A 57,671-nucleotide genomic window follows, 5' to 3' on the forward strand; every position below is an offset into this window, starting at 1 on the left:
GGCATTATCCTCTCTTTCAACCTTTTTATAATATAATTCTGCCTGCTTTATATCTTCTTTATCATATTCATAAATTGTACCTAAAAAGAATTGCGCATCGGCATAAGCTTTAGGATTAGCCTGCTTGTCAATCTTTAATAAACAAATTTCTGCTTGTTCAATATCGTTTTTACCTAAATAATAAATGGTAACCAATCGTAACTGAGCATCTATATATTTTTCGATGCCATCTTCTCGGGTTATTTTTTTGAGCTGTTCAATTTGTTGATCAATCGTCGTTTTTTCCATTTTAATTCCTATTGTGTTTTATTGTTATATCTAAACTTGATACTGTTTAAATAGCATGATTTAGGAGGATATTTATTGTTTTTTATATTTTGTAGTTTAGTTATGTTAGCTAAACTTATTGCCAATAATTATGACTGTAGCAGTAAGACATAGTTTAGCGTTAAGTTAAAAACTCACCAATAGGTTATGGTAAAAATCTAAATTTTTTATTGAAAGTCATCCCAAACTTATTTTCATATCATTTGGAACTAGTTCAAATCATTTTTGAATCTAGCAATATGACCATTATAATTAGATGATCAAAGATCGCTTCAAAGCCCTCTAACTCAGCACCATCAACATAATAATTAGCCTTGCTCTACAAACAATGTCTTCATTAAACAAATAACAAATTTAGTTATTTTTACAATATTATTTGAAATTATAAGCTGGTGAGTATACTGGCAATGTACTTCTATAATATGAATTAAAACTAGTCAAAAAATTCAATAATCTATAAAATAGCTAACTCATTTTTATTATAAAAAATTATAAGGATTTTTGAACTATGCCAGTATTTTATATCGTCATTGGTGTTATTGTTTTACTTGCGTTAATTACGGTTTTAAAAGCAATTACGATCGTTCCACAGGGTTATCAATATACTATTGAACGTTTTGGTAAATATACCCATACCCTTGAACCTGGTTTAAATATCATTATTCCATTTATGGATGGTGTTGGTCGTAAAATTAATATGATGGAACAAGTACTTGATATTCCATCACAAGAAGTTATTTCAAAAGATAATGCCAATGTGCAAATCGATGCGGTATGTTTTATTCAAGTGCAAGAAGCTGCAAGAGCTGCGTATCAAGTTAATCAGCTTGAACGTGCGGTGATTAATTTAATGATGACCAATATCCGTACCGTGCTTGGTGGCATGGAATTGGATGAAATGTTATCACAACGTGATCACATCAACTCTAAGTTATTAAGCATTGTTGATGATGCAACTAGCCCATGGGGAATTAAAATTACTCGTATTGAAATTCGAGACGTTCGCCCACCAACAGAATTAATTGCTGCGATGAATGCGCAAATGAAAGCAGAACGTAATAAACGTGCAGAAATTCTTGAAGCGGAAGGTGTTCGCCAAGCTGCGATTTTACGCTCAGAAGGTGAAAAGCAATCTGAAATCTTAAAAGCAGAAGGTGAAAGACAATCTGCCTTTTTACAAGCTGAGGCTCGTGAACGTGCTGCTGAAGCAGAAGCAAGAGCTACTCAAATGGTTTCTGATGCAATTGCAGCAGGTAATATTAATGCAATTAACTACTTTGTTGCCCAAAAATATACTGAAGCGTTACAACAAATTGGCTCAGCTGATAATAGTAAAGTGATTATGATGCCACTTGACGCGTCAAGTTTAATGGGTAGCATTGGCGGTATTGCTGAATTGATTAAAAATACGAAATAAAAAATCAATTTTTATACTTAAACATAGTGTTTCCCTAAAATTTTTTGACAAAATTTATAAACGCTATGTTTAAGATTTTTACTGAATGAATTTTAAAGGTAATTGATAATGAATGATTTTTTTATGGTTTTCTATAATTCGCCTCATTGGGTATTTATTGCCTTAGGAGGTTTACTGCTGATTGCAGAGTTACTTGGCACGGGTGGCTACGGGCTTTGGAGTGGAATTGCAGCCATTATTGTTGGTCTAATTGCTTGGGTTTTACCCCTTTCTTGGCCAACTTTGTGGATTTTATTTGCAATTCTAACGCTTGTATCTGCTTACCTTTGGTGGCTTTGGCTCAAAAAGCAAGGTAAAGATAAATCTAGTAAAGGCGAAATCAATCAACCACAACAAGATTTAATTGGTATTAAAACCGTTGTCACTGATGCTATTGTTAATGGTTCAGGTCGAGTAAAAATCAAAGATGGAACGTGGTCAGCTAGCTGTGATCAAGATTTAGATATTGGCCAAACAGTTGAAGTTATTGGTGTGAATGGTTTAACTTTGGATGTACTGCCCATAAATCATTAATATTATTCATTCTATTTGGTTATAAAAATAAACAGGACGCATTAACAATGCGTCTTTTTGTTATAAGAGCGAAAAATGAATGACAAAAAAATGATTTTCATTTGGGTAAATATTTGAAATCACCTTTTTCAATTCACTTAATGTCATATTCTCTTGTTTTGCGTGTTCTTCTGTTAATTGTTCAAGAGTAATTGGTGTAACGCTAATTATTTTTATAGTACAAAAATACTCATCAGTTTCAAAAGTTCCAACACGAAGCTTATCACCAACTTTAAAATGTGATTCACTTCTATCTCTGATAGTAATGACTTTTAGACCTGCTAATATATCAGACTTAAAACGTTGATAAAAAGTAATATCATTTTGCACGGTATCATCCTATGTAAAAAGTTAATTAGCTTTAGATTTTATTTTTACAACAGTATATAACCATTATTACCTAAAAAAATACTCAACAATAGACTTAAGATTGTTGAGTATAAAATAGCAAATTGATTCTAGATAATACGGCTAGGATACTATAATTAATAGTATCCTATTGCTTAGTATTTAATGCGACATCGATGTCTTCACGCCACCCTCAGGAATTGGCACATAAGCCGTTTCTTTATCTGTTCTTTGTTTATTATTGCGTACTTTTAACGCCGTTTTAATACCAAAGAAGATAATACCGTAAACAACCAATAAGAATAAGATACTTAAACCCGCATTGGTATAATTGTTAATAACAATATGGTGCATATTATCAATTTGTTGTGCGGTTAAATCACTACCCTCAGCAATGCGACGATTGTATTCATTCGCTAAATAGAAGAAACCTTCTAATTGCGGGTTATTGCTAAATAATTTCAATGATAATGCCCATGTTGTACAAATCAATAACCAGATAGCCGGAATGATAGTTACCCAAATATATTGCGCTCGTTTCATTTTGATTAATACAACTGTTGCTAAGACTAATGCAACCGCGGCTAACATTTGGTTAGAAATACCAAATAATGGCCATAAGCTCTTAACGCCACCTAATGGATCAACTACACCTTGATAGAGTAAATAGCCCCACAAACCAACGCAACCAATTGTGCCAATAAAACCAGCAATAAGTGAGTCTGTTTTTTTCAAAAATGGAACAAAATTACCTAATAAATCTTGTAGCATAAAGCGGCCAGATCGGGTACCTGCATCAAGTGCTGTTAAAATAAATAGCGCTTCAAACAAAATACCAAAATGGTACCAAAAGCCCATATCTGCACCAGGTAGAATTTGATGGAACACATGCGCAATTCCTACTGCTAATGTTGGCGCACCGCCGGCACGATTTAGTACTGATGGTTCACCAATGTCTTTTGCGGTTTGGATAATTTGATCTGGAGAAATAACAAACCCCCAAGAGCTCACTGTTGCCGCAGCATGTGCTGTTACGTCTTGCAATTGAGCCATGATCATCGGCGCATCTTCAGTACCAAGTTTATGAAGATCAGGCATAGTAATACCTAATGCTGCAGGTGGTGTATTCATTGCAAAATAAAGACCAGGTTCAATAATTGACGCCGCAACCAAAGCCATCATCGCAACAAACGATTCCATCAACATTGCACCATAACCAATAAAACGGGCATCGTTTTCATTAGCAAGTAATTTAGGTGTAGTACCTGACGAAATTAATGCGTGGAAACCAGAAACTGCACCACAGGCAATAGTGATAAATAAGAATGGAAATAACGACCCTTTCCAAACAGGTCCTGTACCATCAACGTATTGTGTAACAGATGGCATTTTTAAATCAGGATTTAAAATAACAATACCAATCGCTAAACCAACAATAACACCAATTTTTAGGAAAGTCGCCAAATAATCTCGTGGCGCTAAAATTAACCATACAGGTAACATTGCAGAAACCAATGCATAACCAACTAATACATAAGTAATCGTTGTTGCTTTGAAGGTTAAAGCTGGGCCCCAATATGCATCATGAGCAATAACACCACCAAACCAGATAGATAAAACAAGTAGTACAATACCAATCACAGATACTTCAGCTACTCTACCTGGTCGAATAAATCGCATGTAGATCCCCATAAACAGAGCAATCGGCACAGTTGAGCAAACAGTGAAAACACCCCATGGACTTTCCGCCAAGGCTTTAACCACAATTAGCGCCAATACAGCTAAAATGATCAACATAATTAAGAAGCAACCAAATAGCGCTATCGTGCCTGGTATTGGTCCCATTTCTTCTTTAATCATTTCGCCTAAAGATGAACCGTTACGGCGAGATGATAAAAATAGCACCATAAAATCTTGTACAGCACCAGCAAAAACAACACCAGCCAGTAACCAGAGCGTACCCGGTAAATATCCCACTTGGGCAGCAAGTACTGGACCGACTAAAGGTCCTGCACCTGCAATAGCGGCAAAATGGTGCCCAAACAATACATATTTATTCGTTGGAACGTAATTTAAACCGTCATTATTGAGGACTGCTGGAGTTGCACGAGTTGGATCTAATTGCATTACTTTTTTAGCAATATACAAGCTGTAGTATCGATATGCGACTAAGTAAATCGAAACTGCCGCCGCAACAATCCAAAGTGCACTAATATGTTCACCTCGCCGTAGTGCAACAACAGCTAAACAACATGCACCAACAAAAGCTAGGATGAACCATGGAATATGCTTAAAGATTTTATTATTCATAATGATTCTCTTTGTGATTTATAAGATTAATTAGTTTGTTACTTAGTACCATAATGCGTATTGTTAAAAGACATTGTGACAAGATAAAACGGAAATTTTACCAATATCAACACCTATTTTTCATACAAACTAAAGAAATAAGCAACAACTAAAGACCTTTTTGTGTTCAAGCGTATAGTAATTTTTTGTTTTTAAGAATGATAACAATATTTAGGTTATAGGTTAGATAAAGAGTGTGAGTGGTTATAATTGGCAACTTAGCGGTAAAAGAAATAGTAATAAGGCAAAAAGATATCAAGGTTATTATAATCCCAATAGCTCTTTAAGTGATTTTAAATAACGACGGCTAACTGGCACAGAAACATCGTTGATAAGAATAACATCAACCCCTCCAGTTTGATTAAAACGAATTTCTTTAAGTTTTTTCAGATTAATCAGATATTGCCGATGGCAACGGATAAGGTCCGTTTTATTCTCAAGAGTTTTTAATGTTAATTCGGTTAGATATTCATTATTTTCTTGATTAAATACATAAATACCACTTATTTTGGAGGAGACATAAAATACATCATCAAAATTCAATAAATAAATTCGGTTATGGCCAACACATGGGACATATTTTAGATTTTGATTAATGCCATTTAATTGATTGATATTTCCTGAAGAACAATGATTATGCAAACGATATAAAGTTTTGTTTAATCGTTCTTGTTCAACAGGCTTAAGCAAATAATCAAATGCTTGTTCTTCAAATGCTTTAACCGCAAATTCACCATAAGCTGTTAAAAACACAATTCTTGGCATAGTTTCAGGATCAAGCATTGATAACATTTCCATACCATCTATTTTAGGCATTTGGATATCTAAAAACACGACATCGGGTTGAAGTCGATGAATTGCACGAATCGCTTCAATTGCATTGTTACATTCAGCCACGATACTAATTTCAGGATCAGTTTCAAGCAAACAGCGTAAATTTTCACGGGCAAGTAATTCATCATCAACAATAATAACGTTTAACATTACGCACTGATATCCTCTTGTAAAGGTAGTATTAGCATAACTTTAGTATATTCATCAGGTTTACATACTATTTTTATACCATACTTTTCACCATAACGAATCTTAATTCGTTTATCAACTAAATTAAGCCCCAAACCTTTGGTATCTTTTTTATGTTCACGATAATGACCTGCATTATCGATCACTTCTAAAACCAATGATTGATCTGACTTATAAGCACAAATAGTTACATTACCATCACCAAGTAATTGAGATGTACCATGTTTAATAGCATTTTCAACAATCGGTTGCAATGAAAAAGCAGGCAATTGTGCATATTCTAGTTGAGGGGAAATATCAATTTTGATAGTTAACTGATCCATAAAACGCATTTTTTCAATTTGTAAATAAGCATTAACGTGTTCTATTTCATCTTTTAATGTAACAATTTCTTCTGTTCGTTTTAAATTTTTCCGGAAAAAGGTTGATAAGTTTTGTACTAATTGTGATGCCTGTGTTTTATCACGCCGAATAACCGCCAATAGTGTATTTAAGGCATTAAATAAGAAGTGAGGATTAACTTGCGCATGCAACAATTTAATTTCAGTTCTAGATAACAGTTGCTTATAGTGCTCATTTTGACCAGCCAAAATTTGTGCAGACAATAAACTTGCAATTCCTTCGCCAAGGGTTCGATTGATCGAACTAAATAACGTATTTTTTGCTTCATAAAGTTTAATTGTCCCCACAACAGTATTATTTTCTCCTCTCAAAGGAATCACGAGAGTCGATCCTAAACGACAGCTTTTATTGATTGAGCATTGATAAGGCTGATGAACGCCATCAAGATATTGCACTTCATTTTTCTCGATCGCTTCTAAAGTACTATTAGATGTTATCAATGTTCCAGGCAAATGATGGTCATCACCAATACCAATAAATGCGAGTATTTTTTCCCGATCGGTAATTGAAACAGCACCGATATCAAGTTCTTGATAAATAATATTGGCAACTTTAGTACTATTTTGCTGATTAAAACCATCACGCAACAAACCTTCGGTACTCACAGCGATTTTTAATGCCTTAGCTGAAAAAGCTGAAGTATAACGCTCAAACATCGCGCGTCTATCAAGTAAAATCCTCATAAACATCGCAGCACCAATACTATTGGCTACAATCATGGGAGCTGCAATGCTGCTAACAGCATGTAACACTACATCAAAAGGTCGAGAGATAAGTAAGACTAAGATCATTTCAAGCGATTCAACTAATAAACCTAACATACCAACTAAAAGTGGATTATAAATCAGATCAACACGCCCCTTTTTCATCAATACATAATGCAATAACCCACTAATTAACCCAATTAAAATAGTAGATAGCATACAACTCTCAGCTGTAATTCCCCCTAAAGTATAACGATGAATACCACTTGTGATCCCAACCAACAGACCAACGACAGGGCCACCAAGTAAACCGCCTAAAATAGCACCAATGGCTCGTGTATTGGCAATAGTGTCTTCAATATGCAGGCCAAAATAGGTACCCATAATACAAAATAATGAAAAAATGCAGTAACAAACTAATTTATGAGGCAAATGCACTGTCACTTGCATAAGCGGAATAACGATAGGTGTTTTACTTAGCAAATAAGCTATCACTAAATAAACACACATTTGTTGAAGAAGCTGTAAAATAAGATCAAATTCAAACATAATACTGACCACAGCAACAAAACCGTCGACAACTGTCGACGGAAATTAAAATTTATTTATCAAGCAAAGAGAAGGTTTTCTTATCTTGCGTTCTTGAATCACTACCAATAAACACATTAAATTTTCCTGGTTCTGCAACATATTCCATTTTATCATTCCAAAATTTTAACATGTCATATTTAATAACAAACTCAACTTCGCCTTTTTCATGAGGCTTTAAATTAATATTTTCAAAACCAATCAACTCTTTAACAGGGCGACTTACTGATGCTGTCACATCTTGCAAATAAAGTTGCACCGTTTGCATCCCTTCTTTATTACCGATATTTTCAACATTCACTTTAACAATAATTTCGCCATCTTTGTTCATTTCAGAACTCGATAATGAAAAGTCCATTGCAAAGTTGGTATAACTTAAACCAAAACCGAATGGAAATAACGGATCATTTGGACTATCAAAATACGACGTCGTATATTTGCCCATATTTTCAGTACCTCTTGGACGTCCTGTATTTAGATGACTATAATAAACAGGGATTTGTCCAACATTATCAGGAAAAGACATCGGCAACTTTCCTGAAGGGTTATAATCACCAAATAACACATCAGCAATAGCGTTACCACCTTCCGTTCCTAAAAACCACGTTTCAAGCATAGCATCAGCTTGTGCATATTCTTCAGATAACGTTAATGGACGACCATTCATTAAGACAATAACCAACGGTTTACCCGTTTTTTTCAATGCGTTAAGTAACTGTTTTTGGGTTGCGGGCAAAGAAAGATTTGTTCGACTTGATGATTCATGAGCCATACCTTCAGCTTCGCCAACAAAAGCAACTACAACATCCGATTTTTTAGCGATACCAATGGCTTCGGTAATCATTTGTTTCGCTGATCTATGATCAAATTTGGTGGTTTCTCCGTATAAATTTAAAAATCGATACAAATTTGCATCATCTGAAAGATTAGCACCAAATGCATAACTTACTGATTTTGAATTATTAACTGCACGTTTAATGCCTTCTAATGGCGTTACCGCCAAATTAGCACGCCCTGCTCCTGACCAACTACCTAAAATATCACGTTGTGAATCAGCTAATGGACCTATAACTGCAATTTTTTTATTCTTAGTTAATGGTAGAATTTCATTGTTATTTTTTAATAGAACAATGCTACGTCGAGCCACATCACGCGCTTCCTCACGATGCAAACGATCGTTAGCAAACATCGTTTCAATATTTAATTTCGGATCTAAATTGCGATAAGGATCACTAAATAACCCCATATCGTATTTTAACTCTAAAACATGACGGCAAGCTTGATTAATTTCATCTTCGGTAATCGCCCCTTCTTTAACTAATTCAGGTAAAAATTGTAAGAAGTATTCATCGTTCATACTAATATCAATACCCGCTTTAATCGCAACTCGCACGGCATCTTTCGGATCACTGGCCACACCATGATTAATCAGTTCACGTATCGCCCCGTGATCACTTACCACAACGCCATCAAAATGCCACTGATTACGTAATACTTCGGTTAATAACCAATGATTTGCCGTCGCAGGAATACCATTAACACTCACAAGCGAAACCATCACAGCACGGCTACCAGCATCAATTGCGGCTTTATAAGGCACAAGATACTCTTGGAACATTTTACGTTCACTCATATCCGTACTATTATATTCACGTCCGCCTTCAACTGCACCATAGAGTGCAAAGTGTTTTACTGTAGTAACTAGAGATTTTTTATCTGCAAGCGACTGCTTTTGCATTTTTTCAACAAAAATTCGTCCCGCCTCTGATGTCAAATAAGGATCTTCACCAAATCCTTCTGACACACGGCCCCACCTTGGATCGCGTGTAATATCAACCATCGGTGCCCAAGTAACGTTTAATCCATCCGATGTTGCTTCATCGGCTGATACTTCAGCAGCTTTAGCTATCGCACTACGATCCCACGTTGATGCAATACCTAAATTAATTGGAAACACGGTTCGATGACCGTGAATGATATCAAATCCAAAATAGAGAGGAATTTTATTAGGGGATTTTAAAGCACGTTCCTGCATTTGAGAAAGATCTGGCTCAACAATAGTATTAAAAATACCACCAATTTCACCTGCTTCGATTTGATCAAGTACTTTATTTAATGTTAGATCACCACCAACACTGACTAAACGCAGTTGCCCCACTTTTTCTTGGATCGTCATTTTTGATAATAGATTATCAATAAAGACTTTCTTTTCTGCGTTTGTTTTGCCATTTAGTTCTTGCGCAAATAAAGGACCAGAAAAGACAAGAAAAAATAAAAATAGAGCTAATTTTTTTATCATAATAAATATTGTTATAATTAAGAGGATAGACAAGTAAATAGCATAACGTATTCATCAAAAAAAATCTTGCTCTTTAAGCTACTTATGTATAAGTTTTAAAGCACTATCGTTTTATTTTATAAACAATCATGCTTAAAATGAGGCCTTTTCTTAATCTTTCTTTATTTTATTTAAAATTCTTTACAAAAATGAAGGTAAACAATTAGTTGGAAAAGATAATATTACCGATAAATATCGGCAATATTACTCACAAAAAGCATCAATCTCTAAAATTAGTAAATTGGAATGGTTGACCAAATTCGCCGTTTTTAACTAACGCCATCGTCGCTTGTAGGTCATCGCGTGATTTACCTGTCACACGAACTTGTTCGCCTTGCACTTGGGCTTGTACTTTAATTTTGCTGTCTTTAATTGCTTTTACAATTTTCTTAGCTAACTCTTTATCAATCCCCTGCTTAAGTTTAACCGTAATACTATAAAGCTTACCGCTGTGCTCCATTTCTTCAGGGATTTCAAGTGCACCACCATCAATACCACGTTTAGCAAGTTTATCTCGTAAGATATCAAGTAATTGTTGTACTTGGAAATCAGATTGGCTCGTTGCTTTAATCGTTTCATTTTTTTCATTTAACTCAAACGATGCTTCAACATTTTTAAAATCCCAACGGGTGGTTAGCTCTCGAGTAGCATTTTCAACGCCATTTTTAACTTCAGGCATTTGGATTTCAGAAACGATATCAAAAGAAGGCATAAATTCTCCTCTTCTAATGGTTATAAACTTAATGGTTATAAAATAATATTAAAACCGCCTAACAAGTTAAGCGGTTTAAAAAAACAAATGTAAAATTAATCAATAGTACGAAGTAATTCATTGATGCCAACTTTACCTAAAGTCTTAGCATCCACTTTTTTCACAATAACCGCACAATAGAGGCTATATTTACCATCTTTGGTTGGTAAATTACCAGAAACAACCACAGAACCTGCTGGCACACGTCCATAATGAACTTCACCCGTTGCACGATCGTAAATTTTAGTACTTTGACCAATAAACACGCCCATTGAAATTACGCTGCCTTCTTCAACAATTACACCTTCAACAATTTCACTGCGTGCACCAATAAAACAGTTATCTTCAATAATTGTTGGGTTAGCTTGTAACGGCTCTAAAACACCACCAATTCCCACACCACCTGACAGGTGAACATTTTTACCAATTTGTGCACAAGAACCAACAGTTACCCATGTATCAACCATAGTACCTTCATCAACATAAGCACCAATATTGACATAAGATGGCATTAATACAGTATTACGAGCAACATAAGCCCCTTTACGAGCAATAGCAGATGGAACAACACGGAAACCTTCTTGTTGGAATCTTGATTCGTCGTATTCAGCAAATTTTAATGGCACTTTGTCATAATAGTTAGTCGCCCCACCATTGATTAATTGGTTTTCGTTAATACGGAAAGAGAGCAAAACAGCCTTTTTTAACCATTGGTGAGTCACCCAATCGCCATTGATTTTTTCGGCGACACGCATCTTACCGCTGTCTAATAAAGCGATACATTGATTGATTGCATCACGAGTTACGGTATCCACATTTGATGGTGTAATTTCAGCACGTCGTTCAAATGCTGCTTCAATAATAGTTTGTAATTGTTGCATCTCAAGTTTCCTTTAACTTATAAATCCGTTGGCAAATAATAAATGAACAAACAGTATAATATAATCTTTCCTGCTTTTTAAGTGGTTTAATCAGATCGTCAAGATCAATATAAGAGCAATCCAAAACAATCGAAATGCTAGCAGATGCAATACAAATAATGGGAAAACACCTAAAATAAAAAATTCAATAAAATCAATAACTTTCCTGAACTGTTTTTAGTGCAATTCTTAACTAATTAATTTTATTAAAAGAAAAAATAAAACATTGTCGAAAAAAACATATTTTATTTGGATGATGCATCACAAATTTAGCATGTCAAATAAACAGTTATTTTATTCAAATATACACTACTTGCATCGTGATATTTACAAAGACAATCTTATGCAAGATTTGGGATTTTCATTACTGGAGTTGTTAATAACTGTCTGCATTAGTGCTATTTTAGCCGCTATTGGTATTGAGTATTGGAAAGAACAGCAACTTCAAAACGAGTTAGCATCTACAACGAAGCAACTTGCTTATTTTATATATGAAGTTCAAGTAAAAGCTTCAACTAAAAATGAAAATTATATTATTCACCAATTTACATCACCATGGTGCATCGCAATTACTCAAGATGAAAAACCCACCTCGTGTAATGAAGGTGTGCTTTATTTTATAAAACCAGATAATTCTGTTGAAATTAGTGAACTATCAAACAATAAAGACGCTTTAATTTTAGGACGCCGTAACTTAGCACAAACGATGTCTTTTCAATTAAAAAATAAAATAGGTACCAGCAGAGTTTTTGTTTCCTTTCTTGGGCGCATTCGTTTTTGCGCAGAAAACAGTCATATACCTGGCCTACCACCATGTTAAAAATAGCTGGATTTTCCTTATTTGAAATGCTTATTAGCATCATATTATCTAGCCTTATTATTATGGGAATGACGTCATTTTATATTCAATTACAAACCAATATTATGCAATATTACCAAAAAACACGTTTACAGCAGGCAATCGATCTTGGATTAGCTGGCATGAAAAAAGATATCAAGCGAGCAGGTTTCATTGCAAATGATCCTCAAAAAATGACAACCAAAGCGATTGAAATTAATGAACGGATGAAATGTATTATCCTTCGATATGACAGTGAAATCCGCAATTCTTGGGTTTGGAACATTGAAAACCCCATGAAATCAGATGTTTTTACCTATCGCTATAAAGAAAACAACATAGCCTATAGAACAGGATCATTAAATTGTTTTGGAAGAAAATGGGAAAACTTATTTGATTCAAACGAAATCAAAGTAATCGATTTTGCAATAAAACAGCTCCCCGATGCAATTAGTTTATCAATTACAGCAGAATTAATAAAAAATAAGCAAATTAAATATCACACCACTGAAATTATCAAAAATGAAAATCAATTTTAACTCAAACCCCGCCTCGTCTGGATTTAGCACCATTATGATGATGATCATTTTGATGGTTGTTGGGTTGGTGTTATTAATTGGTTTCAATTTACTTATTTGCTCGTGGCAAAAAGCCATCTTAATAGAAAATCAATATTATCGGCAATTTAATCAAGCTAATTCATCTTTAACTTGGGCAATAACTCAAAATTGGCAAGCCCCTAAGGCTAATTGGCATTGTATGACCGAACCAACGTATCATTTAAAGGCCTGTATAAAGCGATCTTTATTAAAAGTTGATAATTATGTATTAGTCCGAGGCGAAGCCGAAGATGAAGATTTTTTTCTATATACGCTTGCACATTTTGATAATAATCGATTGATTGTTGAAAAAGGCCATTGGCTCGACTATTGCCCTGAAAAAAAGGCTATTTATTGTGAATAATAAAAATTTTGCTGGCTTTAGTCTGATTGAAGTCATGATAGCTACACTACTATTTTCAATTATTATGTTGGGTTTTATTAATTACCAACAAACATTACTCAATAAACATCGCTACTTTGCCAACAATCTACGTGCCAATAAAATTGCGTTTCAGCTACTTGATAGTTATCCCTATACTAGCCACAAAATTATCCCTTCTGGTTGGCAATATAAGATCACAAACAAAATCTATAATGCCCAGTGTAAAATGGTGATGATAACAGTTAGCACACCGAATAAACAAGTCGCCAAGCAACAGCGCTTTTTTTGTGATTTACATTAATATTTATCAATTAAACATCATTTAGTCACCTAACCAGTTATGCAAAAGTTGTAAAACTTGTTGCGCTTTTTCGGCGTGGACATTGTGCCCTGCGCCTTCAACCACTTCGATTTTCGCGTTAGGAAATTGATCAAAAATAGCTTGATAAGCATCATCCGTAATATAAGTTGAATTGCCACCTCGTATAAATAACGTTGGTTTTAACCAAGGCGAAATTATTTGCCAATCACAAATATGTTCATACTGATCATTAATAGCTTGAACATTAAATAACCAACGTTCATTTTTAAACGACTTTAATAAAAAAAGAATGATTGCATCATTAATGCCGGCTTGTTTCATCAAATCCATGATCTGTTTTTTATCGGTAATATGGTTTGTAAGACAATAAGTTAATACTCTTAGAATAATCGCATTGGCTGAGCGGTAATATTTTATCGGCGCAATATCAATTGCGGCTATTTTTTGAATATCATTAGAGAGCAGTTGTGACAATCGCAAAGCAACCTTTCCGCCCATAGAATGACCAATTAATATCATCTCTTTTAACTTTAAATCATGACAAAGTTCGGCCACATCTTCGGCCATCACTTGATAGTCCATTTTATCAGACCAAGGCGAATACCCATGATTACGCAAATCAACTTGCACGGTTTGATAATGCTTTGCAAACTCTTTTGCTAGCATATTTAAATTATCTAAACTACCAAAAACCCCATGCAAAAATACAATCGGTTGTCCATTACCCTGTAATCTATAGTTTAATTTCATATTTTAATTCAACTCATTATTTAAGTGGCATTATTATACGTCTATTTTCAATACCATCACCGATTAATTCAATAACCATAATTTGTATAAATATGATAGAATTTAACACCAACTTTTTAACTAGTGTTAAGCCATATGTTTCAAAATAACCCTCTACTTGCACAATTAAAACAAGAACTCCACGAACAGACCCCTCGCATTGAAGGTATTGTTCGAGCTCATGAAAAAGGATTTGGTTTTTTAGATACCGATAGTAAAAAAAGTTATTTTATCCCAGTTGCTAAAATGAAAACGGTTTGTAATGGCGATAAAGTTTCAGGATCAATTATCAGTAATAACGATAAAGAATTTTTTGAACCCGAATTATTGATCGAAAGTAGCTTACAAAAATTTATTGGCAAAATAGGCTTTCAAGATCGTGCAATGGTTGTTTACCCTGAAAACATGCCTACTCATTTTGCTATTCGTTGCAAAATAAACGAGCAGGTTAGTGAAAAACTAAAAGAAGGCGATTGGGTTGTTGCAACGTTACTTTCTCATCCTTTACAAAAAGAAACTAAGCATTTTTTTGCCGAGGTTACTCGTTTTGTTGCCGACGGCAATTCACCTTATCAACTTTGGTTAAAAACTCTAGCACGCTATGATTTAGAAACACATTCCCCTCAAGCCAATGAATTAACTATTAGTGATACAGAACTTGATAACCGTCAAGATTTAACCGATATTCACTTTTTTACCATCGATAGTGAAAACACCGAAGATATGGATGATGCTATTGCGGTGTCTAAAGATGAACAGGGTTTTTATCAACTAATGGTTGCTATCGCTGATCCTACAGCTTATATCTTACAAGATAGCAAACTTGATAACGTGGCCAAAACTAGGAATTTTACCACTTATTTACCTGATTTTAATATCCCTATGCTTCCCAAAGAGCTCGCCAATGAACTCTGTTCATTAAAGGCCAATCAAAAACGCCCTGCAATGATCTGTAAAATGCGCATTGACAATATTGGCAATATTATTAACGATGATACAACCTTTATGCCGGCTTGGATCGAATCAAAGGCTAAGCTAGTTTATAATAATGTTTCTGATTTTTTAGAAAATAATGGCGAATTGGCAACCAGTGACCCTACTATTAAACAGCAACTTCATTGGTTAGCTGACTTAGCTAAAATTCGTATCACATGGCGACAAAACCATGCATTGGTTTTTAAAGATAACGGTGATTATTGTTTTGAACTAGATGAAAACCGCCGAGTAAAATCAATAATTAAAGAAACTCGTCGAATTGCTAATCATATCGTTGAAGAGGCCATGGTTCTTGCCAATCAGGCTTTAACGTTACAATTACAAACTAACATTGGTTTTGGGATTTTTAATATTCATTCTGGTTTTGATAATAAATATATCGAGCAAGTCGTAAAATTTTTAAACGACAACGGAATTTCTGAATTTGATAAAGAATCGCTATTATCCTTTGACGGTTATATTAAATTACGACGTATTATAGATAATGAACCATTTTTAGCAACCAAGCTTCGTAAGTTCCAAAGTCCTGCTGATTTTTCAATTGAACCACACCCCCATTTTGGCTTGGGCTTTGATGCCTATGCAACATGGACATCACCAATACGTAAATATGGCGATATGGTTAACCATCGATTAATAAAAGCATATATCCGCTCACAAGAATTAACTACGCCAGATAAAGAGCACCTAAAAAGTATGAATGAAAGGCGTAAAATGTTACGGCTTGCTGAACGTGATATGACCGAAAACCTTTATGCTCAATATTTAGCAAATAAAATCGATCAAAGTTACTCGGCTGAAATTGTCGATATCAATCGTGGCGGGGCACGTGTACGTTTATGCGATATCGGTGCCTTTGCTTTTGTGCCAATTTCAATGATTCACCCAATCAAGGAAGAGATTACACCATATCCAGATGAAGGCACTATCAAAATAAAAGATGAGTTGTGTTATAAACTTGCTGATATCGTTACTGTTATTATTCGCCAAGTTAAAAACCAAAATCAATCAATCATCGCCAAGTTTGCTGATGAAGGTAAAAAATAAGTTTATTTTTATCTGAACTTACAGACTTTACCACCACTGCTTGCCCCGATATAAATCAGGGCAAGTCAAACCAAAATTAACAATATTTTTTAATCTTTCCCCCCCTTTTTTTTATTAAAAATATCTGCTATCTTTCACGGCTCAAAATGATAAATTTTAAAATCTGAATCAACAACAACTTGGGGGGCGATAATGTCAATTCATGGACATGAAGTATTGCGTATGATGGACGGAAATAGTTACACGGAAGCTTCCTTACTTAATGCTATCAACGACAAGTTTGGAGCAGATGCAAGGTTTCATACTTGTTCTCAATCTGACATGAATGCAGAGCAACTTATCACCTTTTTAAAAGCAAAAGGTAAATTTAAACCTTCTGTTGCTCATGAATCTGAATTTACAGTAGATAATAAAAAAATATGTAAACATTAAAAAAACAACTGTACCTAATATATAATACGCTTTTTATAAATTTAGTTTAATCTACTAGTGTTTTTGAAAAAATAAGAGTATATAATTTTTCGCAATAATAACCGTTAGTCGTATTATTATGGCTAATAATGCGATGATATTAAAAGTAGAGTTATTTACTTTAAAATTATATTCAAGAATATATTCATGGAATTTGATAAATGAAAATAAGTAATATCTTTATATGCACCATTGTTTCTATTCTTGTCGTAAGTTGTGCAAAAAAAAGTTTGCCAACAAAAACTAAGGAAGCGATTTCGCAAGCGGATCAAATATCTTTATTGAAACAAAAAACTGAAATTAACAACCCTTACGTTATTGATGCTAGAAATCAATTGATTCAATTTGTTGGCAGCAAAAACTTTGATAACTATATTATCAAACATGGCATTTTAAATTGTCAAAGTAATAACAATCAGTCATCTTGTGTCTTGAACTTTTACCTGAATGAATATTATAAGTTAAAGTACGATATGCAACTCAAAAAAGTAGTTGAGGAAAATCAAGCTGAACATAATATTGAACTAAAAAAGATAAGAGTAACTGAAAACAATATTAAAAACTATTGTCAATACTCCGCTGATTTTGTTACTGCAATTTATACGAAAGATACAAATAAAATAACCCAGTATTTTCAACCGAAATTTAAAATGTCTGCTCAAGACATATTATCTTTACAAACAAAGATAGCCAAGGATAACTATTCTCTATTTCTGATCGAAGAAAACCCTAGCATCCTTCAAGAAATGAAAGCTGATTATGTTGAAGAATGCTTGAATAACCCAAAAGATAATATTATCAACTACTTTAATATTTTTAGATAATAATGCGAGTCTTTATGTACAATTTATTACCCAATAATTCGTTTAATAAAAAACTAATTTACAAGGCGCTTTGTGTGGCTTGCGTTTCTTGCATTAGCTTTTCTTCGTGGGCTTTTTCGTTTGATGATGTGATTGCAAAAGCTGAAAAATTATCAAAAAAAAATTACGTTCAACCGTCTAAAAATATTCCCAATGAATTGGCATCTTTGCAATTTGTGGATTATCAAAAAATTTTATTTAATCATCAAAAGGCTTACTGGGGAGATCGAAAGAGCCGTTTTAAACTTGAATTTTATCACGAAGGAATGTACTTTGATGTTCCAATAAAAATTAATGAAATTGTTGATAATCAAGTTAATCCAATCCAATATGACCCTAGCTATTTTGATCTAAGCCAAATCAATCTTGATAAACTTGAAACTAAAAACCTTGGCTTTGCAGGCTTTAAAATTCATTATCCAATCAATAACCCAACAAAAACTGACGATGAAATATTTTCAGCTCTCGGAGGTAGTTATTTTCGTGCCGTAGGTAAAGATCAACACTATGGTCTTTCAGCTAGAGGGCTTGCCATTGATACGGGGGAAATGTCGGGTGAAGAGTTCCCTCGTTTTAAAGAGTATTGGATTGAAAGACCGCAAGCCAATCAAAAACACTTAGTTATTTATGCTTTGCTCGACTCACCAAGTGTCACCGGTGCTTATAAAATTACACTAATTCCAAGTGTGGATACGACTATCACAATGCAAGCAAAAATCTTTTTCCGTAATTCGGTAAAAAAATTGGGTATTGCTCCATTAACTAGTATGTTTTTATTTGGACCTAATCAACCCTCTCCATTACTAAACTATCGTCCAGCTATGCATGATTCTAATGGTCTGTCAATTTTAGCTAATAATAACGAGTGGATCTGGCGTCCATTAAATAATCCTAAGCGTTTATCGTTTTCATCCTATAGCTTAGAGAACCCCAAAGCGTTCGGTTTAATTCAGCGAGATAAAGGCTTTGATGATTATCAAGATCTTGATGATCACTATGAAAAACGACCAAGTGTCTGGACTGAAATTTTGGGAAATTGGGGAAAAGGTCGAGTTGAATTAGTTGAAATTCCAACCGCTGACGAAACTAACGATAATATCGTTGCATTTTGGGTGCCTGAAAAGCAATACAAAGAGGGCGATATGCTTGACATAAAATATCGCTTACATTATTCATTAAATGAAAATAAGCGTTATCCTAACGATGTTGCAAGAGCGGTTAGCACACGTTTATCGCTTGGTGATATAAAACAAGCCAATCTGATTCGTAAACTTGACGGTTCTAATGCTTATGTAATCGACTTTGCAGGCCCTGAGTTATCAGAAAAATTGCCAGTTAAAGTAATTTCAAGTATGAACAATGGTTCTATAGTCAGTTCTGAGGCACAATATAATCCGGAAATTAAAGGCTGGCGGGTCATTGTTCGCTTCAATGTTGAAGACAGTAAAAAAGCAACTGATATTCGCGTGCAACTCGCTTCGCAAGAAACCAATAAAGTGATTTCTGAAACGTGGAGTGGGCAATATCCCGCACAATAATTATTATAATATGATAAAAATATGAAAAAAGATTACTTTGCCAATCTTTCTGACGCTGAGCTTTGGCGTCAGAAATCAGAAAACAATGCAATATCGCCTGACGATGTCAATTTTTTAAAATATCGTTTAAATCAAGTCGGTGACACTACTTCTTTTATTGATGAGCGAAGGCAACAGCCAAGTTACCCTGAAGTTGACCGTGTTTCAATTCAACCTCAAATCTGGAACCAACGCTATACCGCCAAGTCAAAACATGGCATCAATATTCTTGCCATCATTCGTCGTCTTATTATGTTTGCACTTATTGCCGTACAAACATATTACGGAACCACTTACCTTGCTTCTTTACTACCTTATCAAAGTTGGCAAAAAATCAATTTTATGGCCAATTGGGATATCAATCCTGAATTAGCTATTTACAGCATAATACCTTATATTATACAAGGTGCAATTATAGTCCTATTTGCAATCTTATTTTTCTGGATTTCGATTGGTTTTTGGACCAGCATTATGGGGCTAATATTAGCGGTAATGGGTAAAGACCGTTATACTATTGCTATTCCTAATGATCCGGCATCACATATTGATACTAAACATCGAACCGCACTTGTTATGCCAATTTGCAATGAAGATGTCGCTCGAGTATTTGCGGGATTGCAAGCCACTTATCAATCCTTGGTTGAAACAGGTCATGCGGCTTGTTGTGATTTTTATATTTTAAGTGATACAAATGATCCCGATCTTTATGTAAACGAACTTAAAGCATGGGCTGAATTTAATGCGACAAAACAACAAAATGGCTGCAATATTTTTTATCGTCATCGCAAACGCCGAGTTAAACGTAAAAGTGGTAATATTGATGATTTTTGCCGTCGTTGGGGGCATCAATACGAATACATGATGATCCTTGATGCCGACAGCATTATGACAGGTGATTGTATATTAAAAATGATCGCCATGATGGAAATGAACCCTAAAGCCGGCATTTTGCAATCACCGCCAAAATCGGTCAGAATGACGACACTTTACGGAAGGATTCAGCAATTTGCCAACCAGATTTATAGTGATATATTTTGCTCTGGCACACACTTTTGGCAGCTAAGCGAAGCACAATATTGGGGACACAATGCAATGATTCGCTTAAAACCTTTTATTGAGCATTGCATACTATCGCCACTGCAAAAACGAAAAGGTCCAATACACATCTTATCGCACGATCTGGTTGAAGCAACACTAATGCGCCGTGCTGGTTATGGCGTTTGGATTGCTTATAATATGAATGGTAGTTACGAAGAACTACCTGGTAATATGATTGAAGATCTTAAACGTGATAACCGCTGGTGTATGGGTAACTTAATCAATCTAAGACTAATCTTTAAAAGTGGCATAAAATTAACACACCGAGTCATGTTTGCAACCAGTGGTATGGCGTATATTTCATCATTATTGTGGTTAGTGTTTTTAATATTTTCAACACTATTGTTATTGGTATTTAATATTTCTGAGCCTCAATATTTTTTCCAACCAAACCAATTTTATCCAACTTGGCCTAGATGGGATGAACAATTGGCGATTCAGCTACTGTCCACCACCATGGTTTTGCTATTTGCACCAAAATTCTTTAGCTATGGCATTATTATAGCCCGAACTGGGGCAAAAGATGTTGGTGGCATATTTAAATTAACTTTATCAATATTTATTGAAATGATTTGGTCAATGATCTTAGCACCAATACGTATGATCTTTCATAGTAAATTTGTACTTAAAGCATGGATGGGAAGTAAAATTCAATGGAAATCACCATCTCGAAGTGACGATGCATTAACATGGGGCGAGTCATTTTATTTTTGTTGGCCACTATCATTATTAGGTATTGTGTGGTTATGGGTGATTATCTGGTTAAATCCACAATTTACTTATTGGTATATTGCCATATTAATACCTTTAACTATTTCCCCTTTAGTGATTAGAGTATCAGGACTTTCAAGTATTGGTATGAAAGCCCAAAAATTAGGATTATTTTTAACACCGGAAGAAACCCACCCTGCAAAAGCAGTCACACTGACGGGTGAATATCTAGTTAAAACCGAAGCGGCTTTTATGCAACACGGTTTTGTGATGGCGTTAGTCGATCCTATCTATAATGCGCTTGCTTGTGCATTATCAACATCACGGCATCGAGTTAATAATAAAAACCAACAAAAACGCAATGAGCTTATTGCTCAGTATCAACAAATAGATTTAGAAAAAATAAGTAAAGAACAACAATTAGCGATTTTAGAAGATCCTATTATTCTTTCAACTTTACATCGTCATATTTGGCAACAGCAAGAAAAATACGACAATCTATTCACTTTATGGCAAAATGAACGCCAACAATAAAAAATAGGGCTATTGCCCTATTTTCTTTTTTAGTAATAATCAAATTCCATGGATATTTTTTATGACTTGGCAACCTTCTGCATCTATTAACAATTTACTTAAGCGCGCAAAAATTACTTCTCAAGTACGGCAATTTTTTGCTGATCGCTGTATATTAGAAGTCGAAACGCCGACCTTAAGCCAATATGCTGTAACAGACGTATATTTAAGTTCTTTCCACACTACATATTTAAAACCAGGGGAACTCGACGAACAACAAGGGCAAAAAATGTCATTAATTACTAGCCCTGAATACCATATGAAACGTTTACTTGCCGCTGGTAGTGGTCCTATTTATCAAATATGCAAATGTTTCCGCAATCATGAAGAAACCAGTCGTTATCATAATCCTGAATTTACCATGCTTGAATGGTATCGTATCCAATTTGATATGATGCAAATGATCAATGAAGTCGATGACTTACTACAAACCATTCTAGATTGTGAACCTGCTGAACGAATTTCTTATCAAAAGGCATTTCAGCGTCATCTTAATATCGACCCTTTAGAAGCGGATCATACAACGTTAATCAATGCTGCCAAACAACTTGATATTGGGATTAATACAGATAGTTATGATAAAGATGGATTACTCCAATGCTTATTTACTTTTGGCGTTGAACCCCATATAGGTAAAGATAAACCTGTTGCAGTATTTAACTTTCCGGCATCACAAGCCGCATTAGCCGCTATCAGCACAGAAGATCATCGTGTTGCTAGCCGTTTTGAGTTTTATTATAAAGGTGTTGAACTTGCCAATGGTTTTAAAGAACTCACTAACCCACAAGAACAACGCATGCGTTTTGAACAAAATAATTTAGATCGCGCTAACCAAAATCTACCGCCACAAAATATTGATATTGAGCTACTAGCCGCAATGGAAGCAGGACTACCAGACTGTGCAGGCGTTGCCGTAGGGTTAGATCGTTTAATTATGCTCGCCTTAGAAAGCAACAACTTAGATGACGTCATTTCATTTACTTTTGAAAGGGCTTAATCATGTTCAGCACTTTAGGACTAAGTGGATGGTTTACCATTATTATTGGCATTTTCGCCTTAATTTTATTGGTGTTAATTATAAAGTCTCAACTAACGATTAATAATTTACATCAACTGTTTGATCTGCAATTGTTACAAAAAAAGGAAGAAAACCAAACTTTAACAACTCAAGTAAAACAATTAGAGCATGAGTTAGAACTGTATCGACAACAGAATTTGGCACAAAACGTCAAAATTAGCGAACTCAAAACTCGTTTAGAAGAAACATTAAGTGCAACACAAGAACGTCAAACTATACTAGAACAAAGCGAACAACGGCTTACGACTCAATTTGAAAACCTGGCCAATCGTATTTTTGAACACAGTGGTAAAAAGATTGAACAACAAAATAAACAGAGCCTTGATTTTTTACTTTCACCACTTAAAGAGCAGTTAGAAGGTTTCAAAAAACAAGTTCAAGATAGTTTTGGGCAAGAAGCTAAAGAACGCCACACATTAACCCATGAAATTCGTAACTTGCAACAGCTTAATGAACAAATGAGCAAAGAAGCAACCAACCTAACCAATGCATTAAAAGGCAATAACAAAACCCAAGGAAACTGGGGAGAATTCATCTTAAGCCAGATTTTAGATAATTCAGGATTGCGCTCAGGTTATGAATATGAAACTCAAGTCAACTTAACCAACGAAAGCAACCAACGATTACAGCCTGATGTCATTGTTCATTTACCGCAAGGCGGTGACGTGGTTATTGACTCCAAAGTCACCTTAGTCGCCTATGAACGACATTTTAATAGTGATGACGAAACCGTCAAAGCAAAAGCGATGACTGAACATTTAGCTGCGGTCCGTAATCATTTAAAACAGCTTAGTCAAAAAGACTACCATAAACTTATTGGTATTAATTCATTAGACTATATTTTGATGTTTATTCCTGTCGAACCTGCATTTTTAAGTGCAATCGATAATGATCCCGCATTAATCAATGATGCCTTAAAAAGTAACATTATGATAGTCAGCCCAACCACCTTATTAGTTGCATTACGAACTATCCACAATTTATGGCGCTTTGAGTATCAAAACCGTAACGCCGAACTGATTGCTGATAGAGCAAGCAAACTCTACGACAAAATGCGGGGCTTTGTTGAAGATATGGAAAACTTAGGCAGTTGTTTAGACAAAGCACAACAAACTTATCAAAACTCCATGAATAAATTATCAAAAGGTCGTGGCAACGTTATAGGACAAATTGAACGATTCCGTGAAATGGGTATTGAAGTTAAAAAACCGATTAATCCGGACATCGCCTCACTTTCAATGGAAGAGTCAAATAATAAAAATGATGAGAGTGAATAAATCAATTAGTACATTGCTAATGAGTTAACACGCATTGTACCATTTAACTAGTTGTAAATTATATTTTAGCATTACATTATGATAAACATTACATTATGATAAATAAGTAAAAGCCTTGATTCACGATTATTTGAAATAAGTGTATACTCATCGAATGTAAAGAGGAATTGAATATGACCAAAAAACAAGACAAAGAACCAAGTTTCGAAGAGACACTTAAGCAACTTGAAACTATCGTAACTCAACTAGAAAATGGTGATCTTCCATTAGATGAAGCACTAAGTGAGTTTGAAAAAGGAATTAAATTAGCAAAAACAGGACAAAAACAGTTACAACAAGCCGAGCAACGCATTCAGATTTTATTATCTGAAAATAGTGACGCCGAACTGTCAGAATTCTTAATTGATGATAATGAATAGTTTAAAACCATTACAACAACGAATTGATTCGTTTTTAACTGCTTGCATGTCGCAAATCGAACCATCCACACTTCAACAAGCAATGGAGTACAGCTTGCTAGCAGGAGGAAAACGAATACGACCTATTTTGGTCTATTTGACAGGTCAAATGTTTAATTGCTCACTTTCTAAATTAGACGAAGCCGCAGCAGCTATCGAATCTATTCATACTTACTCATTGATTCATGATGACTTACCTGCCATGGATAATGACGATTTACGCCGTGGAAAACCAACTTGCCACATCCAATTTGGTGAAGCTGAAGCAATCCTTGCTGGCGATGCTTTGCAAAGTTTAGCCTTTTCGTTGTTGGCAAAAAGTAAGCTCATTGATGCAGAAGCTAAAATTAATATGATAACCGAGCTTGCTCATGCTAGCGGTGTTGCTGGGATGTGCCTTGGACAATCACTAGATTTACAAGCGACACATCAACAAATCGATATTGAACATTTGCAAAAAATACATTGTTATAAAACCGGAGCATTAATCAAAGCATCCATCCGTCTAGGCGCTTTCGCATGCGGTGAAATTGCAAAACCTTATTACCTAATGCTTGATCAGTACGCCGAAGCAATTGGACTGGCATTTCAAATTCAAGATGATATTTTAGATATCATTGGTGAACAATCAATTATGGGCAAACCGAAAGGATCAGACCTTGCTCATGAAAAGAGCACATATCCTGCATTAGTTGGACTTGATAACGCAATAAAACTCACCGAACAACTTTATCGGCAAGCTATCGATAGTCTAAAACAAATACCTTATAATAGTCAGCCACTACAAGAACTGGCTGGTTTTATTATTAATCGAAATAGCTAACAGCTAATTAAAAAATAACATTACATAATGAATTTAGATAATTATCCTTTGTTAAAACAAATAAACTCGCCCAAGGATTTAAGGCAGTTTCCTCAGTCACAGTTATCGGCTATTTGTCGAGAGCTTAGACAATATTTACTAACGTGCGTTAGTCAATCAAGTGGGCATTTAGCATCGGGATTAGGTGTGGTTGAATTAACCACTGCATTGCATTATGTTTATCACACGCCGTTTGATAAAATCATCTGGGATGTAGGTCACCAAGCTTATCCACACAAAATCTTAACGGGTCGCCGAGATCAAATGCTCACTATCCGCCAAAAAGGTGGTTTACACCCGTTTCCTCACCGTAGTGAGAGCGAATATGACGTGCTTACCACGGGTCATTCTTCAACTTCGATCAGTGCTGCATTAGGGATTGCAATTAGTGAGCAAAAAAAACAATCAGGGCAAAAAGTAGTAGCCATTATTGGTGACGGCGCATTAACAGCAGGAATGGCATTTGAAGCAATGAATCATGCTGGACATATCAAATCCGACATGTTAGTGATTGTAAATGACAATGATATGTCAATTTCAGCAAATACTGGTGCGCTTAAACAACATCTAGCTCAAATATTAGCAAGTAAAGCTTATACCTCTTTTCGTGAAAGTAGCAAACGTATGCTAGCAAATATTCCACCATTAAAAGAGCTCATAAAAAAAACAGAAGAACACTTAAAAGGTTTAGTCACCCCCGCAATATTATTTGAAGAACTTGGTTTTAATTATATTGGCCCTGTTGATGGGCACGATATTGACGCTTTAGTTGCAACCCTACAAAGGGTTCGACAATTAAAAGGTCCACAACTACTTCATGTTATTACCCAAAAAGGTAAAGGCTATGCGCCTGCTGAAAAAGACCCAACATTATGGCATGGCGTCCCCAAATTCAATCCTAACGATGGAATATTACCTACTACCCAAAAAGTAGCGCCAACTTATTCACAGATTTTTGGCGATTGGCTATGCGAAATAGCGCAAAATGACAAACGTCTAATGGCAATAACGCCAGCAATGAGTGAAGGTTCAGGCATGGTAGAGTTTGCCAATCGTTATCCTGACCAGTTTTTTGATGTTGCGATAGCTGAACAACATGCAGTAACACTTGCCACAGGATTTGCTATTAGTGATCTAAAACCGGTTGTTGCCATCTATTCAACTTTTTTACAACGTGCTTACGACCAAGTAATACATGATATTGCTATTCAAAACCTACCTGTATTATTTGCCATCGATCGCGCTGGTATTGTAGGTGCCGACGGCGAAACACACCAAGGTGCATTTGACTTAAGTTATTTACGCTGTGTACCCAATATGGTTATCATGACCCCAAGCGATGAAAACGAATGCCGACAAATGCTCTACACAGGCTATTTACATAATGGGCCTGCTGCAGTGCGTTATCCTCGTGGTGAAGGCACTGGTGCACAACTTATGCCATTAACAGCCATTCCATTAGGACAATCTAGATTATGTCGACAAGGGAAAAACATTGCTTTACTAAATTTTGGCACTTTACTTTCAGAAGCTTTACAAGCTGCTGAGCAAATTAATGCTACAGTCATCGATATGCGCTTTGTTAAGCCACTGGATGAAAAAGTCCTTTTGCACATAAGCCAAACTCATAATATACTTGTCACCATTGAAGAAAACAGTATTAAAGGTGGTGCCGGTAGCGGCGTCAATGAATATCTATTATCGAAAAAAATAAAATGTGATATTTTAAATATTGGACTCCCTGATAGGTTTATTCCTCAAGGATCTCAAAGTGAGATAAGACAAGAAATAGGGTTAGATCAAAAACACATTATCGATAAAATTAATAATTTTATGAATCAATAGGTTAAATATGGAAACTCAAGCTGTCACTATTCAAATTTTTGGACGAACATTAAAGTTCAATTGTCCTGTTGATGAAGTCGACGCACTTAATAGTGCCGCAAAAGATTTAGATGCGCGCTTAACAAATTTACGAGAAAAATCGCCTCAGATTAGCAGTGATCAACTTATTATTACTGCAGCACTGAATATTTCTTACGAACTGACAAAAGAAAAACAAAAAAGCAACGAATTTGGCGATCGACTAAAAATGTTACAACAGTTACTTGATTCTGCACTAAATACCAACAATTAACCATTTAAATTGTAAATTTAATACAAATAGTATTGTATGATCTGATAAATTTTGTATCATGATAAACATCTCTGAGATGATCGCGATATGGGTTAGTCCCCTGAGCCGATAATCTTATCTTAAGAACGGAGTGATTTTTAATTGGTGAGTATGCCTTACTTGTAAGGAAACCTAAAAATTAAAACACAATGTTCACCTTGAACCTCGGGTTCAAGGGTTACGACCCTAACGACATCTTGGAGTTTCCTTTCAACCTTTTTCTAAAAGGTAAAAATGGCATGAACATCAGGCAAATAATTCGTCAAAAAAGACGGCAATTATCCTCCACTGAACGCAATATTGCTCAGCAAACGATATATCAACAAATTTTTCACCATCAAGCCATTAATACCGCAAAAAATATTGCCATATTTTTATCATTTGATGGTGAAGTCGAAACAACCCCCATCATTGAATATTTATGGCAACAAAATAAATCAGTCTATTTACCCATTATTCACCCTTTTGTCTCTACACATTTACTCTTTTTAAAATACACTAGTCAAACCCAACTGATTAAAAATAAATTTGGCATATTTGAACCAAAGTTAAACGTATTAGACGTATTACCTAACAACCAACTTGATATCGTTTTTACGCCACTAGTTGCTTTTGATCAACGTGGCTATCGAATGGGGATGGGGGGTGGATTTTATGACCGATTACTAGCAAATTACCAAACAAAAAAAATCTTACCTATTGGGCTTGCTTTTGCTTGTCAAAAGGTACAACATATTGACAACAAACCTTGGGATATCAAACTATCCGAAATTATTTACGCTTAAGTTTAATAATAACAAATTAAAATAGCTAAAATTTATAACAAGTAGCAATGTGCAAATAATCTAGATTAATATTTTAGTAATAAAACTGATTTTATTCTTAAGGCTAAATGCATTTTTCGAATATAGAAATAATCGAATATAACTTTATTACTATGCACTACTGTTACCATGTACTACTGTTACGACGTACTACCGTTCTAATTCTAATACATAATATTCAAAAGTAATTGAGTCTTTCATATTTAAAAGCTTTTTTAATATAAAATAAAGGAGTGTTGCAATGTCAGACAAAAAAGTACTAACCACTAATAACGGTGCACCAATAGCCGATAACCAAAACACCCGAACTGCGGGGCCTCGTGGTCCAGTGTTGTTAGATGATTTTCAACTTATCGAAAAACTCGCCCATTTTAACCGTGAAAATATCCCAGAAAGACGAGTTCACGCCAAAGGATCTGGTGCTCATGGCACCTTTACAGTCACCAATGATATCACCAACTATTCTTATGCCAGCTTATTTGCTAATGTTGGCAAAAAAACACCTGTTTTTGCAAGATTTTCAACTGTTGGCGGAGAGCGTGGTTCATCTGACACAGCGCGAGATCCCCGTGGATTTTCAGTAAAATTTTACACAGATCAAGGCAACTTGGATATCGTCGGCAATAATACCCCTGTTTTTTTTATTCGTGATGCAATCAAATTTCCTGATTTTATTCACACTCAAAAGCGTGATCCTAAAACTAATTTAAAAGATCCACAAATGATGTGGGATTTTTGGTCTTTATCGCCAGAATCGCTTCACCAAGTCACTATTCTATTTTCTGACCGTGGTATTCCTGATGGTTACCGGCATATGCATGGTTATGGTAGCCATACTTATAGCTTAATCAATAAAGATGGCATTCGTACTTGGGTAAAATGGCATTTTAGAACCGAACAAGGTATCAAAAATATTCATCCTAAAAAAGCCGCAGAAATGGATGGCACTAATCCAGATTCAGCACAAGAAGATCTATTTAAAGCCATTGAACGTGGTGACTATCCAAAATGGCGACTTTATATGCAAGTCATGACCGAAGAACAAGCCAATAACCACCCTGAAAACCCGTTTGATGTCACTAAAGTTTGGTCACAAAAACAATATCCATTAATTGAAGTGGGCGTAATGGAACTAAACCGAAACCCTGAAAACTATTTTGCCGAAGTTGAACAAGCAGCTTTTGAACCAAGTAATGTGGTTCCAGGTACGGGCTTATCACCAGATAAAATGCTTCAAGGACGTGTTTTTGCTTATGCTGATGCGCACCGCTATCGTATTGGAACTAATTATCAACAACTACCAATCAATGCGCCAAAATGCCCTGTGCATAATTATCAACGTGATGGCGCAATGCGTTTTTATACTCCTGATAATGCACCTAACTATGAGCCTAATAGCATCGACAGCGCACCAAAACAACAACCACAATATGCCGAACCACCAATGCATGTACCTGCAGGCACAATGGACAAGCACGATCATCGTGTTGATGACGATTATTACTCACAACCACGCGCATTATTTAATTTAATGCAGCCTGATCAAAAACAACTGCTTATTGATAATATCGTTGGCTCGATGAAAAACGTCAATCGAGACATTCAAATCAGGCAGCTCAAACACTTCTACAAAGTGCATCCTGATTATGGTTCAGGAATTGCCAAAGGATTAGGCATTAATATAGACCTAATAAAAAATTAGCACTAAAAATAACAATGCCGACTAAACTTAGCCGGCATTTCATTACCTACTGAAAATACATATCGATAATGGCACAACATTTACACAAAAGCTTTCATTCACTAGGCTACACAGTATTGCCATAGCTTATCATTAAATTAGTCAACCGTTATCAACGGTGGTTATATTAAGCAATATAACTGCATACAATAAACAAAAATATTAAATTTATTCTTATTAAATAATCTATTAAAACTAAAAATAATAATGAACAATTCCTTTTGATCGTTTATATTGTACATATACAGTTTTAGATAAGTCAGTTAAAAAGATTGAAGATAAAAAGGACTAACCAATGAAAGCCATTAAACTAGCTATTATATTATTGTTTAATTGTGCCGGAGGATTGCTAAGTTATCAATGGTGTTATCGCTTTATCAAAAAACAATACCATACACCTGAATATTATTATTTAATATATTACGGATTGTGTTATTTCTGTTTTATTCTTATTTCAATCTTCATTTTAAACAAAATAAAAAAACCATCAAAACTAGTCATTTGCGGTTTACTTATTGGCATTTTAATTAGCCTTATTTTTATGATTATCCCTCAGTTAATTCGATATCCTTATTTATATCATCGTTATTTAATCAATTCGATTGGTATTGATTTGCTGATCTCATCATGGATCACGCTTAATTTTATCATATACCCAGCTATTTTATTGTGCTGTCATTACACGATTTTTGGGATTGAAAAAATATATAAGAAATATGTTTTCAAGCAATAATAAATGTTTCCTGCAAATAAAATATTAGGCAGTATTCACGAAAATGAATTACTTATTTAGCCAATACATTGTGGCGTGAGCGAACGATTAACCACCTGCATAATGCCGACTAAACTTAGCCAGCATTATCATTTTTATAATAGTGCTATTTATAATTTAATTATTTGCTTCAACTCATTCAGTAATCCTGAATAATCAACTTTAGTAAAATCGGTTACATCAACTTCGATCAATTTACCTAAAACAAATTGATCATACTGTCGTGTTTGGCAAACTTGATAAAATTGTTCCTTAGTAATTAAATCATCAGCAAGATTTCGATTTTCTAACGTATCGCCATAATGATAATGTTGCATAATATGGCATAAATGGCGCTCAGGTGAACGATCACGCTGGTAACGACGTTGCCATATCACATCAAAATCAGCAACTAAGCGAATGGTTATCACTTGATAATGATATTGTTCGGCAAATTCACTCAGTTGCTTTTTTTGTTTATCACTAAATGGGTATTCAGAAATAATCACTCTTTTACCTGCATCCATATACAGTTGTAAAACACCATAATAAAACGGCCAAACTTTGTGTTCTAACGCTTCTTTTTCGGTTTTACAATTAAAGCCAATAGACTCAGCATATAAAATTTTAGCTTCATCGGGGGTTATAACAAAGCTATCTTTAAATTGCTGTTGCAATTGATTAACTAAATAGGTTTTTCCTGTACATGGACAACCTGCCAGTAAAATTAAATATTTCCGCATACTTACGTACCTTAATTAATTCGGCTACTAACATTAAGAAACAAACTCATCTTATGTTTGACAATTTCTTTAACAGCCTGATTGGCTGGAATAATATTATGTCTTAACGATTTATTCACTTCGGTATCAGCAAATCTTTCTTTAGCAACTTTCGTCCAATTGACTAATAGTTCAGTACCTACATTAAATTTACGAATACCGTTATTAATCAGCTCAGGATAATCTTCTTCTTTAACGCCTGTACCGCCATGAATCACCAGTGGAATATCTACCATAGCGTGAATCTCTTTCAATAAAGGAATATTTACCTCTGTTTTTGATTTAAACTGCCCATGATTAGTACCAATGGCAACAGCTAATGCATCAATACCCGTTGCTTTAACAAACTCTAAAGCATCATTTGGTTTGGTATAGATTCGATCGTTAGGATCAACATGAATACCCTCTTCAGTTCCACCAATTGTACCCAACTCACCTTCAACCGATACGCCACGCGCATGTGCATACTCAACTACCGCACGGGTTTTTAAAATATTTTCTTTAAATGGTAAAGAAGAACCATCAAACATCACCGAGGTAAAACCATTATCGATCGCTTCTTTAATATCATCAAAACTTTTTGCATGATCTAAGTGCAATACAGCATCAACAATCTCTTCATCGGCAATAGCTTTTACCGCATTAACCAGTACTTTAAAACCAATATAACGTGCAGTATCAACGCTAGTTTGTATAATAATTGGCGCACCAACTTCTTTCGCTGCACGTAGCATATCGGGCAACATCTCTAAATTATGCGTGTTGAACGCACCCACGGTAAAATTGAGTTTTTGAGCTAATAATGTGACATCTTTTAGTGTGGTATACATAATAATTTCCTTTAATCTCGTTGAACTGTAACTTGTTTGGCAATGTTGCGCATTGAATCCATCTTATTCATCCAAAAATCAATATCGTCTATTGAACCATGTTGTGCTGCATCGGCACGTTTATGGTTGTACAAATTCATTAATGCTTTATACCCCTCCCCAATTGATTTTTTATGTTGTAAACTCTTTTCTAAATATTCAATCGCAACGTCAACATGATCTAATTGGCAATAAAGTAATCCTGTTTTTTCATATAATGTGGCTAAAGTTACCGCATCCTTTGTATAATCAATCTGTTGCAACAATTGACTAATTGATTGCTCAATTTGGTCTATTTGTGATGATGTCAGACTGACTTTTATTTCTGGTTTATTTTTTGATTCTATTTTAGGGTGAATTTTTTTAAAAAAACTAAACATATCAATCTCCTAAACTAAAAATTCTTTAATAACGGACTTAAAATCCACGCATAGAGCAATGCCGCCGTAACCGTATCAACATCGGTGGCTGTTGCATTAATAAAGCCCATTTGATTAAAGATAGTCACGAGTAATGCTGGTAACAAAGTAATAAAGAATCCGTGTGCGATCCCACCAATGAGAGCCCCACGACGCCCGCCTACCGCATTACCAAATATGCCAGCGGTACCGCCTGCAAAAAAATTAGTTAACATGCCTGGTAAAATCATGGCTAATCCAAAAACTGGCAAGGTCAACATCGCAATCACCGTACCAATTGACGTGGTAATAAAACCTAAAATTACCGCATTAGGGCTATAAGGGAAAAATACAGGGCAATCAAGCGCTGGTATGGCATTAGGTACAACTTTCATTGCAATACCTCTAAATGCAGGCACAATTTCGCCGAGCAATAACCTAACACCAGCTAATAACACATAGATCCCTACAACAAAAATAATCGCTTGTGTAAAGGCATAAATCACATAATTTTGGCTACCAGACAATGTCGAGGCATACTCCTCGCCGGCAAAAAGAACAGTAATGATATAAAGCGGTATCATAACTACCATGACTGATAAATAAGTATCTTGCAAAAATTCAAATGATTTAGGTAATTTCATCTCTTCAATCGAACGTTTGTTTTCACCTCGTTCGCCGACCACATAGGCAACACCTGCCTCAAATAAGTAACCGATTGTACAAAAATGGCCAAGAGCTATATCATTAGATCCCGTCACTCTACGGATAATCGGCTGTGCAATAGCGGGCATAAATACCGCAAAAAGTGCACCAACCAAACCGCCGACTACAATTAACACGACTCCAGAAAGTCCAGCAAAACTACCAAATACCGTGGTCATGGTTGCCATCCAAAGAATTGCCTGACCAGTTAAAAAGATATATTTCCAGCGTGTAAAACGAGCAATAAGAATATTAAAAATAAAGATCATCAAAAAAGTAAGAGCAATATCACGGCCTAAGCCTAACTGATTCATTGCTTGCCCGTTAATCGCTTCAATAGAAGGAATAATCCCTTGCATATTAAAACCAGCAGTAAAAATATGACCAAAATAGGTCAAACTGCCCACAATAATACTTGACCCTGCATTAAGCACTTGAAAGCCCAATAATGTTTTAAGCGATCCTGAAATAATTTGTCCGACTGATTTACGTTGTAAAATCAACCCAAACATAGCAATTAAGCTAATGGTTATTGAGGCTTGAGTTAAAATATTATCAATAATAAAGTTAATTACGCTCATAATATTCTCCTATTTTGCAATTTAAAGTAGTCCCTTTTGTTGCAACACTGGGGTTAACTTTTCATCAATTTCGGCTTTTGAAACAATATTTTTAAGGTAGACAATTGAGGTCTGTTCACTAATATTGAATTTAGCAAATTGAGGGCGAAAATTTTCAGCCGTGATGATAATATCGGCGTTCATTGCCGCGGCAGATGAAATATCAGTATGATCTAATTTAGCCTCAATACCTTTAGTTTTTAGTACATCTTCGGTTGCCATTTGTGCAGCAAAACTACTGCCTAACCCCGCACCACAAACAAATAAAATTTTTAAATTACTCATTTTCAATCCTCCTACAATTTAATGGTTTAATCTAAATTCGGTTCATTAAATAAAATGGTTTTAAATTGCTGTACAGAATCACACATCGTTAAGCATTCAAGTTTTTGTTCATCATTAATTAATTCAATCAAACTACGCATAATATTGAGATGAGAAAACGAATCGATAGCGGCTAAACAAAATATGATTTTCACAGGTCCCATTTCATAATTACCAAAATCAACGGGGTGTCGCATGGTGAGCACACTCACTCCTAATTGATTTACGCCATCTTCAGGGCGAGCGTGTGCCAAAGCTAAATATTTGCCTATGACTATGTAAGGGCCATATTGTTCGACCGAGGTAATCATGGCTTCAATATAGGATGGTAAAATAAATTGTTTTTTTAATAATGGTTCAGCGGCAATTTTGATCGCTTGTTGCCAATCAGAACAATCTTGCTGCAAGATAATGTCATTATCGGTAAGAATATCTTTCAACATAGGCTGGATTTTCCTTTTATTAATTTTAAGATTATTGATTGCTAAACACTTTTCAAGTTGGTTATAGATAGGAGCAGACACAATACCGCCACTTTGTTGAATCAAATCAACCAGTGAATAGAAAAGATCGGTCGCATCAACCAAATGATTTACAACGCGTTGATTAGCACTGTGCTTAGCTAAAAAATCAGTGATAATAGGATGATTTTTCTCTTTTAAAATGGGTTCTAACACCAATACAGGGTGAGCTAAGTGCTGCAATGGAAAGGTGGAAAAAATTAAGTCAAAATCGAGTTGAGCTAATAAATTCTGATCATTACGTCCCAAAATGGCTAGCACATCAATATTAAAAAACTCTTTAAGTGTTTCTGCTAATAAGTTAGAGGTTGCTATACCATGGTCACAAAAGACCACCGCTTTAAAATAGTAACTTCGCTCTTGATTAATTGCGCTCGCAAAGGTAGAAAAATGAATAGTTAAAAAAGCAATTTCATCATCAGATACTTTATGACTTAAGGTATTTTCAAGTTGTTGCATAAACATCGCAATAACTGAATAAATTTCACCATAGTTTTGTTTGATATTATCAAGTAAAGGATTAACAATATGAATATTATTACTCACTCGGGCAATAAGCCCTGCTAAATGTTTACATAAATTTTCGTACAATTGCTCTTGTTTGGTTGAAAAAGGAATTTGCGTTTTTTCTTCTACATAATTAACTAGCTTAATGGCTAATAACTGCGCATTTACCCATTCTACATAGTTATTAATATCCTTGGTATTAAACGCTTCTAACATATAAATAATGTATTGTTGCTCTTGCCTGCTGACCTGCAAAGCAATCTGTTGACAAGTTAAATGAATAAACCTCGCTATTTCTCCCAAATCATTATTATTAAAATCAGTTCTTATCATGGTAAGGTGATGTTGCTGTTGATTTCGAATTACCCAAATAGCAGTAAAAACAACCAATTGCTGAACATAAATTTCATCATGAATCTGACTAAGTGTTTGATGAGCAAGTCGTAATAGACTATCTATTAATTCTTGAGGAATATAATTGAACAGTAACTGCTGTATCAAACTCATCTCATTTAGTGGTTTATCTAATTCAAGATTTCCCAAAAACTGATTAATGGCTTCATACATCATTAAACGAATAGAACGCTCCAACCCCACGAACTGCATACCTTGTTTTGGCTGGCTAATTAATTCAATATCATATTTTTTAAGTCGTGCTTTAAGTTTTCTAACATCTTCATCTAAAACACTTTTTGATACAAAATATACATCTTCTTTATGGCTTAAAATGGTAGGAGAAGCAGAAAAAGCGATAGACAATAACAAATCAAACTGGCGTTCATCTTTACTTAAAATCGATGAGATTGGTATCCCCAATAATGCATTATAAATTAACTGTTTTTCATCTTGTGACGCATTTATTATAAAACCTTTACTACGTATTGTTGAAATTAAAGGAAACTGTCTTTGCGTTAAAAACGCATTAATTTCTTGGATTTCATTGCGAATGGTTCGTACACTAATTTGAAATTCATCCGATAGCATTTCAGAGGTGATTGGATAGTCGATTGAAATAAATTTTTTAAATAACTCAATGGTTCTTGTTCGCATAAACTTATTCACCTATTTACTTCATAAATTAAGTATAAGTGAGATAAATTTGCTTACCTAGTTGGTATTTTTGCCAATAAAACTTGCAAAAATTACTAACAAAAAAGGAAAGGGAGATTGAAAGTAGATAACATTACGTCCAAAATAAAATATAACCTATTGATTATAATTAATTTTAAAAAATCAACTAAATTTAACCTACCTACTTTACAAATTAGCGAACTCTATAAAAACCACTTTGCAAACCCTTTTTTATTGTGTATCTTTCCCATCTAAAAGTGATCAACAGACCTAATAAGATTTATAGCATAAGGAAAAGAAATTATGTCAATCAAAGAAAATAAAATGGCTATACAAAAATTTTTAGAATTTATTAATACAGGGAATGTTGAGTTATCTAAAGAAATAATATCAGAAGATGCCATATTTTATGCACCAACAAGCCCAGAACCATTGAAAGGACCTTCAGGCTATATGTGTGTACTAAATATGATGCGAAGCGCTTTCCCTGATATTCAATGGAAACTAGATGAAGTTGTTGCAGAACAAAATATTGTTGCAACTCGCTTTACACTAAACGGCACGCATAAAGGTCATTTTTTTGGAATTGAACCATCAGGAAAGAAAATTGAAGTAACTGCCATGAATTTTTATTATTTTTCACATGGCAAAATTATCAAAGAATATGGACAACCTGATATATTTGGATTACTAAAACAAATAGGTGCAATAAATTAGTAGTTCACCACTATTTAAATAAAACCATTCTTCTGGTGACAATTCATTTTGTCACCAGTTAATATCAAATTTTCGTACTTGAATACCCTGAATGATTGAAATTACATCCTGATAGCTACTTTTTGCCGAACAATCTCAAACAAACACACACCTGTTGCCACCGACACATTAAGCGATGACACAATGCCCGCCATTGGGATGCTAACCAACTCATCGCAGTGTTCTTTAGTTAAACGGCGCATACCTTCACCTTCAGACCCCATTACCAAAGCAAGTGACGTTGCAGTTGATGTTTTATAAAAATCGGTTTGATAAAGCGTACGCTCAGCTTCACCAGCGGTGCCCACAATCCAAACTTGATACTCGTCTTGCAACATACGCATAGTACGCGCCAAATTGGTCACTCTAACTACAGGTACGCTTTCAGCTGCACCACAGGCAACTTTTTGTGCGGTCGAATTCAGCGGTGCGGAGCGATCTTTTGGCACAATAATAAAATCAACCCCAGCGGCATCAGCAGTACGAATACAAGCACCTAAATTGTGCGGATCGGTCACGCCATCTAAAATTAAAATAACGGGGCTTGGTTGCTGTTCCATTAATAGCGGAATATCGTTTTCTTGATAACCTCGGTTTGGTTTTACCATGGCTAAAATACCTTGGTGTACGCCGTTTTTTGACTTTTCATCTAACCATTGACGATTAGCTATTTTTACAGGCAAGCCAAGCTGCTCTAATTGGCGCACAACAGCAAGAAGGCGTTTATCTTCACGCCCTTTAATAATAAATACTTCAATGATTCTTTCTGGCGAACGTGTTAATAATGCTTCAATGGCATGCAGGCCATAAACTGTTTCACTCATTTATTTGTTACTCTTTTATCTTATTAACTATTTGGTTTTATTGGTTGATTTACTACGTTTTTTACTTTTAGCTTTCACTTCAACTTTAGCCGTTGATTTCATGCTTGATTTAGCGCTCGATTTTGCCTTTTTTGGGGTACTTGATTTAGTACTTGGCTTAGTATTTGGTTTCGTACTACTTTTTTTACTGGTTGATTTTTTATCTTTTCGCTTAACGGGTAAGTCAGCTTGTTGAGCGTTTTGGGCTTGTTTAGACTTATCCTTTGCCGTTTTACCTTGACGTTTTGGCTTATTATTACTGCCCACTAACGAAAAATCAATTTTACGCTCTTCTGGATTGACGTTATCGACTTTCACTTGCACTTTATCGCCCAAACGATAAGTAAAGCGAGTATTTTCACCAATCAAACGATTGCGTGAACCATCAAACGTATAATAATCATTTTCTAGCGATGACACATGCACTAAGCCATCAATAAATAGATCATCTAACCGCACAAAGAAACCAAAATTCACCACGCTCGAAATCGTACCGTTAAAAACCTCGCCGACATGATCTTGCATATAATCACATTTAAGCCAATCAACTACATCACGCACCGCTTCGTCCGCACGTCGTTCGGTCATGGAACAGTGCTCACCAAAATAGAGCATTTCGCTGGTAGTATAACGGTAGCCACCTGTTTTACTGGTCTTTTGTTGTTTATCCGCTAAAATCCATTTAATCGCACGATGCAAAAGCAAATCAGGATAACGACGAATTGGCGAAGTAAAATGTCCATATTCCTCAAGTGCTAAACCAAAATGTCCGCGGTTTTCAGGATCATAAATAGCCTGCTTCATGGAACGCAAAATAACCGTTTGCAGCATATCATGATCAGGACGTGTTTCAACCACCGTCATTAATTCGGCGATATCTTTAGGTTTAGGATTAGCGCCTCCACCAAGCGACAACCCAAGTTCACTTAAAATACTACGCAAATTATTAATGCGATCTTCATCAGGCCTGTCATGCACACGGAATAATGAAGGAATATCCGCTTTAATCACTAATTTTGCCGCAGCCACATTGGCTAAAATCATGCACTCCTCAATGATTTTATGCGCCACATTACGTTGTGCTAGTTCGACACTTTCAATACGCTTATCAGCATTAAAGATAAATTTAGGCTCTTCTGACTCAAACCCTATCGCCCCACGAGCAACCCGTGCTTTATCAAGCACATTATAAAGCCCGTAAAGGTTCTCAAGATGAGGAACCAAGTCACGGTAATGTTCGCGAAGTTCTTCATCTCCCTCCAAAATCTTCGCCACTTTGGTATACGTTAACCGAGCATGCGAATTCATCACCGCTTCGTAAAACTCATACCCCGTCAACCGCCCACGATTAGACACCGTCATTTCACAAACCAAACACAAGCGATCCACTTGCGGATTTAACGAACACAGTCCATTAGATAAAACTTCAGGAAGCATAGGCACCACACGCGATGGAAAGTAAACCGACGTACCACGCAAACAAGCCTCTTTATCTAACGCTTTGCCGGGCCTAACATAATAACTCACATCCGCAATCGCCACCCACAACCGATAGCCACCGCCACGGTTTTTTTGACAATAAACCGCATCATCAAAATCACGGGCATCTTCGCCATCAATAGTCACTAATGGCAAATTTCGTAAATCTTTACGACCTTTTTTGGCGCTTTCGGGAACTTGATCAGTAAATTTGCTGGCCTCGGCTTCAACCTCGTTAGGTAGTTCATAAGGGATTTCGTGATTACGCAAAGCAATATCAATGGCTAAATTTGTGCCCATCATTTCGCCAAGCACTTCCTTAATCACACCCACCGCTTTTTGGCGACGCTCTGGTCGTTGTTGTAACTCAACCACCACAACCGCTCCCATGCGTACGGTGCGATCGGGTTTACCCGTTATTAAAATATCAAAGTTCAAACGGCTATCATCAGGCACCACAAAACCAACGCCTTGCTCGATAAAATAACGACCAACAATTTGATTACTACGAGGCTCTAAAATTCGCACTACCCTAGCTTCGGTTTTACCACGGTATTGCGTGCCGATAGGCTGGGCTAAAATCACATCGCCCTGTAAGACTTTCTTCATCTGTTCTGGTGCTAAAAAATAGTCCTCAGGATTACCCTCTACCCGCAAAAAACCAAAACCATCACGGTGGGCAATAACCTTACCTTTAACCATGTCGAACTTTTCTGGCAGGGCATAACACTTACGACGCGTAAACACCACTTGACCGTCACGCTCCATCGCACGCAAACGACGGTGCAATGCCACTTTTTGCTCATCATTTTTAATGTCGACAGCTTGAGCAATTTTTTCTAAACTGGCAGGCTTTGCTTCTTGTTTAAGGTAATCTAAAATAAGCTCTCGACTGGCAATTGGGGAATCATACTTCTCGGCTTCGCGGTCAAAAAATGGGTCTTTTATCATAAAGGAATATCCTGTGACTAATATTAGTGCTAGCATAACATAGAGTGGTATAAGTTAACATCAACATTCTATTTAATAAACAAGAATCAATTGATTATTAGCTTAGTTTTAAAAGAATAGTTCAGTATCTGAGTTATAGTAAAAATAATTAAAATAATTAAAATAATAACAGTTAAAAATAAGGAAATAAAAAAATGGAAAAAACCCTACCATCAGTATTAAAAATAGTGCATTGGAGTTTAATTATACTACCGGGGTTGTTAGGAGCAAGTTTGTTCGATTACTCAGCAAACAGTTGCTTTGAATTAATACATGAAAATATTATTTTAATTTTTCTTTTGTTAATTATTTCTGTATTAATGATATTTTTCTCATTAAATCTATATCATGAAGACGTATGTAATTTTCTTACTTCATCAATAATGATCACCGTAGCAACATCCTATATTGCAATTTTATCACCGCCTGTTGCTTATTTTGTTAGGGGGTATGGTTTTTATAATTTAATGGCTTTTGGACTTTTTATAATTATAAATATGCTACCAGCTATTTTAACATCGATGTCAATGTAGTTTGTTTTTTTGGAAAAAACCGCGAAAAAAAACTTCAATAAAATCAACACCTTTCCTGACTGATTTTTTTTATCAAAATGATGCTTTTTTGTTGGTGCATAGAATGGGTTAGGTGCGGTGGTTTCGGACGTTTGAGCTTTGGGTGAATAAAATAGCTGTTGTGAACACGTCCGAGCCAAGGGAATTTAAAGCGAATTCCCTTAGCAATCCCACGCTTTGGCTGCAGAATGTGGCCTTCGGCACTACTCGTATCATCCTGATACTCGCCTCTACGAGGCCACCTTCGCTGTGCTCAGATGTTCAAATTTGTTCCAGACAAATTTGTCCGACGTCGCTCAGTCTTAACGCACCGTTTGTGCGATTACTCGTATCATCCTGATACTCGCCTCTACGAGGCCACCTTCGCTGTGCCCAGGTGTTCAAATTTGTTCCAGACAAATTTGTCAAGCGCGCCACAAACTCGCCAAACGTCCTGTTTGGCGTGCTAACCTCACTCTGTTGTCGGCGCATTCTGACGCCGGAATAAGGCAGATAGCATAGCCGATTGTTTTTTATAATTATATGATTAATTTGTTTTTTTAATTACCGCCTATACGGCGTTAAGGATATGTATTACATGGTGTGTCGGTCATTTGCTTTTCTAAACCGCCTATACGGCGTTAAGGCAGCACAAACGACAGGAACTTGAGCAGCTGGCTTTCTAAACCGCCTATACGGCGTTAAGGGAGAACTCAAGATTTGATAAATCTTGTTATATAAAGATAAACAACAATTTTGACTTTGAAAACCCTTTTTTTAAGCTGTTTTATAATGTTTTGATTTTATTGAATTTTAAATTATTGTAAAAAAAAGGGTTTGTAGAGGTTTATATTCAAAAAAACGGACAGAAAAAACTTTAATAAAATCAATACTTTTCCTGACCAATTTTTTGATAAGAAGTAATTGATTAGCTATTGTTAGTCTGTTTTTATTCTAAAGGCCGAAGGTTAGTATTGATTCAGTCATTTATGCCGTTAAATGTTGTTTCTATTTTTGCATAGCCGTTATTTTATAATTTCGTGGTATACTAGCGCTTTATTTTTTAACCATAGAGAGTTTATTTTGCAGCAGTCGTTACAAGATTTTATTATTGATAAGATTGATGATCTAAAAGGCAAAGATATTGTTACCCTTGATGTTCGTGGTAAGTCGAGCATTACTGATTACATGATTATTTGTACGGGCACTTCAAACCGTCATGTTTCGTCTATTGCCAATCATTTACTTGATGAAGCTAAAAAACAAGGGCATTTAGTATTAGGTAGTGAAGGGAAAACTGATGCTGATTGGGTTGTGGTTGATATGGATTCGGTGATTGTGCATATTATGCAAGAAGAGAGCCGTCAGCTTTACGAACTGGAAAAACTTTGGAGTTAATGGCGTGAAAATTCAGCTTATTGCTGTTGGCACTAAAATGCCAAGTTGGGTTACAACAGCTTTTGATGATTATTGTGCTCGCTTTCCTAAAGATATGCCGTTAGAGCTTGTTGAGATCTCTGCCGGTAAGCGTACTAAAAATGCCGATATTGTACGAATTTTAGATAAAGAAGGTGAATTGATGTTAAGTGCCTGCGGTAAAAGTAATCGTATTGTGACACTTGATATTCCCGGTAAACCTTATACAACCCATAATTTAGCTGAACAATTAGAACGTTGGAAAGCCGACGGGCGAGATGTGAGTTTGTTGATTGGTGGCCCTGAGGGGTTATCGCCTGCTTGTAAAGCAGCAGCTGAGCAGAGTTGGTCGCTGTCCCCGCTTACGCTTCCTCACCCTTTAGTGCGCGTGATTGTGGCCGAGAGCCTTTATCGTGCATGGAGTTTAACGACTAATCACCCTTATCATCGTGAATAATAATAACCTAAGGTAATCAAAATAGAATGAGCGCAATAATTTTAGATTTGCAAATTGCTACCGAAGATAACCAAAATCTGCCAACCGAAGCGCAAATTTTACAATGGTTAGGGGTTATTTTGCCGCAATTTGTGGATAATGCTGAACTCACTATTCGTATTGTTGATGAGCAAGAAAGTCAGCAATTAAATAATACTTATCGTCATAAAGATAAGCCAACCAATGTATTATCTTTTCCATTTGAGTCCCCCATTGAAATTGATGTTCCTTTGCTTGGCGATTTGGTGATTTGTCAGCAAGTGGTTGAAGCTGAAGCTACAGAGCAACATAAATCATTAACTTCGCACTGGGCACATATGATTGTGCATGGTTGTTTGCATCTATTAGGCTATGATCATATCCTTGACGACGAGGCTGAAGAAATGGAAAATATCGAAATTGATATTATGCAACAGTTGGGGTTTGAAGATCCTTATCAACCCATTGACGAGTAAAATGCATGATAAACCGTTTGGTTTTATGTTATTTTGTAAGCGCTTTTAGTAAGTAGATTAAGTAAACTAAGCATAAAATAGATATTACATTAATAATAAAGTAAGAAAGGAAAAGAACAAATGAGTGATGATAATCACCGGAGACCTAAAAAAGGGTTTGCATTATGGTTAAGTCAGTTATTTCATTCAGAACCAAAAGATAAAGAAGAACTGATCGAAGTGATCCGCGAAGCCGAAGAAAACGAGCTTATCGATCCCGATACGCTTGATATGATCGAAGGCGTTATGGATATTGCCGAGCAACGTATTCGCGATATTATGATCCCCCGCTCTCAAATTGTTACCATTAAAGACAATTATTCGCTTGATCAATGTTTAGATATTATTTCTGAACATGGGCATTCCCGTTATCCTGTTATTAGTGAAGATCGCGATCATATTGAAGGGATTTTATTGGCAAAGGATCTGTTGATTTTTATTCGCCAAGGTGTCGATAACTTTGATTTGAAAAAAATCCTTAGACCAACCGTTGTTGTGCCTGAAAGTAAACGTGTTGATCATATGCTAAAAGAGTTTCGTATGCAGCGTTATCATATGGCAATGGCTATTGATGAGTTTGGTGGTGTGTCGGGTCTTGTGACTATCGAAGACATTTTAGAACTGATCGTTGGCGATATTGAAGATGAATATGATGAAGTTGAAGATCGTGATATCCGTCGCTTGTCCCCTTCGGTTTATACTGTTCGAGCACTTACACCCGTTGAAGATTTTAATGAAATCTTTGCCACTGATTTTAGCGATGACGAAATGGACACCATTGGCGGGCTAGTGATGCAACATTTTGGTCGTTTACCTTTACGCGGTGAGAGTATTACAATTGATGGTTATCAATTTAAAGTAACCATTGCCGATAGAAGGCGTATTATTCAACTGCATGTAACAATCCCTGATGGTGCAAAAGTACCTAATTTAGAGTTACCAGAAAATGCTTAAACCAATTTTATTAAGCTTGTTTTTAGGTAGTATAGCGGTTTTTAGCTATGCCCCTTTTCATCTTTGGCCTTTGGCCTTTGTGTCGTTTGCAGGGCTGTTATGGCTTATAGCTGATAAATCTAAAAAACAAGCCGTGATGCTTGGATTAAATTGGGGAATTGGCTACTTTTTGGCTGGCGTTCACTGGGTTTATATTAGTATTAAACAGTATGGGGAATTACCGCCTTTTGTTGCCATAATTATTTTGGGACTTTTAGTTTTGTATTTGTCGCTCTATCCAATGCTATTTGCTTTTTTGTTAAGAGTGACAAATCGATTTGCTACACCATTTTCGTTTAAACAGCTTGTGCTTGTCGCACCGATTGTTTGGCAAGTTACCGAGTTTTTACGTGGCTATATTTTGACAGGTTTTGCTTGGTTGCAATTAGGTTATAGTCAGCTTGATAGTCCTTTGCGTGCTTACTTTTCTGTCGTTGGGATTGATGGTGTTAATTTGATTTTAACGGTGTTATGTGGCTTGTTAGTTTATGGTATAAAGACCGCCACCACAAAAACACCTAAAAGGTTCGTTTTCGGTGCGTTTATTGCACTAATCATGATCTTTTTTGCACCAATTTCATTCAAAAATGTCGATTGGACAACCGTCAATAACAGCCGTTCGGCTAATTTTGCTTTAATTCAAGGAAATATTTCACAGTCAATTCGTTGGACAAGAGAACAGCTGAATAATACCTTACAGACCTATGCCAAACTAACTCTAGATAATCTTGAAGAAAATAAGATTATTATATGGTCAGAAGCTAGCATTACCGATTACGAAATTAATCAGCAGTCTTTTTTACAACATTTGGATAATGAAGCCAGAGCCCATAATGCTGAAATCGCTGTTGGTATTATTGATTATCGATTTGGTGAGGATGGTTATCAATCCAATGGTGATATCTATAATACGCTATTAGTATTGGGCGAAAAGGAACCCTATCAATACCCAACAATAAATCGTTATCAAAAACACCATTTAGTGCCTTTTGGTGAATTTACACCACTAGAGTCAGTACTTGAGCCGATTGCTGAATTACTTAATATTCCCATGTCATCAATGAGGTCTGGCCAAGCAAAACAACCACAATTAGTTATAAAAGGCTTTAAATTTACACCCGCTATTTGTTATGAAATTATTTTGTCGGATTTAATGCGACAAAAATTTACCCCTGATAGTGATTTTTTATTGACGGTGTCCAATGATGCGTGGTTTGGTGATAGTATTGGTCCTAAACAGCATTTACAAATGGCACAAGCTAGAGCGCTTGAGTTTGGTCGGCCGTTAATTCGTAGTACTAATACAGGTATTACGGCAATTATTGATCAGCATGGTAATATTGTTAAACAATTGCCTCAATTTAAAACAGATGTTTTATCAGCTTCTGTTTCGCCAACAACAGGATTAACGCCTTATGCAAGATGGGGGAATGTTCCTTACTTTGTTATTATGGCATTTATGCTTATCTCACTTTTTATAAAAAGACGTTCATAATTTATGATACTGGCATAATTTTTGCTTAAATATAATTAGGTTTAAGAAGTTTTGGTGTGATTAATCATTGGCAAAAACACGCTAATTATTGATTACATCTAGCTCCGTGATAGATAAATAAAACAGTAAAAAGTACTTTTATGCAAAAAAATAAGTTATAATATACGGTCTTTGTAAAAATATTAAAATTATTTAATATGATACAAACTAAACAGTAGGAACAGTAGGAGATGAGTATGAACAAAAAGACAAAATTAACCAAATTAGTGCTATCATTTGCAATGTTAGGCTTAATGACTGGTTCAGCTGTTGCAGAAGAGCTAAGCGGTACATTAGCCAAAATTAAAGATACAGGTGTTATTGTTGTTGGTCATCGAGAATCTTCGATTCCATTTTCCTATTATGGTGAAAAACAAGAAGTTATTGGTTATTCACAAGATTATTCTAATTTAATTGTCGATGCAGTTAAAAAAGAACTAAATTTACCAAACCTTCAAGTAAAATATTTACCAGTCACCTCGAAGACTCGTATTCAATTACTTAACAACTATACTTATGATTTTGAATGTGGTTCAACCACAAATAACCTTGAACGTCAAAAAACAGTTGATTTTTCAGACAGTATTTTTATTGTCGGTACTCGATTCTTAGTCAAAGCAGATAGCAATATCAATAGCATTGAAGACTTAAAAGGCAAAAATGTGGTAACAACCGCTGGCACAACGTCAGAAATCCGTTTAAATCAAATCAATAATAAAGATAACTTAGGTATTCGTATTATTACGCCAAAAGATCATGGCGATGCATTCAATGCGCTTGAAACAGGCCGTGCCGTGGCATTTTTAATGGATGATGCACTACTTGCCGGTGAGCGTTCCCGAGCAATTAATCCTGCGGAATGGAAAATTATTGGTGAACCACTTTCTTATGAATCTTATGGCTGTATGTTAAGAAAAGGCGATACTCAATTTAAACAATTGATGGATAAAACTATTGCTGATGCACAAAAATCAGGGAAGGCATTAGAATCATATAACAAATGGTTTACTCAACCTGTTCCACCAAAAGGTGCAAATATGGGTCTTGAAATTTCACCAAAAATGGTTGAGCTGTTTGCTAACCCTAATGATAAAGCATTAGATTAATACTTTTCTTATCTTTCTAATCCAATGTACTAAGTGCTTTGTTTTTAGCATTTAGTACATAATCTAATTTAGTGAATTAAATATATTATGAGTTTTAATTGGACACTATTTTTTCAACCCACTCCTTATGGTAGTGGAATTTATTTAAACTGGCTTTTAGACGGTGTTATCGTCACAGCTTCATTAGCTTTTACTGCGTGGATCATTGCTTTTGTACTAGGATCGCTTATTGGGATATGTAGAACATTAGACAATAAATTTTTAAACAACTTTGCAGCAAGCTATATTCAGCTATTTCGTAACATTCCATTACTTGTGCAAATGTTTTTGTGGTATATGATTCTACCTGTAATGTTAAGTGGTCGTGTAAAAGTTTGGTTTATATCTGATTTATCGCCCAATGTAAGCGCATTTATTACTGCTGCAATAGCACTAGGCTTGTTTACTTCAGCACGTATCGCTGAACAAGTAAGAACTGGCATTCAAACGTTACCAAAAGGTCAACGCTATGCTGCTATTGCTCTTGGTTTAACGAATCGACAAGCTTATATGTATGTTTTATTACCAAATGCTTATCGACGTATTATTCCACCATTAACATCAGAAATGACTAATATTATTAAAAACTCATCGGTTGCTTCAACAATTGGGTTAATTGATTTGATTGGTCAAATCGATCGTATCAATGAGTCAACTAATAGCATTGTTGAAATATTGTTGGGTGTTACCATTGCCTTTATGCTGATTAACTATGTGGTAATTACTGTGATGCGAATTGTTGAAAAATATACTCGCTTACCTAACATGAGTCATGGAGGATAATATGCAGTTTATTGATAGGATAATTGATAGGATGATTGATAGGATAATTGATAGTATTATAAATACGCAATTATTTAATTGGATTGCCAATATACCTTCATTAGTATTAGATAATTATGAATTATTATTAAGTGGATTATGGCTAACAACTAAAATCACGTTTATCGCAGTTGCTTTTGGCATTGTTTGGGGAACCGTACTGGCGTTAATGCGCTTATCTAACATTAAAATATTAAATATTTTTGCGAAAAGTTATGTTACTTTGTTTCGCTCAATACCTCTTTTATTAGTGTTGCTATGGTTCTATTTAGCACTACCTCAAGCCATTAAGTATCTATTTAACTTGCCCCCCTATGCCGATGTGCGTATTGCATCAGCGATGATTGCTTTTGCGCTATTTGAAGCTGCGTATTATTCTGAAATCATTCGTGCGGGTATCAATGCTGTTGCAAAAGGACAATACCACGCTGCTTATGCACTAGGAATGACTAAAAGCCAAGCAATGCGTTTAATTATTTTACCGCAAGCGTTTAGATCAATGGTGCCATTATTATTAACCCAAGGTATTATCTTATTCCAAGATACATCTTTAGTTTATGTTATGGGGTTAATAGATTTATTTGGCGCAAGTGTGACTCAAATTGGGGGCACCCAAGGTGGTACAGATAAATATTCAATGGTTATTTTTGCAGCAGCAAGTTATTTTGTAATTTGTTTTACTGCTTCATGTTTAGTTAATTATTTTAAAAAAGGGATAAATCGATGATCTCCTTAGAAAATATATCAAAATGGTATGGACAATTTCAGGTATTAAAAAACTGCACTACTCGAGTAGGTAAAGGCGAAGTTGTTGTTGTGTGTGGCCCTTCAGGTTCAGGGAAATCAACACTGATAAAAACCGTAAATGCTTTAGAGCCTATTCAACAAGGTAAAATTGTTATTAATGGTACAGAAATTACTAACAAGTCAACGAATTTAGCAAAATTACGTTCTAAAGTGGGTATGGTGTTTCAACACTTTGAGTTATTTCCTCATTTAACAATTTTGAAAAATCTAACACTCGCTCAAATTAAAGTGTTAGGCCGTTCAGATAAAGAAGCGGGTGAAAAGGCCCTTAACCTTTTAGAGCGTGTTGGTTTACTTGCCCATGCAAATAAATACCCTGCTCAGCTTTCTGGTGGTCAACAACAACGTGTAGCAATCGCTCGCGCACTGTGTATGGATCCGATTGTTATGTTGTTTGACGAACCAACTTCAGCACTCGACCCTGAAATGGTTAACGAAGTATTAGATGTGATGGTTGAGCTCGCTTATGAAGGCATGACAATGATGGTGGTTACTCATGAGATGGGCTTTGCTCGTAAAGTTGCTCATCGAGTGATCTTTATGGATGCGGGTGAAATCATTGAAGATACGTCAAAAGAACAATTCTTCACTAATCCACAATCCGATCGTGCTAAAGACTTTTTAGCTAAGATCATCCACTAATAAAATAACAGGGCTTAACTGCCCTGTTTTTATTTGCTAAGCTTTAGTATTAATTATTATTCTGTAATAAATTCACCAAACCACTATGCCTTTCAGTTTGACTTTTGACTGCTTGTAATAAAATCGGTTCAGTCGCATAAATAGAAACCGTTTTTTTAGCACGAGTAATGGCGGTATAAAGCAATGAACGATTTAGCAATGGCGAATAGTCAGTTGGCAGAATAATATTGACATGATCAAACTCCGAACCTTGCGATTTATGGATAGTCATAGCATACGCTGTTTCATGCTCAGGTAATCGAAATGGCGAAAATCCTTTAATCGAACCGTCAGCAAAAGGGAAATATACTCGCAATTTTGAACTGTCGTGCTCAGCCATTAATGTAATGCCAATATCGCCATTATAAAGCCCTAATGAAGTGCTATTGCGCAAAATCATAATCGGTCGCCCTACATACCATGTTTCTTTGTTTTTTAATTGAATCAACTTATTTTTGGCTAATAGTAATTCAATTTGTTTATTTAAACCTTCTACGCCAAAATGACCTTCTCTTACTGCGCAAAGTAATCGGTATTCGGCAAATTTGGCTAAAACTAATGCGATATCGTTAGTTCCATTTTGTTTAATAACAGTTAAATAATGTTTATAGTGATGAATGCTATCATGTAAAACGTCTTCATAAACCTGCTGAGATGATAGCGGATGATAGCGGATATCCTCTAGCGACTCATTATCTGTTAATAATTTTTTAACGGTACTTAAGCGACCTTCTTTCACAGCATTAGCTAACAAACCAATGCCTGATGACTCGTTAAAACGGTAACTCTTTTGTAATAAGCAAATACTGTCAGTAATTGTTGCTGTTTGTTCGCAAGAAGGCACATTATAACCAGTTAATTGGCTTAGCTCTTTTGCACGAGGTTGACTATAACCTTGAGTAATAAAAGTACAAAGGTCACCAAATACAGCTCCAGCTTCAACAGATGAAAGCTGATCTTTATCACCAAGCAGAATTAAACGTGCTGAAACGGGTAACGCTTCTATTACTCTTGCCATCATATTTAAATCAACCATTGAGGCTTCATCAATAACCAACACATCAATATGTAATAGATTATTTTTGTTGTGTGTAAATGAGCTATTATCGGCTTTTGCACCCAATAAACGGTGTAAAGTGATCGCCTCGGCCTTTAGGTTTAATGATGTAAAATTGAGTTGTTCTATTGTTCGACTCAGTGATTCTGTTAACCTTGATGCCGCTTTGCCGGTTGGTGCTGCCGTTACAATTCGAGCATTAGGAGTGGTTAATAAAATCCCTGCTAAAATCTTAGCAACAGTGGTTGTTTTACCTGTTCCCGGTCCGCCCGAAATAATTGCCACTTTGCGTGTTAATGCCGCTGCAACAGCTACTTTTTGCCAATCAATTTGAGATTGCTGCTGAGTAAAAAGCTGATTCAGTATAGTGTTTAAATCAGAATAATCAGTGGGTTGTTCATTAAAAGTCGTATGATTGAAATATTGTGCGACATTCTTTTCGTCCAACCACATTCGTTGAAAGTAGAGTTTATTTTCAATAAATACAAGAGGCGACAAGTTTGTGCCATCGCTCACAACCTGACTATGGCGTGCTTGTTCAAGCGTGAAGATCCAATCTTGTTCGTTTGGTGACGCTAAAGCTAACCAAAGTGATGCATCTATAGTTGGAGTGGTTAGGCATGTCAGATCAAGACAAACGTGTCCTGCTCTAACCTCTTTACTTAGCGATAAAACCAAAAAACTAAAACGTTTCGCAGTAATATCATCACTTAACATCGCTTTATTCGTCAAAAACGTTGCCAAATGAATATCTAGCAAACTAATTTGGCTATCTTGTTTAAATTGGTTTAACCACTCGTTTAACATATTCTATTTCTGTTATTCACTTACTTATAAGCCAATTATATCGTTAACTTTGTCTTTTGGATAAGTCAGTTTAAAACTTAAATTAAGATTTTTATTTTCGTTTGGATTTAACTTAAATTTCCATAGTAATTCACCCGTTTCTTTATCATAATCTGCACCATCATATTTAGCATTATCAAGTGAAACGGATTTATTGACTATAATTGGTAATTGATCATAAACAATAATATCAATAGGTAATGTTTTGGCATTTTTTACATCAATGGTGTAAGCATATTTTTGTGAAATATCATTACCAAATAACGAAGGTTTTGATGTTTCATTAACATTACGATTACGAGCAATAAAAATATTTTTATCTTTTCCTAAAGAGATATCTAACGTCTCTTTTAGATTTTTAGTGGTAATAAAACTTTCACCAACATAATTACCATTAAAAAAGACCGTCGACTTTCCTGGTAAAAGGTTAAGTCTATCCCAATCAGTAATTTGTGCCTGTAAGTATACACTGCTATCTAATTTAGGCGTAGCTGTATAATGGTATTGTGCTTCCACTTCTTTATTTTGTAGTGTAAGAATATTACTTTGAGTATTTGATTTTATTGTATAAGGCAATTTAACCTCAAAACGCGTATTAATTCCTAATGTATTGGTTCGCGTATTATCATTAGGAGTTACAGACTTTGATTTTTTGGCGCTCATATCATCATATGAGGAAAAGAAGAAGCCCCCTTTTTCAGAATAGACATCAATACGCCAAGGGTATAAATTAGGTGCCGTTATACCATCACTAGGGTTTGAAGTTGATAAACTAAAATCAACATTTTGCCAATCTAAACCACTATTTTGATAAATATCCGCTTTATAAGTTAACTGTAACGGTGAATTGATATCAGCAACACGCACATCATAAATCGGTGTCCAACCAGCCTTATTAGTCACATAGGACAAGTTAACTGGCAGTGTAATATCTTTATCAGAATAAACTTTTACAATAATTGCATTTTTTGTGTTTTCTGCCGATGCTTTTTGTTTATCAATCTTATTTTTACATTGTACTATCTGCTGATCTATCTGATCGATTTGTTTTTGTAGTTTGTTTTGTTCGTTCAGTACTGTAACTAAATTAGTTTTAATAAAATTTAGTGCATTTTGCATTCCATTTAAATCATCATTGGCACCTTTAACTAACAAATCTAAACGATTTCCTTGCAAAAGAGTAACTTGTTCTGATACTGCTTTTAATTGAATTTCGACCGTATCGTGTTTTTCTTGTAACTTTTGTAATTCGTCAAGTAAAGATTGAATTTCTTGGTTTTCTTTACTGTCATCAATATAGTTATTATTGAATGTTGTTGATAATACTTTCACATTAGCATTATTACCAAATCCGACATTGATTGAATTAGCCTTAACGTCATTGGCAATTCCAGTCAATAAAATTTCATTTTCACCTTTAGTCAACGATACTGTTGATTGTCCTTGCAATTCTGCACCTTGTAAAAATAGCGTTACTTTATTAAGTGTTACATTACTATTTGCAAAAACACTGCTAGAAGCAAATACAATTAAAAAAGCTAATTTTTGAATTTTCATACCATTCCTTTTAAATAAATTATTCAAATTAAAAATTTGAATATAAATAACTTATATCTCAGTTAAAAAATAATGTTATTTCATATTATTAATAATAAATAAGTATTCACTATTTTAAGATTAATTTCTATAAAATTTAATAAATTGATATAAAAACAAATTATTTTTGTTTAGGATATTGAACAAAAATAAAATTTAATATATATTTTGTTAAAAATAAAAAACATAAAAATAAGGAGACTTTCATGAGTAGCTTTAGTTATTTAAAGAAAACAATCAAACGAAAAAATTTGTCACTACAAACTGTGGCTGATGCATGTCAAATGACTAAAGGTTATTTAAGTCAGCTTATTAATGATAAAATTAAAAATCCTAGTGCCAAAAAATTACAATCACTCCATCAATATTTACAAATCGAAAAGCCTGCCAAAGACAAAAAAGTGGGCGTTATTTTTGGTAAATTTTATCCTTTACATACTGGGCATATTTACCTTATTCAACGAGCAATTAGCCAAGTGGATGAGTTGTATGTGATACTTTGTTCTGATACGACTCGAGATATGGCATTATTTGAGCAAAGCGCCATGTCTCGCCAACCAACAATTAATGACCGCATTCGCTGGTTACTACAAACCTTTAAATATCAAAAAAATATCCACATCGAATTATTAGAAGAAGACGGTATCCCTGCTTATCCTAATGGTTGGCATGAATGGAGTGAACGCGTCAAAAAATTGTTTCAAGAAAAAGGTATAAATCCTGATAGCGTTTACTCAAGCGAACCACAGGATGTTGCGATGTATAAAGATTTATTTAATTTAAACACCGTGCTCATTGATCCCAACCGCCAATTTATGCAAGTGAGCGGTACACAAATTCGTCAAGCTCCGCTCCAAAACTGGCAATATATTCCAACAGAAGTTAGACCATTTTTTGTTAGAACGGTGGCTATTTTAGGCGGTGAATCAAGTGGTAAATCAACCTTAGTTAACAAACTCGCTAATGTATTTAATACTACCAGTGCTTGGGAATATGGACGAGATTATGTGTTTTCACATCTTGGTGGCGATGAACGTGCTTTGCAATATGCCGATTATGATAAAATCGCCTTAGGTCATGCACAATATATCGATTTTGCCATAAAACATGCCAATAAAGTTTCGTTTATTGATACCGATTTTGTCACCACACAAGCCTTTTGTAAAAAATACGAGGGTAAGGAGCATCCTTTTTTACAAGCGATGATTAATAATTACCGTTTTGATTTAGTGATTTTATTAGGCAATAACACCCCTTGGGTAGCTGATGGTTTACGCCATTTAGGTAGCCCGAAACAACGTAAAGACTTTCAACGACTACTCATTTCGATTCTTGAAAAAAATAATATTAATTACATTCAAATCGATTCGCCCGACTATGAAGAGCGCTATTTGCGCTGTATTGAACTCGTTAACCAACTTATTAACAATGAAGAGTATTAATTATGAATAAATTAAGCGACATTATTATTTTAATCGGACGCAATAAATTCTATCCATTATTTTGTATATTATGTGTAACATTGGTATTTTTATACACTGATCCATTTACTCAATTTGATATACGCTATACGGTTTCTTACATAGGCTCTTTTTGTGGTCTAGTCTGTGTTATTTTATTAGCAAAGCGTAAAAATATGGGTAATGTATTAGGCATGTTTGCTGGCGTTGCAGAATGTTCTGCTAATATTCTTGGCGGCAATATTGGTGCAGGATTACCATCAATTTACTATTTTTGTTCACATATCTATGGTTTACTTACATGGAAAAAGAACATGGATAATGATAAAAACGTTAAAGTCCGTTCACTAAGTGAAACTAGCTTTTTATATACTCTCATCTTTCTGATTGTTGCAGCTTTTATTAATATTTATCTAACTGATAAAATTGGCGCACCGAATACAACTTACCAACTTGTTATTAATTGTTTCATCTTTGGATTAGGTATGGTTGCTCAGTTATTACTGATGATGAGATACTCTTTTAACTGGTATTTATGGGTAATCTTAAATGTATTGGTCATTGTTTTAAATATCTATACCAACAATATTATTATCACAACACAATACTTAATTTACCTATTTAATGCTATTTATGGAATTTGTGAATGGAAGCGTTCTGCACAAAAAGAATAACTATCTAAAATTTTGTAGAAATTTTTAAAAAAATTACGTTTAAATATAAAAAAATAGAAAATAAAGCACTTATTTTCTATTTTTTATTTATGATGAAAAGTCATTATTCTATATCGCCTTTAACCAAAGGCACAAATATTACCTCGCCCATATTTTTAGCTACAAAACTATCGCCATTACGCTCAATTAATTGCAGGACTTGTTTATGTTCGCCGACAGGAATCACTAATCGACCTTTATCGGCTAACTGTTCTAGCAAGCGTTGTGGCACCTCAGATGCAGCAGCGGTAACAATAATGCCATCAAATGGTCCACGCTCAGGCCAACCTAACCAACCATCGCCATGACGCGTTGCAATGTTATGAATATCAAGTTGTTTTAAACGGCGCTTAGTATTCCATTGTAGGCTTTTTATTCGTTCTACCGAACAGACATTTTCAACTAATTTAGCTAAAACGGCAGTTTGATATCCAGATCCTGTGCCGATTTCAAGCACTTTGGAGTGAGGTTCTAATCTTAATAGCTCTGTCATCTTTGCCACAATATAAGGTTGGGAAATAGTCTGACCACTGCCAATTGGTAGCGGACGATTATCGTAGGCTTGATGCGAAAGTGCTTCGTCAACAAAATGTTCTCGAGGAACAGAGGCAATAGCATTTAAAACACGCTCATCTTTTATACCTTGTTGACGCAAAGATTTAATTAGGGATTGCATTTTTAAACTTTGCATTTGGGCTACTCATTTTCTATTATTAATTCACGAATCACACTTGTTGCATAGCAACCGGATGACAAATAAAATTCAAGCTCAATAGTACAACAATCTAGCCATTGCCAATTAAGCTGATGTGCTCGTAACAATATTGACCGCCTTGCTGTTTCTATTCGCTCTTTTTTAAACAGATCATTAAATTCAGACCAATTTTCTAGACATTTTTGCTCAAACTCTAACGCTTTACATAATGTACCAAGTGGTGAATCACCTATCATAGGGGCTGTAATATTAAGTTCACCGCTATCTAAGCGCTGTTGTAACAGTATTAATTCATCATTCTGTGCAACAAACCAACTACTGCGCTGTGCTAATTGTAATATATCGCCATCAAGCACGGTTTGCTGTAAATTTTGAGCAATTCGTTGGCTGACAATATCATTAAAAATTGCACTCCGTGCTGCCGAAAGATAAAAACTGCGTTTTTTGCGATCTTTTACCGAAATTTCGCCTTTAGCCCAACTTATGGCTTGAGTAATATTATTTCCATCACGACCAAAACGCTGTTCGCCAAAATAATTAGGCACACCGTGTTGTTTGATTAATGGTAATTTAGAATCGATTTCGGATTGTTCACTTAAATCTCTTAAAATAATTTTAAAATAATTACCCTTTAAAGCACCAATTTTTAATTTTTTATTATGTCGAGTAACGTCTAATATTTCACAACCGGCTAAATCAAATGCCGAAAAGTCAGGTGTTTGCTGACCTGGCATATGTAAACTAAACCACTGCTGAGTTACGGCATGACGATCTTTCAACCCAGCATAACTCACTAACTTTGGTGAAATACCAACATATTTGGCCAACTGTTCTGCCACAAATAGGGTATTACAATCACGTTTTTGCAAAAAAACTAAAACATGCTCACCGTCGCCAGTTAATTCAAAACCTAAATCCTCTGTAACAATAAAATCTTCGTATTGCTGTTTATATTGTCCTGTAGTGGTTGGTTCTCCATATAAATAATTAAGTTGTGCTAACACCTGTATTACCTATTTTAAAATTTAATCTATTTTGAGTTTCTTGGTTAATAATACGACGGCTTGGCAAGCAATGCCTTCTTTACGCCCTGTAAAGCCTAATTGTTCTGTCGTTGTTGCTTTAACGCTAATTTGATCAAAATGGACATTTAGATCTTCAGCAATATTTACTTTCATTTGATCAACATGGGGGCGCATTTTGGGTTCTTGTGCAATAATTGTGGTATCTAAATTTACTAACTCA

The 57,671-nt window shown here is 35.2% G+C and carries 53 protein-coding genes, 1 other RNA gene and 1 pseudogene (1 of these 55 running past the window's edge); 33 read left to right on the top strand and 22 right to left on the bottom strand.

Annotated elements, in window-relative coordinates; translation table 11 throughout:
* Positions 1-288 (bottom strand): annotated as a pseudogene (locus GQ589_RS07945) (hypothetical protein); the annotation flags it as partial.
* 547 nt (positions 289-835) lie between these two features.
* Here GQ589_RS07945 and GQ589_RS07950 point away from each other — a divergent pair.
* Positions 836-1,744, top strand: a complete 909-nt coding sequence (locus tag GQ589_RS07950) for an SPFH domain-containing protein (protein WP_160400446.1) — start codon at positions 836-838, stop codon at positions 1,742-1,744.
* Positions 1,745-1,852: 108 nt separating this feature from the next.
* Positions 1,853-2,317, top strand: coding sequence for an NfeD family protein (locus GQ589_RS07955; RefSeq protein ID WP_202112437.1), 465 nt, complete (start codon positions 1,853-1,855; stop codon positions 2,315-2,317).
* 60 nt (positions 2,318-2,377) lie between these two features.
* On the opposite strand, the gene yqfB is transcribed toward GQ589_RS07955, so the two are convergent.
* The 7 genes from yqfB to dapD form a co-directional block, all read right to left on the bottom strand.
* Positions 2,378-2,686, bottom strand: a complete 309-nt coding sequence (gene yqfB, locus GQ589_RS07960) for a N(4)-acetylcytidine aminohydrolase (protein WP_160400445.1) — start codon at positions 2,684-2,686, stop codon at positions 2,378-2,380.
* A gap of 180 nt (positions 2,687-2,866) precedes the next feature.
* Positions 2,867-5,017: a carbon starvation CstA family protein gene (locus tag GQ589_RS07965; protein WP_160425515.1), complete on the bottom strand. Its 2,151-nt coding sequence runs from the start codon at positions 5,015-5,017 to the stop codon at positions 2,867-2,869.
* Between the two features lie 300 nt (positions 5,018-5,317).
* Positions 5,318-6,037 carry a two-component system response regulator BtsR gene (gene btsR / locus GQ589_RS07970; RefSeq protein ID WP_160411347.1) on the bottom strand — a complete coding sequence of 240 codons (720 nt, stop codon included), beginning with the start codon at positions 6,035-6,037 and terminating at the stop codon, positions 5,318-5,320.
* Positions 6,037-7,731: a sensor histidine kinase gene (locus tag GQ589_RS07975; protein ID WP_160400443.1), complete on the bottom strand. Its 1,695-nt coding sequence runs from the start codon at positions 7,729-7,731 to the stop codon at positions 6,037-6,039. Before GQ589_RS07975 ends, btsR begins: the two co-directional genes overlap by 1 nt.
* 52 nt (positions 7,732-7,783) lie before the next feature.
* Positions 7,784-10,069 carry a beta-glucosidase BglX gene (gene bglX / locus GQ589_RS07980; RefSeq protein WP_160425469.1) on the bottom strand — a complete coding sequence of 762 codons (2,286 nt, stop codon included), beginning with the start codon at positions 10,067-10,069 and terminating at the stop codon, positions 7,784-7,786.
* 259 nt (positions 10,070-10,328) lie between these two features.
* On the bottom strand, positions 10,329-10,820 hold the full coding sequence (locus GQ589_RS07985; RefSeq protein ID WP_160400441.1) for a YajQ family cyclic di-GMP-binding protein: 492 nt from the start codon (positions 10,818-10,820) through the stop codon (positions 10,329-10,331).
* A gap of 95 nt (positions 10,821-10,915) precedes the next feature.
* A complete protein-coding gene (gene dapD / locus GQ589_RS07990) occupies positions 10,916-11,740 on the bottom strand; it encodes a 2,3,4,5-tetrahydropyridine-2,6-dicarboxylate N-succinyltransferase (RefSeq protein ID WP_160400440.1) in 825 nt (274 codons plus the stop codon).
* Positions 11,741-12,122: 382 nt separating this feature from the next.
* Here dapD and GQ589_RS07995 point away from each other — a divergent pair, with 382 nt between their 5' ends.
* Genes GQ589_RS07995 through GQ589_RS08010 form a run of 4 tightly spaced genes read left to right on the top strand, consistent with a single transcriptional unit; the run spans position 12,123 to position 13,902 of the window.
* Positions 12,123-12,599 carry a prepilin-type N-terminal cleavage/methylation domain-containing protein gene (locus GQ589_RS07995; RefSeq protein ID WP_160425471.1) on the top strand — a complete coding sequence of 159 codons (477 nt, stop codon included), beginning with the start codon at positions 12,123-12,125 and terminating at the stop codon, positions 12,597-12,599.
* Positions 12,593-13,156 (top strand): prepilin peptidase-dependent protein, encoded by a 564-nt coding sequence (locus tag GQ589_RS08000; protein ID WP_160425472.1) that lies wholly within the window; start codon positions 12,593-12,595, stop codon positions 13,154-13,156. The genes GQ589_RS07995 and GQ589_RS08000 overlap by 7 nt, the downstream gene beginning before the upstream one ends.
* Positions 13,140-13,580 (top strand): DUF2509 family protein, encoded by a 441-nt coding sequence (locus GQ589_RS08005; RefSeq protein WP_160425473.1) that lies wholly within the window; start codon positions 13,140-13,142, stop codon positions 13,578-13,580. The genes GQ589_RS08000 and GQ589_RS08005 overlap by 17 nt, the downstream gene beginning before the upstream one ends.
* The gene (locus GQ589_RS08010) at positions 13,573-13,902 is read left to right on the top strand and encodes a prepilin-type N-terminal cleavage/methylation domain-containing protein (protein ID WP_160411354.1); all 330 of its coding nucleotides are present in this window, start codon (positions 13,573-13,575) and stop codon (positions 13,900-13,902) included. Before GQ589_RS08005 ends, GQ589_RS08010 begins: the two co-directional genes overlap by 8 nt.
* Positions 13,903-13,923: 21 nt before the next feature.
* Here GQ589_RS08010 and GQ589_RS08015 read toward each other — a convergent pair whose 3' ends face one another.
* Positions 13,924-14,673 carry an alpha/beta fold hydrolase gene (locus tag GQ589_RS08015; protein WP_160425475.1) on the bottom strand — a complete coding sequence of 250 codons (750 nt, stop codon included), beginning with the start codon at positions 14,671-14,673 and terminating at the stop codon, positions 13,924-13,926.
* A gap of 135 nt (positions 14,674-14,808) precedes the next feature.
* On the opposite strand from GQ589_RS08015, the gene GQ589_RS08020 reads away from it, so the two are divergent.
* From GQ589_RS08020 to GQ589_RS08085, 14 genes are all read left to right on the top strand, one after another.
* The gene (locus tag GQ589_RS08020) at positions 14,809-16,755 is read left to right on the top strand and encodes an exoribonuclease II (RefSeq protein ID WP_160425477.1); all 1,947 of its coding nucleotides are present in this window, start codon (positions 14,809-14,811) and stop codon (positions 16,753-16,755) included.
* Between the two features lie 192 nt (positions 16,756-16,947).
* Entirely contained in the window at positions 16,948-17,187 is a 240-nt protein-coding gene (locus GQ589_RS08025; RefSeq protein WP_202115053.1) for a YecH family metal-binding protein, read from the top strand.
* Positions 17,188-17,387: 200 nt separating this feature from the next.
* Positions 17,388-18,050 carry a hypothetical protein gene (locus GQ589_RS08030; RefSeq protein ID WP_160411357.1) on the top strand — a complete coding sequence of 221 codons (663 nt, stop codon included), beginning with the start codon at positions 17,388-17,390 and terminating at the stop codon, positions 18,048-18,050.
* A gap of 14 nt (positions 18,051-18,064) precedes the next feature.
* Positions 18,065-19,627 carry a glucan biosynthesis protein G gene (locus GQ589_RS08035; RefSeq protein ID WP_160411358.1) on the top strand — a complete coding sequence of 521 codons (1,563 nt, stop codon included), beginning with the start codon at positions 18,065-18,067 and terminating at the stop codon, positions 19,625-19,627.
* Positions 19,628-19,648: 21 nt separating this feature from the next.
* Positions 19,649-22,009: a glucans biosynthesis glucosyltransferase MdoH gene (gene mdoH, locus GQ589_RS08040; protein ID WP_160425479.1), complete on the top strand. Its 2,361-nt coding sequence runs from the start codon at positions 19,649-19,651 to the stop codon at positions 22,007-22,009.
* A gap of 61 nt (positions 22,010-22,070) precedes the next feature.
* A complete protein-coding gene (gene epmA, locus GQ589_RS08045; RefSeq protein ID WP_160400430.1) occupies positions 22,071-23,045 on the top strand; it encodes an elongation factor P--(R)-beta-lysine ligase in 975 nt (324 codons plus the stop codon).
* 2 nt (positions 23,046-23,047) lie between these two features.
* Positions 23,048-24,403, top strand: a complete 1,356-nt coding sequence (gene rmuC, locus GQ589_RS08050) for a DNA recombination protein RmuC (RefSeq protein WP_160400429.1) — start codon at positions 23,048-23,050, stop codon at positions 24,401-24,403.
* A gap of 173 nt (positions 24,404-24,576) precedes the next feature.
* Complete coding sequence (xseB, locus tag GQ589_RS08055; protein WP_160400428.1) at positions 24,577-24,822, top strand: exodeoxyribonuclease VII small subunit; 246 nt, start codon at positions 24,577-24,579, stop codon at positions 24,820-24,822.
* On the top strand, positions 24,809-25,684 hold the full coding sequence (gene ispA / locus GQ589_RS08060; RefSeq protein WP_160425481.1) for a (2E,6E)-farnesyl diphosphate synthase: 876 nt from the start codon (positions 24,809-24,811) through the stop codon (positions 25,682-25,684). The genes xseB and ispA overlap by 14 nt, the downstream gene beginning before the upstream one ends.
* A 27-nt stretch (positions 25,685-25,711) precedes the next feature.
* Positions 25,712-27,568, top strand: coding sequence for a 1-deoxy-D-xylulose-5-phosphate synthase (dxs, locus tag GQ589_RS08065; protein WP_160411362.1), 1,857 nt, complete (start codon positions 25,712-25,714; stop codon positions 27,566-27,568).
* Between the two features lie 7 nt (positions 27,569-27,575).
* The gene (gene zapA / locus GQ589_RS08070; protein ID WP_160400425.1) at positions 27,576-27,860 is read left to right on the top strand and encodes a cell division protein ZapA; all 285 of its coding nucleotides are present in this window, start codon (positions 27,576-27,578) and stop codon (positions 27,858-27,860) included.
* A 65-nt stretch (positions 27,861-27,925) separates the two neighbouring features.
* A non-coding RNA gene (gene ssrS, locus GQ589_RS08075) (6S RNA) lies at positions 27,926-28,107 on the top strand.
* A 31-nt stretch (positions 28,108-28,138) separates the two neighbouring features.
* Positions 28,139-28,684 (top strand): 5-formyltetrahydrofolate cyclo-ligase, encoded by a 546-nt coding sequence (locus tag GQ589_RS08080; RefSeq protein ID WP_160425483.1) that lies wholly within the window; start codon positions 28,139-28,141, stop codon positions 28,682-28,684.
* A gap of 280 nt (positions 28,685-28,964) precedes the next feature.
* Positions 28,965-30,425: a catalase gene (locus tag GQ589_RS08085; protein ID WP_160425484.1), complete on the top strand. Its 1,461-nt coding sequence runs from the start codon at positions 28,965-28,967 to the stop codon at positions 30,423-30,425.
* Between the two features lie 921 nt (positions 30,426-31,346).
* On the opposite strand, the gene GQ589_RS08090 is transcribed toward GQ589_RS08085, so the two are convergent.
* Genes GQ589_RS08090 through GQ589_RS08115 form a run of 6 tightly spaced genes read right to left on the bottom strand, consistent with a single transcriptional unit; the run spans position 31,347 to position 36,991 of the window.
* Entirely contained in the window at positions 31,347-31,958 is a 612-nt protein-coding gene (locus GQ589_RS08090) for an AAA family ATPase (protein WP_160425486.1), read from the bottom strand.
* Positions 31,959-31,969: 11 nt separating this feature from the next.
* Positions 31,970-32,827, bottom strand: a complete 858-nt coding sequence (locus GQ589_RS08095) for a class II fructose-bisphosphate aldolase (RefSeq protein ID WP_160425488.1) — start codon at positions 32,825-32,827, stop codon at positions 31,970-31,972.
* 11 nt (positions 32,828-32,838) lie between these two features.
* The gene (locus GQ589_RS08100; protein WP_160411366.1) at positions 32,839-33,246 is read right to left on the bottom strand and encodes a DNA replication initiation control protein YabA; all 408 of its coding nucleotides are present in this window, start codon (positions 33,244-33,246) and stop codon (positions 32,839-32,841) included.
* 14 nt (positions 33,247-33,260) lie between these two features.
* Positions 33,261-34,550 (bottom strand): PTS sugar transporter subunit IIC, encoded by a 1,290-nt coding sequence (locus GQ589_RS08105; protein ID WP_160411367.1) that lies wholly within the window; start codon positions 34,548-34,550, stop codon positions 33,261-33,263.
* 21 nt (positions 34,551-34,571) lie between these two features.
* Positions 34,572-34,874 (bottom strand): PTS sugar transporter subunit IIB, encoded by a 303-nt coding sequence (locus tag GQ589_RS08110; protein WP_160411368.1) that lies wholly within the window; start codon positions 34,872-34,874, stop codon positions 34,572-34,574.
* Positions 34,875-34,900: 26 nt separating this feature from the next.
* Positions 34,901-36,991 carry a PTS sugar transporter subunit IIA gene (locus GQ589_RS08115; RefSeq protein ID WP_160425490.1) on the bottom strand — a complete coding sequence of 697 codons (2,091 nt, stop codon included), beginning with the start codon at positions 36,989-36,991 and terminating at the stop codon, positions 34,901-34,903.
* Positions 36,992-37,315: 324 nt separating this feature from the next.
* Between GQ589_RS08115 and GQ589_RS08120 the strand changes: the two genes are divergently transcribed.
* Positions 37,316-37,729 (top strand): ester cyclase, encoded by a 414-nt coding sequence (locus tag GQ589_RS08120; RefSeq protein ID WP_160411370.1) that lies wholly within the window; start codon positions 37,316-37,318, stop codon positions 37,727-37,729.
* A 101-nt stretch (positions 37,730-37,830) separates the two neighbouring features.
* Here the strand turns inward: GQ589_RS08120 and rlmB are convergent, their stop codons facing one another.
* Entirely contained in the window at positions 37,831-38,592 is a 762-nt protein-coding gene (gene rlmB, locus GQ589_RS08125) for a 23S rRNA (guanosine(2251)-2'-O)-methyltransferase RlmB (protein WP_160425492.1), read from the bottom strand.
* Positions 38,593-38,619: 27 nt separating this feature from the next.
* A complete protein-coding gene (gene rnr / locus GQ589_RS08130) occupies positions 38,620-41,061 on the bottom strand; it encodes a ribonuclease R (protein WP_160400419.1) in 2,442 nt (813 codons plus the stop codon).
* A gap of 194 nt (positions 41,062-41,255) precedes the next feature.
* Between rnr and GQ589_RS08135 the strand changes: the two genes are divergently transcribed.
* The 10 genes from GQ589_RS08135 to GQ589_RS08180 all read left to right on the top strand — a co-directional run bounded on the left by GQ589_RS08135 (position 41,256) and on the right by GQ589_RS08180 (position 50,000).
* Positions 41,256-41,633: a hypothetical protein gene (locus GQ589_RS08135; protein WP_160400418.1), complete on the top strand. Its 378-nt coding sequence runs from the start codon at positions 41,256-41,258 to the stop codon at positions 41,631-41,633.
* Positions 41,634-42,731: 1,098 nt separating this feature from the next.
* The gene (gene rsfS, locus GQ589_RS08140) at positions 42,732-43,049 is read left to right on the top strand and encodes a ribosome silencing factor (RefSeq protein ID WP_091346127.1); all 318 of its coding nucleotides are present in this window, start codon (positions 42,732-42,734) and stop codon (positions 43,047-43,049) included.
* Between the two features lie 4 nt (positions 43,050-43,053).
* The gene (rlmH, locus tag GQ589_RS08145) at positions 43,054-43,524 is read left to right on the top strand and encodes a 23S rRNA (pseudouridine(1915)-N(3))-methyltransferase RlmH (RefSeq protein ID WP_160425494.1); all 471 of its coding nucleotides are present in this window, start codon (positions 43,054-43,056) and stop codon (positions 43,522-43,524) included.
* A 26-nt stretch (positions 43,525-43,550) separates the two neighbouring features.
* Entirely contained in the window at positions 43,551-44,018 is a 468-nt protein-coding gene (gene ybeY / locus GQ589_RS08150) for an rRNA maturation RNase YbeY (RefSeq protein WP_160400136.1), read from the top strand.
* Between the two features lie 120 nt (positions 44,019-44,138).
* Positions 44,139-45,011 carry a CNNM family magnesium/cobalt transport protein CorC gene (gene corC, locus GQ589_RS08155; protein ID WP_160400137.1) on the top strand — a complete coding sequence of 291 codons (873 nt, stop codon included), beginning with the start codon at positions 44,139-44,141 and terminating at the stop codon, positions 45,009-45,011.
* A complete protein-coding gene (lnt, locus tag GQ589_RS08160; RefSeq protein WP_160425496.1) occupies positions 45,004-46,545 on the top strand; it encodes an apolipoprotein N-acyltransferase in 1,542 nt (513 codons plus the stop codon). The genes corC and lnt overlap by 8 nt, the downstream gene beginning before the upstream one ends.
* Positions 46,546-46,781: 236 nt before the next feature.
* Positions 46,782-47,690 (top strand): glutamate/aspartate ABC transporter substrate-binding protein, encoded by a 909-nt coding sequence (locus tag GQ589_RS08165; protein ID WP_160411376.1) that lies wholly within the window; start codon positions 46,782-46,784, stop codon positions 47,688-47,690.
* 87 nt (positions 47,691-47,777) lie between these two features.
* The gene (locus GQ589_RS08170) at positions 47,778-48,512 is read left to right on the top strand and encodes an amino acid ABC transporter permease (protein WP_160425497.1); all 735 of its coding nucleotides are present in this window, start codon (positions 47,778-47,780) and stop codon (positions 48,510-48,512) included.
* Positions 48,513-48,543: 31 nt separating this feature from the next.
* Complete coding sequence (locus GQ589_RS08175; protein WP_160425519.1) at positions 48,544-49,278, top strand: ABC transporter permease subunit; 735 nt, start codon at positions 48,544-48,546, stop codon at positions 49,276-49,278.
* Positions 49,275-50,000 (top strand): amino acid ABC transporter ATP-binding protein, encoded by a 726-nt coding sequence (locus GQ589_RS08180; RefSeq protein ID WP_160411379.1) that lies wholly within the window; start codon positions 49,275-49,277, stop codon positions 49,998-50,000. Before GQ589_RS08175 ends, GQ589_RS08180 begins: the two co-directional genes overlap by 4 nt.
* A gap of 49 nt (positions 50,001-50,049) precedes the next feature.
* Here the strand turns inward: GQ589_RS08180 and recD are convergent, their stop codons facing one another.
* On the bottom strand, positions 50,050-51,903 hold the full coding sequence (gene recD / locus GQ589_RS08185; RefSeq protein ID WP_160425499.1) for an exodeoxyribonuclease V subunit alpha: 1,854 nt from the start codon (positions 51,901-51,903) through the stop codon (positions 50,050-50,052).
* A gap of 24 nt (positions 51,904-51,927) precedes the next feature.
* A complete protein-coding gene (locus tag GQ589_RS08190; protein ID WP_160425501.1) occupies positions 51,928-53,499 on the bottom strand; it encodes a DUF4139 domain-containing protein in 1,572 nt (523 codons plus the stop codon).
* Positions 53,500-53,744: 245 nt separating this feature from the next.
* On the opposite strand from GQ589_RS08190, the gene nadR reads away from it, so the two are divergent.
* Positions 53,745-54,980, top strand: coding sequence for a multifunctional transcriptional regulator/nicotinamide-nucleotide adenylyltransferase/ribosylnicotinamide kinase NadR (gene nadR, locus GQ589_RS08195; protein ID WP_160400145.1), 1,236 nt, complete (start codon positions 53,745-53,747; stop codon positions 54,978-54,980).
* Between the two features lie 2 nt (positions 54,981-54,982).
* Positions 54,983-55,672, top strand: a complete 690-nt coding sequence (pnuC, locus tag GQ589_RS08200; protein WP_160400146.1) for a nicotinamide riboside transporter PnuC — start codon at positions 54,983-54,985, stop codon at positions 55,670-55,672.
* 103 nt (positions 55,673-55,775) lie between these two features.
* Here the strand turns inward: pnuC and GQ589_RS08205 are convergent, their stop codons facing one another.
* The 3 genes in view from GQ589_RS08205 to ispF are tightly spaced (at most 15 nt apart) and all read right to left on the bottom strand, a layout consistent with a single transcriptional unit that may run on beyond the window.
* Complete coding sequence (locus GQ589_RS08205) at positions 55,776-56,402, bottom strand: protein-L-isoaspartate(D-aspartate) O-methyltransferase (RefSeq protein WP_160400147.1); 627 nt, start codon at positions 56,400-56,402, stop codon at positions 55,776-55,778.
* Between the two features lie 5 nt (positions 56,403-56,407).
* The gene (gene truD / locus GQ589_RS08210; RefSeq protein WP_160425521.1) at positions 56,408-57,436 is read right to left on the bottom strand and encodes a tRNA pseudouridine(13) synthase TruD; all 1,029 of its coding nucleotides are present in this window, start codon (positions 57,434-57,436) and stop codon (positions 56,408-56,410) included.
* Between the two features lie 15 nt (positions 57,437-57,451).
* A protein-coding gene (gene ispF / locus GQ589_RS08215; protein WP_160425502.1) for a 2-C-methyl-D-erythritol 2,4-cyclodiphosphate synthase crosses the window boundary here: on the bottom strand, positions 57,452-57,671 show its end. It continues 266 nt past the right edge of the window; 220 of the gene's 486 nt are visible here — the last part of the coding sequence; its start codon lies beyond the right edge, outside the window; the stop codon is at positions 57,452-57,454.

This window comes from Gilliamella sp. Pas-s27 (assembly GCF_009795865.1).
In the GTDB taxonomy this organism is placed as follows: Bacteria; Pseudomonadota; Gammaproteobacteria; order Enterobacterales; family Orbaceae; genus Gilliamella.

Coding starts and splice junctions, on each gene's coding strand:
- GQ589_RS07950 (WP_160400446.1), top strand. CDS start 836: ATGCCAGTATTTTATATCGTCATTGGTGTTATTGTTTTACTTGCGTTA.
- GQ589_RS07955 (WP_202112437.1), top strand. CDS start 1,853: ATGAATGATTTTTTTATGGTTTTCTATAATTCGCCTCATTGGGTATTT.
- btsR (WP_160411347.1), bottom strand. CDS start 6,037: ATGTTAAACGTTATTATTGTTGATGATGAATTACTTGCCCGTGAAAAT.
- GQ589_RS07975 (WP_160400443.1), bottom strand. CDS start 7,731: ATGTTTGAATTTGATCTTATTTTACAGCTTCTTCAACAAATGTGTGTT.
- bglX (WP_160425469.1), bottom strand. CDS start 10,069: ATGATAAAAAAATTAGCTCTATTTTTATTTTTTCTTGTCTTTTCTGGT.
- GQ589_RS07985 (WP_160400441.1), bottom strand. CDS start 10,820: ATGCCTTCTTTTGATATCGTTTCTGAAATCCAAATGCCTGAAGTTAAA.
- dapD (WP_160400440.1), bottom strand. CDS start 11,740: ATGCAACAATTACAAACTATTATTGAAGCAGCATTTGAACGACGTGCT.
- GQ589_RS07995 (WP_160425471.1), top strand. CDS start 12,123: ATGCAAGATTTGGGATTTTCATTACTGGAGTTGTTAATAACTGTCTGC.
- GQ589_RS08000 (WP_160425472.1), top strand. CDS start 12,593: ATGTTAAAAATAGCTGGATTTTCCTTATTTGAAATGCTTATTAGCATC.
- GQ589_RS08005 (WP_160425473.1), top strand. CDS start 13,140: ATGAAAATCAATTTTAACTCAAACCCCGCCTCGTCTGGATTTAGCACC.
- GQ589_RS08015 (WP_160425475.1), bottom strand. CDS start 14,673: ATGAAATTAAACTATAGATTACAGGGTAATGGACAACCGATTGTATTT.
- GQ589_RS08020 (WP_160425477.1), top strand. CDS start 14,809: ATGTTTCAAAATAACCCTCTACTTGCACAATTAAAACAAGAACTCCAC.
- GQ589_RS08025 (WP_202115053.1), top strand. CDS start 16,948: ATGTCAATTCATGGACATGAAGTATTGCGTATGATGGACGGAAATAGT.
- GQ589_RS08030 (WP_160411357.1), top strand. CDS start 17,388: ATGAAAATAAGTAATATCTTTATATGCACCATTGTTTCTATTCTTGTC.
- GQ589_RS08035 (WP_160411358.1), top strand. CDS start 18,065: ATGTACAATTTATTACCCAATAATTCGTTTAATAAAAAACTAATTTAC.
- mdoH (WP_160425479.1), top strand. CDS start 19,649: ATGAAAAAAGATTACTTTGCCAATCTTTCTGACGCTGAGCTTTGGCGT.
- epmA (WP_160400430.1), top strand. CDS start 22,071: ATGACTTGGCAACCTTCTGCATCTATTAACAATTTACTTAAGCGCGCA.
- rmuC (WP_160400429.1), top strand. CDS start 23,048: ATGTTCAGCACTTTAGGACTAAGTGGATGGTTTACCATTATTATTGGC.
- xseB (WP_160400428.1), top strand. CDS start 24,577: ATGACCAAAAAACAAGACAAAGAACCAAGTTTCGAAGAGACACTTAAG.
- ispA (WP_160425481.1), top strand. CDS start 24,809: ATGATAATGAATAGTTTAAAACCATTACAACAACGAATTGATTCGTTT.
- dxs (WP_160411362.1), top strand. CDS start 25,712: ATGAATTTAGATAATTATCCTTTGTTAAAACAAATAAACTCGCCCAAG.
- zapA (WP_160400425.1), top strand. CDS start 27,576: ATGGAAACTCAAGCTGTCACTATTCAAATTTTTGGACGAACATTAAAG.
- GQ589_RS08080 (WP_160425483.1), top strand. CDS start 28,139: ATGAACATCAGGCAAATAATTCGTCAAAAAAGACGGCAATTATCCTCC.
- GQ589_RS08085 (WP_160425484.1), top strand. CDS start 28,965: ATGTCAGACAAAAAAGTACTAACCACTAATAACGGTGCACCAATAGCC.
- GQ589_RS08090 (WP_160425486.1), bottom strand. CDS start 31,958: ATGCGGAAATATTTAATTTTACTGGCAGGTTGTCCATGTACAGGAAAA.
- GQ589_RS08095 (WP_160425488.1), bottom strand. CDS start 32,827: ATGTATACCACACTAAAAGATGTCACATTATTAGCTCAAAAACTCAAT.
- GQ589_RS08100 (WP_160411366.1), bottom strand. CDS start 33,246: ATGTTTAGTTTTTTTAAAAAAATTCACCCTAAAATAGAATCAAAAAAT.
- GQ589_RS08105 (WP_160411367.1), bottom strand. CDS start 34,550: ATGAGCGTAATTAACTTTATTATTGATAATATTTTAACTCAAGCCTCA.
- GQ589_RS08110 (WP_160411368.1), bottom strand. CDS start 34,874: ATGAGTAATTTAAAAATTTTATTTGTTTGTGGTGCGGGGTTAGGCAGT.
- GQ589_RS08115 (WP_160425490.1), bottom strand. CDS start 36,991: ATGCGAACAAGAACCATTGAGTTATTTAAAAAATTTATTTCAATCGAC.
- GQ589_RS08120 (WP_160411370.1), top strand. CDS start 37,316: ATGTCAATCAAAGAAAATAAAATGGCTATACAAAAATTTTTAGAATTT.
- rlmB (WP_160425492.1), bottom strand. CDS start 38,592: ATGAGTGAAACAGTTTATGGCCTGCATGCCATTGAAGCATTATTAACA.
- rnr (WP_160400419.1), bottom strand. CDS start 41,061: ATGATAAAAGACCCATTTTTTGACCGCGAAGCCGAGAAGTATGATTCC.
- GQ589_RS08135 (WP_160400418.1), top strand. CDS start 41,256: ATGGAAAAAACCCTACCATCAGTATTAAAAATAGTGCATTGGAGTTTA.
- ybeY (WP_160400136.1), top strand. CDS start 43,551: ATGAGCGCAATAATTTTAGATTTGCAAATTGCTACCGAAGATAACCAA.
- corC (WP_160400137.1), top strand. CDS start 44,139: ATGAGTGATGATAATCACCGGAGACCTAAAAAAGGGTTTGCATTATGG.
- lnt (WP_160425496.1), top strand. CDS start 45,004: ATGCTTAAACCAATTTTATTAAGCTTGTTTTTAGGTAGTATAGCGGTT.
- GQ589_RS08165 (WP_160411376.1), top strand. CDS start 46,782: ATGAACAAAAAGACAAAATTAACCAAATTAGTGCTATCATTTGCAATG.
- GQ589_RS08170 (WP_160425497.1), top strand. CDS start 47,778: ATGAGTTTTAATTGGACACTATTTTTTCAACCCACTCCTTATGGTAGT.
- GQ589_RS08175 (WP_160425519.1), top strand. CDS start 48,544: ATGATTGATAGGATAATTGATAGTATTATAAATACGCAATTATTTAAT.
- GQ589_RS08180 (WP_160411379.1), top strand. CDS start 49,275: ATGATCTCCTTAGAAAATATATCAAAATGGTATGGACAATTTCAGGTA.
- recD (WP_160425499.1), bottom strand. CDS start 51,903: ATGTTAAACGAGTGGTTAAACCAATTTAAACAAGATAGCCAAATTAGT.
- GQ589_RS08190 (WP_160425501.1), bottom strand. CDS start 53,499: ATGAAAATTCAAAAATTAGCTTTTTTAATTGTATTTGCTTCTAGCAGT.
- nadR (WP_160400145.1), top strand. CDS start 53,745: ATGAGTAGCTTTAGTTATTTAAAGAAAACAATCAAACGAAAAAATTTG.
- pnuC (WP_160400146.1), top strand. CDS start 54,983: ATGAATAAATTAAGCGACATTATTATTTTAATCGGACGCAATAAATTC.
- GQ589_RS08205 (WP_160400147.1), bottom strand. CDS start 56,402: ATGCAAAGTTTAAAAATGCAATCCCTAATTAAATCTTTGCGTCAACAA.